The organism is Granulicatella sp. zg-ZJ, assembly GCF_010892355.1.
In the GTDB taxonomy this organism is placed as follows: Bacteria; Bacillota; Bacilli; order Lactobacillales; family Aerococcaceae; genus WM01.
Map to the genome: position 1 here is coordinate 1 of NZ_WNJY01000011.1, position 56,686 is coordinate 56,686.

Consider the following 56,686-nt stretch of genomic DNA (forward strand, 5'->3'; position numbering starts at 1 on the left):
ACTCACGAGAGATAGCCATTTTTTACAATATAGTTCTTTATTTATCATTTTTAAATGTAAAATCCAACGTATTTTTCAAAACTGGAAAAATACGTTGGATTTTTTAGATATATTGTCAACAGTCTGAGCAACTAGAGAGCACGAAAGTGCTCTCTAGTTGCTTTTTTGTGCTCTTTGAAAAAGAGAAGAGTAGTTTTTAATATATTTTGCACAATAAACAAAAAAATCATGCAAAAAACTAGACTTTTTAGGACAAAGAAAATGTTGTGCTCTTAATAAAAAACATAAGAGAAATCAGTGAAAAAAACGTTTATAAATAAGGGTTTTGAGTTCCGTATAGGGATTATAGCACAATGTCCTAAAAAATCCTACTTTCTCGTACAAAAGAAATGGGGTATATAAAAAAACGTTAACTAAAGGGGTGTAGCGTTTTCCGTTTATGGTTTATAAAAGGGAGGATATACTATTGAAAAAACCAGATATATTTAAAAAAGTTAGTAAATTTAGCATTCGTAAATTTACTATCGGCACATTCTCAGTCATGATTGGAGCATCTTTTATTCTAACTCCAGGATTAGATGTTACAAACCAAATAAGTATTGTTTATGGGGAAGAAGTGGGTAATCCATACGGGAGATTTGCCGAGCACTATCCGGATGGGTCGTTTAAATTAGTTAGAGATAACAGAACATTAGCCGATGTTGATACACATGTGCGATATACACAATATATTTCGACAGATGAAAATGGAAAAAGACATGTTAAATGGGATATTCTTTTTAATACAGGGCATGAACATATGAATAGACCGATGCTATATTTTGTCGTACCAGCAGGTGTCAACGTGACAAGTGTTTCTAAATTTGAAAGACTAAGAGAAGATAGACCGTGGGAAAAACAATGGGAAGTATCACCTAAAGATTGGAAAACAAACACAAGATTTTTAGGGTCTAGAGAAGAGAATACATTTGACAAAGAATGGAACAGCAGGGTTACGTATGGAGGTGGTGATTTAGCAAGATTTTTAAATAATGAAGTTAATTTAAACGATAGTTCAGGAAACCCTTTATTAGATAACATATATATAAATTGGGAAAAAAACGATCATGATGATGCCTATCGAATGATTGTTGAAGGTGATATTGTATCGGAAGAAGACAATGACTTACCATTTGTTACTGGTATGATGTCAAGTTTTGCAGTTCTTAATAGTCGAAAACATAATTATGTTACAGGGAGTACTAGAGCTATTTCTGAACAAACTGTCACAGACACTTATGTTATCACGAATGAGCATCAAACGGTTGAAAATCGCACGCAGTCTGATGCTAAATACGGATTTGAAAAAACGAATGCGAATACATTTGTGTATAAATACAATGTGTTAGACGATATACCGTTGAATACGGATGATTTATTGAAAGAGTTGATTGCGACACCGAAAGAGCCAAACCAACGAACGTTAGAGGGGGTTGAAAAACGAAAAGCAGAAGAAAATCAAGACGGTTATTCTCTTGAAAACAATATCGTTTATAAAAAAGACAACTCTACGATTAAAGTTTTAGATGTGGTTGATCCAGTAAGTAAGCGTGGTAGTCAAAATATTACAATACCCAATGTCCCAATAACCAATGACAATCAGAGTGATACATTATCAATAGACAGTGCAACAAATAATAATCATGAAGCATTTGATATTAGTGTGGGAAATCATGATAAATTGGTGACTGATTCGTTAAAAAAATATCAAATTTATGCTAAAAATAGAAGTATTAGCAATTATACAGATTTAAATACAGATACAACGTCAAATGTGAATAATTTATTTACGGTAGGTGTCTTACCGTCACAAGCCGAGCAATATATTCCGCAAGTAAAACCAACAGTTGATGTTGATAAAGATACAGCGGTAACACCTAAAGAAATGATTGAACGTTTTAATAAGCAGTGGAGTCGTTCAGAAGATTTAGGTGTGGATACTACTGGTTTACGTTATGCTTGGAAAATAGAACCAAATACATCTGAAACAGGCTTAAAAGAGGGTGTTGTGACAATAACGTATCCAGACGGTTCAAGTGAAGATGTCCCTGTACATGTGAATGTGCGAGATACACAAGCACCAAGTGCTCCGACAGTAACACCCAATAATGACGGTAGTGTGACAGTAACCCCACCGAGTGATTTAGATACGAAGAAAGTAGACATTTCCTATATACCAGAAGATAGTGATACACCGGTGACAGTCACTGTGACAAAAGGTGAGGACGGACAATGGACGAGCAATAACCCGGATGTGCCAGTTGATGCGACGACAGGTGTGGTGACTATTCCAGCAGAGAAAGTAAAAGACGGTAGTCAAGTGAGTGCTACAGTAACAGATACATCAGGGAATGTGTCGACTACATCGAGTGGTACAGCAAAAAATAATCGGGTTATAGATAGTGACGGTGACGGTATATCAGATAAAGATGAAACCCGTTATGGTACAGACCCTAATAATCCAGATAGTGATGGCGATGGCGTGGTTGATAGTGATGAAATAGGTGAAGGTACAAATCCATTGCTTAAAGATAGTGACGGTGACGGATTAGAGGACGGTTATGAAATATCTATCAATACAAGTCCGTTAAAGGTTGATACAGACGGTGATGGCTTAACTGACCGTGATGAGTTAAGAACGTATCATACAGATCCAAGAATTAAAGATACAGATCATGATGGATTTGATGACGGCGTTGAGATACAAGAGGGAACGAATCCAAATGATAGAACATCTTTTCCGGATAGAGTATCCCCAAATGCTCCGAGAGTAACCCCAAACGACGACGGAAGCGTCACTGTAACGCCACCAAATGATGTTGATACGAAGACAGTTGAGATTACGTATACACCACAAGATAGCGATGACACAGTAACCGTGACGATCACTAAAGATGAGAACGGACAATGGATAAGTAGTGATCTAAATGTGAACGTTGATACAACAACAGGTGAGGTCACTATTCGAGCGGAGAACGTAAAAGACGATAGTACCGTGAGTGCTACGGCAACAGACAATGCAGGTAATGTGTCAAATATCACAAGTAGTACAGCGGGACATGATCCGGATACGATAGCTCCAAGTGATCCAATGGTGATACCAAATGATGACGGTAGTGTGACAGTAGCACCACCAAGTGATTCCGATACGGAGATAATCGAGGTTGCCTATACGTCACAAGGCAGTGATGACCCAGTGACAATGATTATTACTAGAGATCGTAACAGACGATGGATAGGTAGTAACCCGGAAGTGCTAATTGATGCGACGACAGGTGTGATGATCATTCCAGCAGAGAACGTAAAAGACGGTAGTACCGTAAGTGCCAAGGTAACAGACTATGCAGGTAATGTATCAAATACTGTAAGCGGTATAGCGGGAAATGATCCAGATACGACAGCTCCAAGTGCTCCGGTAGTGACACCGAACGACGACGGTAGTGTGACAGTAACACCACCAACTGATGTCGATACGAAGACAGTTGAGATTACATATACCCCACAAGGCAGTGACACCCCAGTAACCGTGACTATCACTAAAGGTGAGGACGGACAATGGACAAGCAGTAATCCAGATGTGCCAGTTGATGCCACAACAGGTGTGGTGACTATTCCAGCGGAGAAAGTAAAAGACGGTAGTACCGTGAGTGCCACGGCAACAGACAATGCTGGTAATGTATCAGATACCACAAGTGGAACAGCGAAAAATGATCCAGATACCAAAGCCCCAAATACCCCAATAGTGACCCCGAACGACGATGGCAGCGTCACGGCAACACCACCAAATGATGTCGATACGAAAACAGTCGAGATTACGTATACACCCCAAGGTAGTGACACCCCAGTAACCGTGACTATCACTAAAGATGAGAACGGACAATGGATAAGCAGTGATCCAAATGTGCCAGTTGATGCAACAACAGGTGTGGTAACTATTCCAGCAGAGAAAGTAAAAGACGGTAGTACTGTGAGTGCTACGGCAACAGATAATGCTGGTAATGTATCAGATACCGCAAGCGGTATAGCGAAAAATGATCCAGACAGTGACGGTGACGGTGTAACCGACAATGACGAAAAACACGACGGCACGAACCCAATGGCTCCAGACAGTGACAATGACGGTGTAAACGATGGAGATGAAAAACATGATGGTACAAACCCATTGGAACCAGACAGTGACGGTGACGGCGTGACCGATGGAGATGAGAAACACGATGGCACGAACCCATTGGTTCCAGATAGTGATGGCGATGGCGTGAGCGATGGAGATGAGAAACATGATGGTACGAATCCGTTAGTTCCAGATAGTGACGGCGATGGTGTCAATGATGGTGACGAAAAACAAGATGGCACGAACCCAATGGCTCCAGATAGTGATGGCGACGGCGTGAACGATAGCGATGAAAAACATGATGGTACGAATCCATTGGTTCCAGATAGTGACGGAGATGGCGTCAACGATGGTGACGAGAAACATGACGGTACAAACCCATTGGAACCAGATAGTGACGGTGATGGTGTAACCGATGGAGATGAAAAACATGATGGCACGAATCCGTTGGTTTCAGACAGTGATAATGATGGTGTCAACGATGGTGACGAAAAACATGATGGCACGAATCCGTTAGTTCCAGACAGTGACGGTGATGGCGTGAGCGATGGCGACGAGAAACACGATGGTACCAATCCGCTAGTTCCGGATAGTGACGGAGATGGCGTGAATGACGGCGACGAGAAACACGACGGCACGAACCTAATGGCTCCAGACAGTGACAATGACGGTGTAAACGATGGAGATGAAAAACATGATGGTACAAACCCATTGGAACCAGACAGTGACGGTGACGGCGTGACCGATGGAGATGAGAAACACGATGGCACGAACCCATTGGTTCCAGATAGTGATGGCGATGGCGTGAACGACGGTGATGAGAAACATGATGGTACCAATCCGTTAGTTCCGGATAGTGATAATGACGGTGTAAACGATGGAGATGAGAAACATGACGGTACCAATCCGTTGGTTCCAGACAGTGATGGCGATGGAGTGAACGATGGAGATGAAAAACATGACGGTACAAACCCAATGGTTCCAGATAGTGACGGTGATGGCGTCAACGATGGTGATGAAAAACACGATGGCACCAATCCGTTAGTTCCAGATAGTGATGGCGATGGTGTAACCGACAGCGACGAGAAACACGACGGCACGAATCCGTTAGTTCCAGATAGTGACGGAGATGGCGTCAACGATGGTGACGAAAAACATGACGGTACAAACCCATTGGTTCCAGATAGTGACAATGACGGTTTAGCTGATGGAGAAGAAAAACATGACGGCACGAATCCGTTGGGACCAGACAGTGACGGAGATGGTGTAAACGATGGAGATGAGAAACATGACGGTACGAATCCGTTGGTTCCAGACAGTGACGGCGATGGCGTCAACGATGGAGATGAAAAACAAGATGGTACGAATCCGTTGGTTCCAGACAGTGACGGCGATGGCGTCAACGATGGAGATGAAAAACATGATGGTACCAATCCGTTAGTTCTAGACAGTGACGGCGATGGCGTCAACGATGGAGATGAAAAACACGATGGCACGAATCCAATGGTTCCAGATAGTGACGGCGATGGTGTCAATGATGGTGATGAAAAACATGACGGCACAAATCCAAGGGTTCCGGACAGTGATGGTGATGGTGTAAACGATGGTGACGAGAAACACGACGGCACCAATCCGTTAGTTCCAGACAGTGACGGCGATGGCGTTAACGATGGTGACGAAAAACATGACGGTACGAATCCGTTAGTTCCGGATAGTGACAATGACGGTGTGAACGACGGCGATGAGAAACACGACGGTACCAATCCGTTAGTTCCGGATAGTGATAATGACGGCGTGAACGACGGTGATGAGAAACACGATGGTACCAATCCGCTAGTTCCGGATAGTGACGGCGATGGCGTCAATGATGGAGATGAAAAGCACGACGGCACCAATCCGTTAGTTCCAGACAGTGACGGTGATGGCATCAACGATGGTAATGAAAAACATGACGGTATAAACCCAATGGTTCCGGATAGTGACGGTGATGGCGTCAATGACGGCGACGAGAAACACGACGGCACCAATCCGTTAGTTCCGGATAGTGACGGCGATGGCGTCAATGATGGAGATGAAAAGCACGACGGCACCAATCCGTTAGTTCCAGACAGTGACGGTGATGGCATCAACGATGGTGATGAAAAACATGACGGTACGAATCCACTGGCTCCAGACAGTGATAATGATGGTGTCAACGATGGAGAAGAAAAACATGATGGTACGAATCCGTTAGTTCCGGATAGTGATAATGACGGCGTGACTGATGGCGATGAGAAACATGACGGTACAAACCCATTAGTTCCAGATAGTGACGGAGATGGCGTGAATGATGGAGAAGAAAAACATGATGGTACGAATCCATTGGAACCAGACAGTGACGGCGATGGTGTCAATGATGGAGATGAGAAACATGACGGTACAAACCCAATGGTTCCAGACAGTGACAATGATGGCGTAAACGATGGAGATGAAAAACATGATGGTACCAATCCGTTGGTTCCAGACAGTGACGGAGATGGCATCAACGATGGTGACGAAAAACATGACGGTACAAATCCGTTAGTTCCAGATAGTGATGGTGATGGCGTGAACGACGGAGATGAAAAACATGACGGTACAAACCCAATGGTTCCAGACAGTGACGGAGATGGCGTGAACGATGGAGATGAGAAACACGACGGCACCAATCCGTTGGTTCCAGACAGTGACGGAGATGGTGTCAATGATAGTGATGAAAAACACGATGGCACAAACCCAATGGCTCCAGACAGTGACGGTGATGGCATCAACGATGGAGATGAGAAACACGATGGCACAAACCCAATGGTTCCAGATAGTGACGGTGACGGTGTAACCGACGGAGAAGAAAAACACGATGGTACCAATCCGTTAGTTCCGGACAGTGATGGCGATGGTGTCAATGATGGAGATGAGAAACACGACGGCACGAACCCAATGGCTCCAGACAGTGACAATGACGGTGTAACCGACGGAGATGAAAAACATGACGGTACAAACCCAATGGTTCCAGACAGTGACGGTGATGGCGTGAACGATGGAGATGAGAAACACGATGGTACGAATCCATTGGTTCCAGATAGTGACAATGACGGTGTAAACGACGGCGACGAGAAACACGACGGCACGAATCCATTGGAACCAGATAGTGATGGTGACGGCGTGAACGACGGCGATGAGAAACGTGATGGTACCAATCCGTTGGAACCAGACAGTGACGGCGATGGTATCAATGATGGAGATGAAAAACATGACGGTACCAATCCGTTAGTTCCGGATAGTGATAATGATGGTGTGACCGACGGCGATGAAAAACATGACGGTACGAATTCACTGGCTCCAGACAGTGATAATGATGGTGTCAACGATGGAGAAGAAAAACATGATGGTACGAATCCGTTAGTTCCGGATAGTGATGGAGATGGTGTCAATGATGGTGATGAGAAACACGACGGTACGAATCCATTAGAACCAGACAGTGACGGTGATGGTGTAACCGATGGAGAAGAAAAACATGATGGTACCAATCCGTTAGTTCCAGATAGTGACGGCGATGGTGTAAATGATGGAGAAGAAAAACATGATGGTACCAATCCGTTAGTTCCAGATAGTGACGGCGATGGCGTGAACGATGGAGATGAAAAACACGACGGTACCAATCCGTTAGTTCCAGACAGTGATGGTGACGGAGTGACCGATGGCGATGAAAAACATGATGGTACAAACCCATTGGCTCCAGATAGTGATGGTGACGGCGTGAACGACGGAGATGAAAAACACGATGGTACCAATCCGCTAGTTCCAGACAGTGACGGCGATGGCGTGAACGACGGAGATGAAAAACACGATGGTACCAATCCGCTAGTTCCAGACAGTGACGGCGATGGCGTCAACGATGGTGATGAAAAACATGATGGTACCAATCCGTTAGTTCTAGACAGTGACGGCGATGGCGTATCTGATAAAGAGGAAAAAGAAAAAGGAAGTAATCCAAATGATGCGACATCTATACCGGTAATAAAACCATCTCCAAGTGTTCCGACAATATCAGATCAAACAACACCTGTATATGTTCCGAAAGTAGCAAAACCAGGTGAAGAAATAACGGTAATAAATGAGGGATCGTCATTACCTAAAGGTACGACTGTAGAAATAGGGGAACCAAGTTTAGAGGGCACAATAGTTCATGTTGATAAAAATGGGCGTATTACAGTCAAAGTACCAGATGAAACACCAGTAGGTACAATCATCAAGATACCAGTAACAATTACTTATCCAGATGGTTCATCAGATGGTGTATCAATAACAATCACTGTTACAAATACTAAAGGATATGATGCATCAAAATATAGCCAATTCGAATCAAAAGATCAAGCACAATCTCAAAATGAGGAAAAAATATTACCGCATACAGGGGAGAAATATTCAGATTTATCCTTATTAGGTGTTGCTCTTACTGTATTTGGAGTAGGATTGAAACGGAGACGTTATGACAAAAAATAATAAAAATAATTCTTTAGAAAATACGAAATGGATTGATTATACATGTAGCCGTACCTTTATATGTGCTAGATGTGGAGATAAAGTGACAACACGAGAAGGTGTTGTTGATAAACGTGTTAAATTTTGTAGTGCACTATGTCGTAGAAGATACTGGCGACATAAAAAATAATTGACATAAAGAATGTATTTATGATGACTAGCAAATAAATACTAGAAAGTCGGGCTAATCGTTTTGAGAGGATTAGCCCGACTTATTATGTTCGGAAATCGTTATTATATAAACAATCTGGATTGTTTTTGAAGTAATTTATGATATACTTTACTTAAAACTGATTTATGGAGGCAGAGTATGCTTTTATTAGGTTCTCATGTATCAATGAATGGAAAAGATATGTTATTGGGATCTGCAAAAGAAGCGCACATGTATGAGGCAACAACAATGATGATTTATACAGGTGCACCCCAAAATACACGTAGAAAACCTATTGAAGAATTAAATATAGATAAAGGTAAAGCAGCATTAGAGCAATTTGGTATTTCAAATATTGTGGTACATGCACCGTATATTATTAACTTAGGAAATACAATTAAAAACGATCATTTTGAATTTGCTGTTGAATTTTTAAGAGAAGAAATCAAGCGTGCGACAGCTCTAGGTGCAACGCAAATTACGATGCATCCAGGAGCACATGTAGGTGCCGGTTCACAAGTAGCTATTAGGCGTTTGATTGAAGGTTTAAATTTAGCCTTAGATAGTGATCAAGTGCCACAAATTGCTTTAGAAACAATGGCGGGTAAAGGTACTGAAATCGGTAGAAGTTTTGAGGAGCTAGCAGATATTATTTCAGGTGTGACACATAATCATAAATTGTCGGTGACATTAGATACATGCCATACACATGATGCAGGCTATAATATTAAAGATGATTTTGACGGTGTTTTAAACGAGTTTGATAAAGTTATAGGTTTAGATAAATTAAAAGTCATTCATGTGAATGATTCTAAAAATGTACGAGGTGCTAAAAAAGATAGACATGCTAATATAGGGTTTGGAGAAATTGGATTTGATGCGTTACATTATGTGGTGCATCATCCACAATTAGTCGCTTTACCTAAAATTTTAGAAACACCGTATGTTCAAGTTGGAGAGGATAAAAAAAATACACGTCCACCTTATAAACACGAAATTGCCATGTTACGAAGTGGACAATTTAATCCACATTTATTAGAGGAAATTGTGCAATAGGAGGTAACGCATGGAAGAAGTACAACGTGCCATAGCACTGATGAAAGCAAAAGGCTATAAAAACACGCCAAAGCGTCAAGCAATGTTAGAAGTAATTGCCAAAGCAGAGAGATTTATTACTGCTAAAGATGTTCAAGAAGCATTAAAAGATACTTACAAAGGGTTGAGTTATGATACGATTTATCGTAATTTATATACCTTTGTGGAGCAAGGTATTCTTGAATCGAGTGAAAGAAATGGAGAAAAGGTGTTCTTGATGCATTGTTCGACACATAAGCATCATCACCATTTCATTTGTGATCGCTGTGAAAAAATTACAGAAATTGAAATGTGCCCAATGGATTATTTTATGAATCAATTACCGGGATATGAAATTTCAGGACATCGCTTTGAAATAACAGGATTATGTCCAGAATGTGCAAAAAATAAATTGCCTAAATTAAAATTTGTTTTAAACGAAGTGTAATGGTGAGGTCGAACAAAAGAAAAGGGTGTACACATGGTATCTTATTTAGATGACAAAACATGTTTGTTGATCAATGAGTTACTGAAACAAAAAAATCCGATTTCTGTAACAGAATTGGCAAGACAATTAGGATTGTCTAGGCGAGTCGTTTATTATCATTTAGAGAAAATAAACGACGTTTTAGATGAACAACATTTGCCAAAAATAGTCAATAAACAAAAAATTGGCATTTTATTAACTGTTAAACAAAAACAATATATACAAACAGTATTGAAAACAAAAGATGTTAGCTATATTTTAAGTACAGAAGAACGTCAGTTATTATTGATGTTTTATATTGCAACAACACCGTCAAAAATTACCATTCAGCAACTGATGTCGATTTCTCAGTCATCACGCAATACAATTTTAAATGATTTAACATCTATTCGAGAATACTTACAAAATAGTATTCATGACATTTCGATGTCGGTCAATAAAAAAGATGGGTACCATTTTATTGCAAAAGGAAATGTTGCCATTGAATTTATGTATGCCTTATTTATTCAAATTTTCCAATCGAAAAATGAGATATTTATTAGCATGATAAAAGAGATGTTACACGGTAATGATATGTCGGAGTGTTTGTTGTCAGATGCGTTTAGAATACAGTTGTATCAGGCTATCAAGAAAATAGAAAAAGAAATCGGTAAAAACTTTATTGATAAAGACTTAAGACATATGGTGGATGTATATCCCTATTTGATATTGGGTTTAAAAAATGTGTCAAATCATCATATAGAAGAAAACCTAAAAGAAGTTTTTGTGAGATTAGAGTATCGTTTTGCTATGAAAGTCATGTTGGAAATGGAAAAAATATTTCATATCAATTTTTCTATTGCCGATATTTATGTTGCAGCATTGATGCTTTTATCAAGTAGAAAGGACTATGACAAGCATTTATTAAGTAAAGATTATCAACAATTATCGCAATATTTAGTATTATTTGTGGAAGCTTTTGAAAAACAAGCACGTATTGAATTGACATATAAAGAGGCATTATGCGAACGATTATTGGTACATTTTAAAGTGCTAATATACCGTAAAAAGTACAATGTTTTTACAAAAAATCCATTAAAAGATGATATTAAAAAGAAATATAAAGATTTATTTATTATTGTCAAAACATGTGTACCGTTATTAGAAGAAAAAATGAACATTCATTTAAACGATGATGATATTTCATATTTGACTGTTCATTTTGGTGGGGCTTTACAAAAGGAAAGAAAAAAAGTGCATTTATACCGAATGGTATTATTGACAGATGAAGGGGTAGGAATACAAGATTTACTAATCCGTCAGTGTAAAACATATATTTCTCAACTAGAACATGTTGCCACTGTTTCAAAAATAGAGGATATTCCTCAAGACGTATCCATTGATTTTATTGTAACAACGATTCATGATGTCGTCGTCGATAAACCATGTGTGTTAGTAAATCCTATTTTTCAAGTACAAGATATTATTCACTTGTTGCAAGTGAGTTCAGGATATAGATTATCAAACATGAATGAGTGTGTTGCTACACAACTTCATCAAGTATTAGCAAACTATATTCCAAATCAACAGCAACGAGAAAATGCTGTTATAGATATTCAAAATGTATTAGATAAAGAGTTAATGATTGATAAAGAAACACTTGATTAGTGCTCTTTGTTCATCATTTCCTAATCAGTCCAAATATGTACACTACTGTGTGCTTTATTTGGACTTTTTTATTATGTAAAAGGGAATATACTAAACTTATAGTAAAACATTTTGGAGGTATAAAAATGGGAAAAGCACATGAAATAACTCGTGAAAGTTGGATTTTAAGCACCTTTCCTGAATGGGGGACATGGTTAAATGAAGAAATAGAAAATGAGGTTGTGCCTGAAAATCAAGTAGCAATGTGGTGGTTAGGCTGCGTTGGTATTTGGATTAAAACACCAGCAGGAGCAAATATCTGTATGGATTTATGGTGTAGTCGTGGAAAAAATACAAAGAAAGTAAAAGATATGGTACGTGGGCATCAAATGGCTAATATGGCGGGGGTTCGTAAATTACAACCGAATTTAAGAGCACAGCCAATGGTATTAGATCCATTCGCTATAAATGAAGTGGACTTTATTTTGGCATCACATTATCATAGCGATCATATTGATGTGAATGTTGCAGCAGCTATTATCAATAATCCAAAATTAGACCATGTGAAGTTTGTAGGGCCGTGGCATTGTACACGCCTTTGGAAAGAGTGGGGTGTGCCAGAAGATAGATTGATTACAGTGAAACCGGGTGATACGGTTGAATTGAAAGATATAAAAATTCATGCACTGGATTCATTTGACCGTACATGCTTAGTCACACTACCAGTGGAAGGAGCTGAGGAACAAAACGGAGAGCTTGCAGGTCTTTGTCCGTCTGATGAAGAAATGGGGCGTAAAGCGGTGAATTATGTTTTTGAAACGCCAGGAGGTACGATTTATCATGGTGCAGATTCACATTATTCCATTCAATTTGCCAAACATGGTAAACAATTTGATATTGACGTGGCATTAAATAATTATGGTGAAAACCCAGTAGGGATTGCGGATAAGATGACATCTATTGATTTATTACGTATGGCTGAGTGCTTACGTACAAATGTTATCATTCCAGTACATCATGATATTTGGACAAACTTTATGGCAAGTACACAAGAAATTATTGATTTATGGCGCATGCGTAAAGATAGATTACAATATACTTTCCATCCATTCATTTGGGAGGTTGGTGGAAAATATGTTTATCCACGAGATAAAGATTTAATCGAATATCATCACCCAAGAGGATTTGATGATTGCTTTGAACAAGAGCCAAATATTCAATTTAAATCAATGTTATAAAAATAAATAAAAAGAAAGAGGGAAATACAGTGGATATCGTTAAAGGATTGATAGAGTTCTTCTCTAAAAACATATTACAAAAACCTGAGTTTTTTGTAGGGTTACTCGTTATTATTGGTTATTTATTATTAAGGAAACCATTACATGAAGTTTTTGCAGGATTTGTAAAAGCAACAGTAGGATATATGTTATTAAATGTTGGTGCCGCAGGATTGGTTGTGACGTTTAGACCGATTTTGGCAGCACTCAATCAAAAATTCCAATTAAATGCGGCCGTTATTGATCCGTATTTTGGATTGGCTTCTGTCAATAGTTCTTTAAAAGAAACATTACCTGATTTTGTTAGTGTTGCGACAACAGCGCTATTGATTGGTTTTTTAGTGAATATTGTTTTAGTACTATTTAGAAAAATTACAAAAGTACGTACACTGTTTATTACAGGTCATATTATGTTGCAACAAGCAACAACAATCTCATGGATTATTTTATTCTTAGTACCTGAATTACGTAATCAAATGGGTGTATTAGTTATCGGATTATTATGTGGTTTGTATTGGTCTGTAACATCTAACTTAACAGTTGAAGCAACACAACATTTAACAGGTGGTGCAGGATTTGCCGTTGGGCACCAACAACAATTAGCTGTTTGGGTAACAGATAAATTGGCGGCAAAAGTAGGGGATCCTAAAAAAGGATTAGATGATTTGAAATTACCTAATTTCTTATCTATTTTCCATGACAACGTTGTTGCATCTGCAACATTGATGTTATTATTCTTCGGTTCTATTTTAACGATTTTAGGTCCAGATATTTTAACAAATAAAGATATTGTTGGGAATGCGGTGTTTGATCCTAAAAAACAAGAATTCTTTATGTACATTATTTCAACAGCATTAACATTCTCTGTTTATTTAGTGATTTTAATGACAGGGGTACGTATGTTTGTTTCTGAATTGACACAATCATTCCAAGGTATTTCAAATAAATTATTATCTGGTTCAGTACCTGCTGTGGACTGTGCAGCAACATATGGATTTGGTTCACCTAATGCCGTGTTATTCGGATTCGTATCCGGTGCTATTGGACAATTTATCACAATTGGTTTGATGATTTTATTCCAAAGTCCAGTCTTAATTATTACTGGTTTTGTACCTGTATTCTTTGATAATGCAACGATTGCCGTGTTTGCCAATAAACGTGGTGGTGCTAAAGCAGCTATTTTATTCCCGTTTCTTTCAGGGATACTACAAGTTGTCGGTGGTGCATTAGCGGTTATGCTATTACATTTAAAAGGTGGATATCATGGAAATATCGACTTCACAACAGCATGGGTCGGTGCAAGTGGATTATTTAGTGTATCTGGTATTATCGGTATTGTCTTAATCGTATTAGGATTTTTAGCAATCCCACAATTACAGTACTTGAAAGCAAAAGACAAACAAAAATATTATGAATCACAAGTTCAATAGTGGAGGAATTATATATGTTAAAAGTATTAGCAGCCTGTGGTAACGGAATGGGCAGTTCAATGGTTGTCAAAATGAAAGTAGAAATGGCACTTCGTAAAATGGGTGTGTCTGATTTTAAAACAGACTCTTGTTCTATTGCTGAAGCAAAAGGAATGGCAAGTCAATATGATGTTGTCATTGCATCAAAACATTTGATTTCTGAATTACAAGGACGTACACAAGGTCATCTTGTTGGTTTGGATAATTTAATGGACGATAAAGAAATTTCTGAAAAATTATCAGAAGTACTACATGTATAAAATATAAAGGATTGAACAATCAACATAAAAGGGATTTGAACCTGTTCAATCCTTTTATGTTGAATGATAAGGAGGACAACAATGAATTTAAAACAAGCATTACTTGATAATCAGTCAGTTTGTTTAGGTCTAAGTGCAACAACATGGGAGGAAGCAGTCAAATTAGCTGTTTTACCGCTCATTGCTAGTCAAGCTGTTGAAGAACAATATTATGATGCCATTATTGAATCAACAAATGAATATGGACCATATTATATTTTAATGCCCGGTATGGCAATGCCTCATGCAAGACCAGAAGCAGGTGTGAATAAGGATGCTTTTTCATTGATAACTTTAAAAGAACCCGTGACTTTCTCTGACGGAAAAGAAGTGAGTGTTTTAATTGCTTTAGCAGCAACCAGTTCAAAAATACATACAAGTGTTGCCATTCCACAGATTATTGCATTATTAGAGCTAGAAAATTCGATTGCACGTTTATTGGCGTGTCAATCTGCTCAAGATGTCTATGATTTGATTGATGAGTCAAAAGATAGTCCGTATTTAGAGGGGTTAAACTTAGAAGAATAGGAGCGTACACGATGACAAAACATATACCAAATTTACAAGTTGCCTTAGATCATTCTGATTTAACAGGAGCAATTACTGCTGCCGTATCAGTTGGACAAGAGGTAGATATTATTGAAGCAGGAACAGTGTGCTTATTACAAGTCGGTAGTGAATTGGTTCAAGTTTTACGAAACTTATTTCCAGATAAAATTATTGTAGCCGATACAAAATGTGCAGATGCAGGAGGAACTGTTGCAAAAAATAATGCAGTTCGTGGAGCAGATTGGATGACATGTATTTGTTCAGCAACCATTCCAACGATGCAAGCAGCAGACAAAGCAATCAAAAAAGAACGTGGTGATAGAGGCGAAATTCAAGTTGAGCTATATGGTGATTGGACTTATGAGCAAGCACAAATGTGGTTAGATGCAGGGATTAGTCAAGCCATTTATCATCAAAGTAGAGATGCTCTTTTAGCCGGAGAAACATGGGGAGAAAAAGATTTATCTAAAGTGAAAAAATTGATTGATATGGGATTTAGAGTATCTGTTACAGGTGGATTAAACATTGATACATTAGCTTTATTCAAAGGTGTTGATGTGTATACATTTATTGCAGGTCGAGGGATTACAGAAGCTGAAAATCCTGCTCAAGCAGCACGAGCATTCAAAGATGAAATTAGACGTATTTGGGGTGAGTAGTATGAAACGTCCAATCGGTCTTTATGAAAAAGCAACACCTAAGCAGATGACCTGGCCAGAAAGATTATTATTTGCCAAAGAATTAGGTTTTGATTTTGTCGAAATGTCTATTGATGAAACAGATGCACGTTTATCACGTTTAGATTGGTCAAAAGAGGAACGGTTAGATATTGTTAAAGCCATTTATGAAACAGGAGTACGCATTCCAAGTATTTGTTTTAGTGGACATCGTCGTTATCCATTGGGTTCTAGTGATGCTTCAATAGAAGAAAAATCATTAGTGTTAATGCAAAAATGTATTGAGTTGGCACAAGATTTAGGTGTTCGTGTCATTCAATTAGCCGGATATGATGTGTATTATGAAGAAAAATCTCCTGAAACACGACGTCGGTTTATGAAAAATTTAAGAAAAGCGTGTGATTGGGCAGAGCAATGTCAAGTGATTTTAGCTATCGAAATTATGGATGATATGTTCATCAATAGTATTGAAAAATATTTAGCGATTGAAAAAGAAATCAACTCTCCGTATCTATTTGTGTATCCTGATACAGGTAATGTTTCTGCATGGCATAATGATTTGTATAGTGAATTTTATTTAGGGCATAAATCAATTGCCGCAATGCACTTAAAAGATACATACGCCGTTACAGAAACACAAAAAGGACAATTTCGAGATGTACCATTTGGCAAAGGATGTGTTGATTGGGAAGAATGCTTCCGTGTGTTGAAAGAAACTAATTATCAAGGTGCATTTTTAATTGAAATGTGGTCTGAAAATTGTGATACAGTCGAAGAAACAAAAGCTGCCATTCAAGAAGCTCAAGCCTTTTTATATCCATTATTAGAGAAAGCGGGGTTACGATAATGCTAGAAAATCTAAGAGAACGTGTCTATGAAGCTAATTGTGATTTGCCTAAGCATAAATTAGTGAAATTTACATGGGGAAATGTGAGTGCCATTGATAGAGAAACGGGTTTAGTCGTTATTAAACCAAGTGGTGTTGACTATGAAAAACTATCTCCTGAAAATATGGTGATTACCGATTTAAATGGTAATATTGTTGAGGGTACATTACGTCCATCCTCCGATTTAAAAACACATCTTGAGATATATAAAGCATTTCATGAAGTGGGCGGTATCGTACATACACATTCTAGCCAAGCAGTTGCGTGGGCTCAAGCAGGACGAGATATTCCTTTCTACGGGACAACACATGCTGATTACTTTTACGGTTCAATTCCTTGTGCAAGATCACTCACAGCAGAAGAAATCAATGGGGATTATGAAAAGTCAACAGGAGATGTCATTATTGAAACATTTCATCATAGACACATAAATCCAATGGCGGTTCCCGGAGTAATTGTTAGAAATCATGGTCCTTTTACATGGGGTAAAACACCAGAAGAGGCTGTTTATCACAGCGTTGTTTTAGAAGAAGTGGCCGACATGGCAAAAAACACAGAATTACTTTGCCCTAATGTTGAACAAGCACCACAAGTGCTAATGGATAAACACTATTTGCGTAAACACGGTAAAAATGCTTATTATGGACAAAAGTAAAGAAAAGATAGAGCTACCATCAAAATGAAAATATGGGAAACTAACCGTTTGTATAAATGTAAATAAATATTCCTAAATAGAAAACGACTTGAAATCAACTCGTTGAACTTGTTGATTTCAAGTCATTTTTAGGTGACTTTATAATAAATCGTGTTGGTGGATTATTTCCACCAACACGATTTACTATAGAGCCATAATTTAAAAGGTGTTGATGGCTTCCGAAAGGAAGCTATCAACACCAAATAGTATAGAGTGATAATTGTCGAATAGTCATTTAAAAAGATATTGGCATTTAGAACAGTTCTATTTTTGTAGTTCGTTATAGATAGGTTGCCTTATCTATTATTTGTTTAGTGGGATGTAACGAAGAAGTGCTATTTGTTATAGATAAAACATTCTGAAAGCATTATAATATTTAATATAAGAGGTGATAATATGCAAGAACATATAACAGAAACAAGATTACAAGAAAGTATGGCATTGGATACAATGTCTATTTCCGAAATTACCACACTTATCAATCAAGAAGATGGTAAAGTTGCTCGATGTGTGAAAGAGGCGTTACCAAGTATCAATCAGTTGATTGAAATGGTCGTTACTATATTAAGCAATCAAGGAAGACTTATTTATATTGGTGCAGGAACAAGTGGTAGATTAAGTATATTAGATGCAAGTGAATGTGTTCCGACCTTCAATGCACCTTGTGAAATGATTCAAGGAATTATTGCTGGAGGAACAAGTGCGATAACACAAGCAGTAGAAGGTGCAGAAGATGATACCGAACAAGCCGTTCTTGATTTAAAAGCTATCTCTTTTTGTGAAAAAGATATATTGATTGGCGTAGCAGCTAGTGGTAATACACCCTATGTTGTGAGTGCATTAGAATATGCGCATTCAATAGGTGCTAAAACAGGTGCGATTGTATGTAATAAACATTCAAAAATGTCTGCTCTAGCAGATTATCCAGTTGAAGTTTTTGTTGGCTCAGAAGTGTTGACTGGTTCAACAAGAATGAAAGCAGGAACTGCACAGAAAATGATTTTAAATATGATTTCAACAACAGCGATGATAAAATTAGGAAAAGTGTATCAAAATCTAATGATAGACGTTGTGGCAAGTAATGAAAAATTGTACAAAAGAGCTATTTCAATTATTCAAGAAGCAACAGGTTGTACAAAAATAATGGCGGAAAAAACATTTTTATTGGCTAATAAGCGAACAAAAGTAGCAGTTGTCATGATTTTATTTAGTGTATCAAGTCAAAAAGCAGAAGAATTACTCTCTCAATATAAAGGATTTATTCGTGAAATTGTTGATTGACAACAGTGTACACTCACGAGAAGAAAAGGTTTACATTTTAGAGAGTATATATTATAATGTTGGTAATTGAAGATAGGTAACGTTTTCATCTTTGTATCTTTATGATTTTTCAATGTACAAAAAAATGTATATTGAAAAAATAAAATAAACGAAAGAGAGGCTCGTATTTGGAAAGGGTATGGAGAATATTAAATACCTATATCAATTAGCTGGTAACAATGGAACAAATCACAATGATTAGGACAATAATGAAAGGGAGATACTTATGAGAAAAACACTCACATTATTTTGTAGCGTTGCATTATTGAGTTTTGGATTGAGTGCTTGTACCCAAACACCAACAAAGGACACAATGACTAAGCCAGATACATCAACAACAGTTACAATGGCTAAACCAAATGAGAATTTAGCATTGGAAAAATCTATAGATGGAATTGCTTATACTTATGTTCGTAGTCAGCTAGCAAAAGATAATCCAAAAGCTGTTCCAGGTGCTCAAATTGCCATTATGAAAGACGGACAATTAGTGTTTAATAAATCCTACGGTGTGATACAAGCATTTGATTTTGCGAATAATCCACCTACTAAGGTAGAAAAGCCAATAGCTGTGACGAATGATACATTATTTGACTTAGCATCCGTGACAAAAATAAGTGCAACAACCCAAGCTATGATGCATCTTGTTTATGAAGGGAAAATAAAATTAGATGATAAAGTAGCGACTTATTTACCAGACTTTGCTAAAAACGGTAAAGAAAATGTGACAATAGGGCAATTATTAAGTCATACATCTGGGCTACCACAATGGAAAGCTATTTATTTATATGCCAATACACGTGAAAAAGCGTTAGAATATATTGAAAATCAACCATTGATGTTTGAAACAGGCACATATAAATATAGTGACTTAGGTTTTATGACATTGGCATTTGTTATTGAAAAAATAACAAATCAACCTTTTGATACTTATGTTGAAAAAACAATTTATGAGCCACTTGGTTTAAAACATACAATGTTTAATCCGTTGTCAAAAAATATTGATAAAAATCAAATTGCTGTAACATCATACGGAAATCCTTATGAATTAAGAATGATAGATGAAGTGAACTATCCTAATTTTGGATATGATATGAGTGAAGATAAAGATGCATTTGATAAATTTATGAATTGGCGTCAAGTGGAATTACAAGGTGAAGTAAATGACGGAAATGCTGGTATGGCAAATGAAGGAATCGCAGGACATGCAGGGCTATTTTCAACAGCTTCAGATTTAGCTAAATTATATCAAGTTTTATTAGATAAAGGAAAAAGTGGACAAACAGTTTTATATGATGAAACAGTGTTAAATGCCTTTTTAGAAGATGTCCATACAGAAAAAAGTGGTACAGTTCAAGCACATGGTTTTATTAAACATAATGCATGGTTAAAAGAATTATCTGATGACGCTTTAGGACATAATGGATTTACAGGTACATACGTGACAATTTCTCCAAAAGAAAATATTGTTATTATTTTATTGACAAATAAAATGAATAATGGACAAAAAGAAAACGGAGCCTATAATGTCATCAATGATTTTGCTGCATCTGTAAACTATACTGTAAAAAATATTTATCTAGAAAAAATGGAGAAATAAAATGAAAAAAATTGTTATTGGTGGGCAAATTGATAAAGAAGAAGTGAAGCAACTAGTTGAAGCGTATGGAGAAAATCGATACGATATTTCAATTAAAAATGATTTAGATGCTGCAATGGCAGTAAAAACAGGAGCAGCAGATTACTACATTGGAGCATGTAATACAGGTGGTGGCGGTGCCTTAGCAATGGCTTTAGCTTTATTAGGTAGACAAGAATGTGTCACTATCTCTATGCCCGGTCACGTTATGAGTGATGAAGAGATTATAGAAAATGTTAAAAGTGGTAAAAAAGCATTTGGCTTTACAGCACAACATAAAGAAATCGTTATTCCAATCATTATGAAAGCATTAAATGAACAATAATAAGGGAGAATAAATATGGAAACATCAAAAATTTTAGAATTAGTCGTAATTGCCTTATTAGGTGGATTATGTGCCATTTTATCAAATAAAGGTATTGCCGTTTTTAATGACGGATTAAGACCTATTTTACCAGAATTTTTAGAAGGTAAAATTGGGAAGAAAGAACTTGCAGCAACAAGTTTTGCATTAAGTTTTGGTTTAGTTATTGGATTTGGTATTCCAGTATCTATCGGGGCATCTATTATTTTAGTACATAGTATTTTATTGATGACAGACATTATCGGCTCATGGGCACCAGAAGGAAAACTTGGTTTAGTCTTATCTGGTGGTGTTGGAGCAATCTATGGTATTGGTCTTGTTTTAGGATTGCAAAAAGTCGTTGATTTATTCGCTATGTTACCTGTGAATTTCATGCCGTCATTATCAGTTGTTGGAGCACCAATTATTGTTGCATTCAGTATTTTCCCAGCGATTGCTATTGCAAGCCAACATGGTATGAAAAAAGGTGCAGTGGCATTAGGTGCAACATTATTAACACTTGTTTTTGTAAAACGTTTTGGAACAATCACATTAGACAATGGAACAGCTATTAAATTAAGTGCAGAAGGTATGTCATTATTAGTTGGTATGATTTTTATGATTATTTTTGCCATGATGGTAAAAAGCGATGGTACAGAATCAAACCAAGCATTAGTTAGTGTCTTTTTAGAACGTGTGAATCGCATTAAGAAAAATTGGTTATGGTTAGCATTAACAGGCGGATTAGTTGCTGCAGCAACAAGTTTATTGATTATTGCAGGAGATCCAATTTCATTAAACTTATTAAAAGATGCGAAATTTAATGAAGCAGCATTAGCAGCATTTGCGCGTGGTATTGGTTTTATTCCACTTGTTTTCTCAACAGCGATTGTAACAGGTGTGTACAGTCCAGCGGGAACAACATTTGCGTTTGTTGCAGGTATTGCTTTACATGGTAATCCAGCTGTTGCCTTTGTTTTAGGTGCTTTGTTAATGTTTGTTGAAGTTCAATTATTATCTTTAGTAGCAAAAGCATTAGATAAATTCCCAGGTATTCGTGACATGGGTGAACATATTCGTACAGCGATGAATAAAGTGTTAGAAATAGCTTTATTAGTCGGAGGTGCTATGGCGTGTGAGCAAATTGCTCCTGGAATTGGTTATTTCTGGGTAATCGGGTTACTATTGTTAAACAGAAAAGCGAAAAAACCAGTTGTTGAATTGGCAGTAGGACCAATGGCAACGATTAGTTTAGGTATTATCGTAAATATTTTATATTTGATTGGTTTATTTATCCCAGTCGTTGCTAAGTAATGAGGTGTTTCTATGACTTGGATAGACGGCATCACGTATATGCACGAACATACAACCATTGACTTATCTCGTTTAAAAGGCATTGATGACACAAATTTAAACTGTTTTGATGAAACAGTTCAAGAGTTTAAGGGATTATATGAAAGAGGCGTTCGTAATATTGTCGATGTGACGAATTTAGATATGAAACGTAATCCTGTATATGTCCAAAAAGTTGCTGAATTAACACAAATAAATGTGATACAAGCAACAGGTTTTTACCAAGACAAATTTTTACCCGACTTTGTAACAGATGCAAGTGTGAAACAATTAGCTGATTTTATGATAAAAGAAATCACACAAGGCATTGCGGATACAACAATCAAAGCACAAATTATTGGTGAAATCGGTACGAGTAAAAATCTAATGACAGACAGAGAAAGAAAAGTGTTCGAAGCCTCTGTTATTGCACATAAAGAAACAGGAGTTCCTATTACTACACATACAACATTAGGGACATACGGACATGAACAAATTGCCTTTTTCAAAAAACAAAAAACAGATTTAGAAAAAATTGTTATTGGACATGTTGACTTAACAGGTAATGCGGAGTATGTTTTATATATGTTAGATCAAGGTGTTTACGTCGAGTTTGATACAGTTGGAAAAGAAAATTATCAACCTGATTTGACGAGAATAAACATGTTAAAAGAAATTGAAAAAAGAGGATATATAGATAAAGTATTCTTATCAATGGATATTACAAGAAAATCACATTTAACGTATCAAGGTGGTATGGGGTATGCGTATTTATTGGATACTTTTGTTCCAATGGCACTAGAAAATGGTGTGAGTGAAACATTTATTCGTAAAATGCTAGTGGATAATCCTAAAACCTTTATGAAAGGAAGTAAATCATGACATATCCTTTAACGAGTTTAACGCTTGAAGAAGCACAACAATTACAATTTAAATTGGTCGATGCGATTACCAAATATTTTTCTGGAACAGACATTTTAAGTTATGGTGATTTAGGTGTTGTGAAAGGATTGAATCAACCGAGTGTCACGAAAAAAGTGGAAACTGTATTAGCAGATTTTTTCAATGTTGAAGCTACTTTACTTGTACGAGGAGCAGGAACGAATGCTATTCGATTAGGATTACATGCTTTATTAAATAGTGGACAAACGGTACTCGTACATGATGCACCCATTTATCCAACAACAAAAGTGTCTATCGATATGCTAGGATTACAGACAATAAAAGCGGATTTTAATGACAAAAAAATTGTTCAAGAATGCTTGAAAAAACATCAGATTGATGCTGTTTTAATTCAAGTAACTCGTCAGAAGTTAAATGATTCATACGATTTAGAAACACTTATTACATGGATAAAAGAATTCGCACCAACGATAAACATCATTACAGATGATAATTATGCTGCTTTAAAAACAAAAGGTATTGGTGCAGAATTAGGAGCAACACTTTCTTGTTTTTCAACCTTTAAATTATTAGGACCTGAAGGCATTGGCTGCATTGCAGGAAAACGTGAGTATATTGAAAAACTAAAAGCAGAAAATTATTCTGGTGGAGGGCAAGTACAAGGGTATGAATCGTTAGAAGTATTAAGAGGTATGGTGTATGCACCGGTTTCTTTGGCGATTTCTGCGAATGTGGGAACAGAGCTGTGTCGTCGATTAAATGAGGGTGAAGTAAAAGGTGTTAAAGGAGCTTATATTGCTAATGCACAATCAAGAGTTGTTATTGTGACATTGGAAGAACCGATTGCCAAAGACGTGATTGAAACAGCTTGTCAGTTAGGTGCTCTAGGACATCCGGTAGGAGCAGAATCAAAATATGAATTTTGTCCATTGATTTATCGTGTATCTAGCACATTTAGACAAGAAAATCCACAAGCTGAAAGTACAATGTTACGTATCAATCCAAATCGAGCAGGAGTAGATACAATTATTCGCATATTATCTCAAGCAATGAATCAATAAAAAGGTGGACCTGTATGGTAGAGTTATTTTTGAAGAAAAAAGGCGACGTTATTTATCGTTTGGCGTCAAATTTACTACAATTAAAAAAAGGAGATCGTTTACCTAGTGTATCTGAATATCAAGAATTATTCCAGGTATCAAGAGGGACTGTCCAAAATGCTATGGCGTATTTGAAAGAAGCAGGAGCATTTCAAAGTAAATCTAAAGGACATTTAGGTTCTTATATTGAAAGCGTTGATTATAGTATTTTACAAACTTTTGCTTTGTCGGATACGATTATGGGTACTATGACTCTACCATACTCTAAATTATATGAGGGGTTAGCAACGGGGATTTATGATGAATTTAGAGAAAATCGTGTGAAATTAAATTTAGCTTATATTCGAGGATCAAAAGAAAGATTAAAGGCTGTTGCTAGAGAAAATTATCATTTTGCTGTTTTATCAAAATTCGCAGCGTTAAAAGCTATAGAGGAAAATACACCTATTGACATTGTTGTTGATTTTGGTAAACATACGTATTTAAGTGAACATATCTTGATTTTTGCAGATAAAAAGGCATCTGAAATTATCAATGGTATGAAAGTGGCAATCGATTATAATTCAATTGACCAACAATTATTAACAGAAAAACTCATTTACGAAAAAAATGTTGAGTTGGTAGAAGTCCCCGGGCATCAAATAGTATCTGCTGTACGTCAAGGAATTGTTGATGTGGGTGTATGGAATTATGATGAAATTGTTGATAAAAACTACCAAGACATCCATTATATCAAACTTTCTAGCGATATATTAGATGAACAAATGAGTACATCGGTCATTGTGGTGCACACACAAAATAAATCCTTGCAAGCATTCTTTAAACAAAGTTTTCAAACAGAGAATGTCTTGACAATTCAACGTGCTGTTTATACAGGGACGATTATCCCTCAATATTAGGAGACAGATTATGATAATAGAAAAATTAAACATATTAGAACAAGGTACAATTATTGATAGTGAAACAAAAGAATGGGTAATCAGAATCCGTGAAGCATTAAAAATGTATGACGAGTGTTTGGGTGACACGGAAATGGAAGTATTTTTAATTCATTTAGCAATGGCAGATGCTCGTCGGAAACAAAATGATACATCTGTTCAAGCTATGGATGACGCGTTTTTTAAAGAAGTTCAAGAACATGAAAAATATGCTCTAAGTCAACAAATTTATACAGAGTTATTATCAGACAAACATTTTTCTGAGCCAGAAATGACCTATATTTATTTGCATCTTGTCAATATGTTAGGAGGGAATTGATGTGTTTTTAGATATCACATTAACAAGAAATCCTAAACTACTCGAAGTTGCTAAAAATTTACACCAATCCGGTGATATTTTGCCAGACACGTATGTATTAGATTTGGATACGATTTTACAAAATGCAAGAGCAATGGCAGATGTGGCAAAACAGGAACAAGTGGAATTGTTTTATATGCCAAAACAATTTGGACGCAATCCACTTATTTCCAAAAAAATTAGTGAAACAGCTATTTCAAAAGCCGTTGTTGTCGATTATAAAGAAGCTTTGTTGTTGATGAAACATCAATTACCTTTAGGGAATGTAGGACATTTGGTTCAAATTCCTAATACTCTACTTGAGAAAATCATTGCTTATGGGACAGACTATATCACTGTTTTTTCAATGGAAAAATTACAACAAATTGTAGATGTGGCAAAACGTTTACAAAAAAAGCAGCGTGTATTATTAAAAATCATTGAGCCAACAGATACAATTTATGAAGGACAGTATGGTGGTTTTCATCTATCACAACTAGAAGAAGTCGTGACGTATTTAAGTCAACAGTCTTATGTAGAATTAGGAGGATTGACATCATTTCCTTGCTTTTTATTTAATCAAGTTGATGATATTGTACCAACTAAAAATATACAAACATTGCAAAAAGCTAAAGAGTTTTTAGAAGAAAAAGGTATCACAAATCTTGCGATCAATATGCCATCTGCTACATCGACATATACAATTCCTAAAATTAAAGCACTGAATGGGACACAAGGTGAACCAGGGCATGCCTTAACAGGAACAACACCATTACATCAAGTGACATCTTTGATTGAAAGACCGGCTATGGTCTATGTGAGTGAGATTTCACATTGTTTAGACAATCATGCCTATTTCTATGGTGGAGGGTACTATCGTCGAGGACATTTTGAACATGTTATTGTCTATGAACCTTTCAGAGTTGTAAGAGATACATTGATGCCATTTGATTGTGAAAGTATTGATTATTATTTAAAAACAGAAAAAGAACATGCAGTAGGCAGCACGGTTTTAGCGGCCTTTAGAACACAAATTTTTGTCACAAGAAGTGACGTTGCTGTTGTATCAGGAATACAAACAGATAATCCTAAACTAGAAGGGATATTTGATAGTTTGGGTAATCAAATAAGAAGGTGAAAAAAGTGGGACGATTTATTGTGATCGTACTGGATAGCTTTGGCGTTGGTGCCATGGACGATGTTTCTCAAGTCAGACCGATTGATGTCGGAAGTAATACAGCAAAACATATTATACAAGCATCTCCAACTATTCAGTTACCAACATTAGAAAAATTAGGATTGATGAACGCCATTGGCGAAGAACTACCATCTCATTCTTTTTCTAAAACAGCAAATTATGGGACGAGTGATTTAGCTCATTATGGAGCAGATTCATTTTTAGGGCATCAAGAGATTATGGGGACAACACCTAAAGTTCCTTTAATCGAGCCTTTTAATGAAAAAATAGATGATGTCGAGTGTCATTTATTACAACACGGATATAATGTCAGACGTCTTGGAGAAAAAGGTGCACAAATTTTAATTGTCAATAATGTCGCAACTGTTGGCGATAATTTAGAAACAGACGCGGGTCAAGTCTATAATGTATCCGCTTGTTTAGATAGCATCTCTTTTGAGGACTTGAAACAATTAGGACAAAGAGTAAGAGAAGTGGTACACGTATCACGTGTGATTGCTTTTGGTGGTCAAAAAATAACGATTGATGATTTATTACATGCTTTTGAAGTAAGAGGCACACATATTGCAGGTGTAGATGCTCCAAAATCCCATGTTTATGAGTGTGGTTATCAAGTGGTGCATCTAGGATACGGCATTGATAAAAACACACAAATCGCAACAATTCTCGATAAAAAAAATATCACTGTTTCTTTTTTAGGAAAAGTAGCAGATATTGTTCAAACAGAAAGCACACGTTTATTTCCTGGAGTGGATTCAAATACATTATTTGATTCACTCATAAAAGAAGTAAAAGACATCTCGCATGGTTTTATTGCCTTGAACATTCAAGAAACAGATTTAGCAGGGCATGCACAAGATGTGCAACGCTACGCCGATAGACTTGAGTTAAGTGATAAACGTATCGAAGAATTGTTACCATTGCTTGTCAAAGGCGATGTACTTATTGTCATGGCAGACCATGGAAATGACCCAACGATTGGACATAGCAATCATACACGAGAAAAAGTGCCTTTGCTTGTATATTCACCAACTATTGAAGGGAAATATATTGGACATAGACAAACATTAGCTGACGTGGCAGCGACAGTGGCCGATTACTTTGATGTAAACATGCCACAACATGGACAATCTTTCTTAGCAAATATTTTTGAGGAAAAAGCATGAACAGAATAAAGCACTATGCTTTTAAAACATTTCTAGCTTTGTCTAATGTACATAAATCTGTTTGCCGTGTTTTTCCTAATGCTCTTATAAACATAACAGAGCATTCTGGATATTATATGGGTATCAAAAATGTTCCAGATATTAAAAATTCTTTTATTCAATCGTTAGAATCGTTAGGATACATTTTACATACTGTGGATAAAGCAAGTCTTGGTGGTAGGGGTATCGACATTGATTTGAAAAATCCATTAACAGGACAAGCAATGACCGGTTCATCAAGTGGAACGGCAATGAATGTTTTTCTTAATATCAATGATATAGGTATTGGAACAGACGGAGGAGGCTCCGTTTTAGCGCCAGCACTGGCTTTGAATGTATGTAGTTGTATACATGGATTATTGGGAAAAGATGCTGTGAATGAGGGAACGGTCAAACGCTCAACAGATGGTATACCGTTCACCGCCTCTTTAGGCATTTTGTCCAAAGAATTATCACATATTCAACGCATTATCTATCATCAAATTCCACTCACGGCTGAATCACATTCACACGTGAACATCGCAATAGATAGTGCTATAGATTTACCTTATCCCAAAATAGATATAACCGACAAGTATACACTATCTCGCCAAGCGCTGATTGAACGCTTAGAATGTTTATTACAGTCATATGACATCATTATTTCTAAAGAAGGACCTGTTGATTATCACGGTTTTGGCGAAAGTATTTTTGGACATTTTGACCAAGGAACGCAAACGATTCAACAAAAAGCAAATAAAGGCTTTATACGTGTCGCCAATATGTGTCATGCCATGGCAGTAACTGTACCATCTACAGAATTATCGACAGGATATGTTTTGATATGTCGAACAACTAATAAAACAGTGGTTGATACATTATTTAAACTAGCCGACCAATTAAAAGCTCCTAAAGATACATTAGTCGAACAATATTTTGGGCGTTTAGATCAATATTTTACTGGTGGAAAATCAGTTTAAGTATTTTTTACTTGACCTTTTTCTTCTATCAGCGTATTATTCTATTTGGGCTCCCTTTTTGTAGGGACAGTTGATTTCCCCCATTCCTTTTGGAGTGGGGGCTTTATTATGTTAACAACCCATAAAGAGATAAGGAGGAAGTCAAATATGACAAAATACATTTTTGTAACAGGTGGCGTAGTGTCATCTATTGGAAAGGGTATTGTTGCAGCATCATTAGGAAGATTATTAAAAAATAGAGGATTTAAAGTCACTATTCAAAAATTTGACCCATATATTAACGTTGACCCAGGTACGATGAGTCCGCTACAACACGGAGAAGTGTTTGTAACAGATGACGGTACAGAAACGGACTTAGACTTAGGTCACTATGAACGTTTTATTGATATTAACTTAAATCAATATTCAAATGTGACCACAGGTAAAGTTTATTCAGAAGTGTTACGTAAAGAACGCCGTGGTGACTATTTAGGAGCAACAGTTCAAGTCATTCCACATATTACAAATGAAATTAAAGAAAAAATCATGCGTGCCGGTGAAACAACAGATTCAGATATCGTCATTACAGAAGTTGGTGGCACAGTGGGGGATATCGAGTCTTTACCATTCTTAGAAGCACTACGACAAATGAAATCTGATGTGGGGTCACAAAATGTTGTTTATGTGCACACAACACTTATTCCATACTTAAAAGCTGCTGGCGAAATGAAAACAAAACCAACACAACACAGTGTTAAAGAATTACGCAGTTTAGGTATTCAACCAAATATTTTAGTTGTACGTACAGAAAAACCATTACCAAATGGTATTCGTGAAAAATTAGCATCATTTTGTGATGTTGACGAACGTGCCGTTATTGAATCTCGTGACGTGGATACATTGTATACTATCCCGTTATTACTACAAGAACAAGGCATGGATCAACTCGTATGCGACCTATTCGGTCTAAAAAGTGCTCCTAAAGCAGAAATGTCCGAATGGAAACAATTAGAACAAACAGTTCTAAACTTAAAAGAGAAAGTAAAAATCGCAATTGTTGGGAAATATGTATCTTTACCAGATGCCTATTTATCTGTTGCAGAAGCCTTAAAACATGCTGGCTATGCACACAATGCAGATGTAGAAATTGACTGGGTACCAGCAGAAGACATAACAGATGAAAATGTTTCCCAAAGATTAAAAGATGCCAAAGGTATTTTAGTACCAGGTGGTTTTGGAAAACGTGGTATCGAGGGTAAAATCGCCACTATTAAATATGCACGTGAAAATAATATCCCGTTCTTTGGTATTTGCTTAGGTATGCAATTAGCATGTATTGAGTTTGCTAGAAATGTCGTTGGTCTAGAGGGAGCTGATACAGCTGAAGAAAACCCAAATGTAACACATAATATTATTGACTTAATGTCTGATCAAGTAGACCAAGACACAATGGGAGGTACATTGCGCTTAGGTTTGTATCCGTGTGTATTACAAGAAGGTACATTAGCTCGCTCATTATACGGCGAAGAATTAGTACACGAACGTCATCGTCATCGTTATGAATTTAACAATGCGTATCGTGAACAATTAAGCGAAAAAGGATTGATATTCTCAGGTGTATCTCCAGACGGACGTTTAGTTGAAATTATCGAATTGGCAAATCACCCATTCTTTATCGCTGCACAATTCCACCCAGAATTTGTATCACGCCCAACAAGACCACAACGTATTTTTAACGGTTTTGTAAAAGCTGCTTTGGAACAAAAATAATATCGTGAAATCCGTCCAAAGAGCATCATGCTCTTTGGACGGATTATTGTTTATAAAATGCGGGAACAAAAAACGTATATTTGTTCATAGTATCTTTGCTTTTTAAATAAATATTGTGGATAATAATGTAATAAAAATGATTATAATATTCTTCATATCTTTTTGCTGAGCCAATCCAAATCCTAGAATTGCAAGACAACTATGCCGAATAGATAATTTCCCCGTCGCATAGGCAATCACTAAAATACAGACTAATAACAATAGTGGTATATTTTTTTTGAGTATATTTTTTATATTCTGTATGGTAATCATCTCCTTCTATATCTATATTGCATCAACAACATTCTTTTTATAATGTTCACCTAACCTTTCTGAATGAGAATAATTGTGTTTACACGATTATTGTAAATCATCAAAAGTATATTGTGTGAAAAAGTAGCAAATGTGACAGAAGTGTCGCACATTTGCTACTTTTATGGGTGTTTTTAAATTAAAAAAATACTTAATTCCGGATAGACTGTTTGTAATTGGTTTAAAATGGTGATATATCGTTTTTGATAGTAGGGTATATCTAAAAAATCACAAACAGAAAAAACGTGTTTCATCATCTCTTGTGCAGTAACATCTTTTTCTAAACATAGAAAAATGCTTTTAAGGAATTTAAGATGTAGACGCTCAAAAATAAATGGTTCATGTAATCTTTGGGATAGCATTGACTGAAAAATATTTCTAGCATGTCGTATATCTTGATGATGTAAAAAGAAGATGACTAAATGAAATGCTGTTTGAATATATTCATGGCTATATTGGTCTAGATGTTCATAGCGTTTTAAACCATTGATACAATTTTTATAAACAATGTTAATAAATGGGGTATCTAAATAAGGAATAAGACAATCGAATAATAACATTTCATAAGTTGTCCATGTTTCGACTTTGACTAAATATTGTTTTAATTGATAGAGGGCAGATTCATGTTGTGTTAAGATAACATCACATAATAATCCAAGATGGTGGTAGGTATCATTGTCATATGCAGAAAAATGATAGGCTTGTGAACGAATGTGTTGTATTTCTTCTTGATGATAAGAACCAAGGGAGTTTGTCAATATATTTTTTAAAGGAAAGTGTTGATAATCACGTTTTAAAAATAGGAATTCATCTAAGTCAACGTGTAAATGTTCTAAAAGATACAAAACAGCATCAAAAGAAATCTCATGTTCTCCTTTGACAAAACGATGATATGACGATGATGATAGTTTGTCTTGACAAATATCTTTAATAGAAAAGTTTTTACTTTTTCGTAAATATTGTATAAGTTCCCCTGTTTGCATGTTACCCCTCCTATATAACCTTTAAATATAACCTTTAAAATAATTTTAATGTGAAAAGTGTTTGATATTCTTATTATAATGAAGATGCATTTCGTTTATCAAGTATTTTTAAAAAAGTATTGCCATTTTCTTTTAATGATGATATAATTCAGAAAAACAAGAGAAAGGACGTTAAGAACATGACACAAACAAAACAATGTGTGTATTTATCTGTAAATAGTTGGCAAAGCCAATAGATACGGTTGTTTCTTAGTGTACTTTTTGTGCATAGATACAACCTTTTCGTGTTGAAAATGTGTATCTATGTGGCAGACAAATTCTTAGAATGAACTATACCACGTGGATAAAAAATCGACGTGGTTTTTGTTTGTAAAAAGGCCACTTATTATAAGTGGTCTTTTTATATAGTTCATTCAATAAATGAAAAACGAGGTTATGATGATGAAAAAAACAGTATTAGCATTTGGATTATTCATTTTAGCAGTATTAGGTATTGGATATGTGACTCAACAAAAACCAGTACAACAGCCAGTACAAGAAACGAAAAAGATTGTCAAAGTTGGTGTTTTACAATTATTAAGTCACCCAGCATTAGATACTATTTATAAAGGTATTACAGATGAACTAGGTAATTTAGGTTATGTTGATGGGAAAACAATGCAAATTGATTTTCAAAATGCACAAGCAGATCAAAGTAATTTAGTGTCTATGAGTCAAAAATTAGTGTCAGAAAAACCGGATATTTTAATTGGTATTACAACTCCAGCTACTGCATCATTGGCTAACGCAACAAAAGAGATTCCAATTATTATGGGGGGGATTACATATCCTGTTCAAGCCGGTTTAATCACAAGTGAAGAAAAACCAGGAAACAATATTACAGGTGTAAGTGATAGAACACCAATTAAACAACAATTAGAGTTGATGAAAAAAGTGGTGCCAAACTTGAAAAAAATTGGTATTTTATATACAGCAAGTGAAGATAACTCAACACGTCAAGTTGAAGAAGCAAAAGAATTGGCAAAAGCATTAGATTTAGAAGTAGTGGTTAAATCTATTTCAAATACAAATGACATTGAGCAAGTGACAGAAGGATTGGCAAGTGATGTACAAGCTATTTTTGTTCCGATTGATAACACAGTAGCCAGTGCAATGGCAACAGTCGTTAAAGTAACAGATAAATACAAAGTACCTGTCTTCCCGTCAGCTGATACAATGGTTAAAGACGGTGGTGTTTTAGGCATCGGTGTTGACCAATACAAAATCGGTGTTGAAACAGCTAAAGTTGTTGTTGCGGTGTTAAATGGTGTAGAGCCGAAAGAAAAAGCAATCGTATTGGCAAATGAAGGTGTTGTATACATCAATGAAACAAAAGCAAAAGCATTAGGTATTGATATTCCAGAAGAGATTAAAGCAAAAGCAATAATTGTAGATAAAGAATAAGGAGTTTTCTATGGATATTTTTATTTCAGCCATTTCCCAAGGGATTTTATGGGGACTATTGTCACTAGGCGTATTTATTAGTTTTAGAATTTTAAATATTGCCGATATGACTACAGAGGGAACCTTTCCTCTAGGAGCAGCGATTTGTATGACGGCTATTTCTCGAGGTGTTTCCCCTCTATTAGCGACAATATTGGCTATTTGTGGTGGCGTTTTGGCAGGCCTTGTTACCGGATTTTTAATCACAACATGCCGTATTCCAAGTTTATTAGCAGGTATTTTAACAATGACAGGACTACTATCCATTAACTTACGTGTGATGGGACGTCCAAATTTAACTCTTTTAGACAAAGACACCATTTTTACACCTGCAACACAACTAGTCTTGCCACATCATTACGACACAATTCTTGTCGGCGTATTTGGCGTATCATTATTGATATATCTGATGTTTGTATTTTTTAAAACAGAATTAGGACAAGGTTTAATTGCCACGGGAGATAATCCTAAAATGGCAACATCATTTGGTATTTCAACGAAAAAGATGACACTACTTGGTCTAATGCTATCCAACGGAATTGTGGCACTAGCAGGTGCAATTATTTCACAACACAACGGATACGCCGATGTGAACAGTGGACTAGGTGTTATTGTCATTGCTTTAGCAGCAATTATTATTGGAGAAGTTCTTTTTTCTAAAGTTTCCTTTTTAGAACGCTTAATTTGTACAGTTTATGGTTCTATTATTTATCGTATCTTATTGGTTGGTGTTTTAAAATTACAAGTCATTGAAGCCAACGACTTTAAACTTGTTTCAGCGATACTCATTGCCTTATTTTTAACAATGCCACATTTACGAAAAAAAGGACAAAAAGGAGGAGTATAGATGTCATTTATTGAAATCAATCATATCGAAAAAACATTTTACTCTAATGCTGGCGATTATAAAGCGTTGCAAGACATTACATTGCATATAGAAGAGAGTGACTTTATCACCATCGTTGGAGGAAATGGAGCAGGTAAATCAACTTTTTTAAACGCTCTTGCAGGTAGTTTTGATATTGACAAAGGTGACATAAAAATTAACGGCACGTCCATTACAACCTTATCTGAATATGAACGTGCAAAATATATCAGTCGCGTGTTTCAAAATGCGTTACACGGAACAGCACCACGTATGACGGTTTGCGAAAATATGGCATTGGCATATCGAAAAGATCAAAAAAGACGCTTGAAAAAAGGAATCACACCCAAAGAAAAATCTTTGTTTATTGAACAATTAGCATCTTTAGAATTAGGGCTAGAAACACGCCTAAACACCGAAATGGGACTACTGTCGGGAGGACAACGCCAAGCCATAGCCTTACTCATGGCAACATTAAAAAAACCATCTTTATTATTACTAGATGAACATACATCTGCATTAGACCCAAAAATGCAGCAAATGGTGATGAAACTCACACAACAAAAAATCAAAGAAAATCACATGACAGCTCTCATGATTACGCACAACATAAACGATGCCTTAACTTATGGAAATCGTTTAATTGTGCTAAAAAATGGGCAAATCATCAAAGATGTTAAACAAGAAGAAAAAAACAAACTCACTGTAACAGATATTTACGCGTTGTATGATTAGAATAAATAAAAAACCGAAGTAACTACACATGATGTTACTTCGGTTTTTATGTTGTTTGTTAAATTTATGTTTTTTAGTATTAAAAAATAGTTTCATTATATTTGAATGCTTGTTTATGAAAAGTGGATGATATACTACAAAGAAAAGAAACGGCATTATAATAGTTACAACGGTTGATAATTTGGAGAGAATACCTAAATGTAATTGTATAGATTGAATATTATAAACAGACTTTCTGCACCAAAAAGTATATAATTTACTGCATAAAATAAATTTAAAAAAAACCTTGAAAAGTCCATTCTTTTTGTATATAATAGTACGGTATTATATTACACTTTGTTCCGATATGCGATAGGGTGCTTGAAAAAGTTTATCGTATAGATGAGGGCGAAGGAAGAAAAACCAAAATGGAGGAATTTTAACATGGCAGTTATTGCAATGAAACAATTGCTAGAAGCAGGGGTACACTTCGGACACCAAACACGTCGTTGGAACCCAAAAATGAAACGTTATATTTTTACAGAAAGAAATGGTATTTATATCATTGACTTACAAAAAACTGTAAAATTAGTAGATGATGCATACGACTATATGCACCAAGTAGCACAAGACGGTGGTATTTGCTTATTTGTTGGAACTAAAAAACAAGCACAAGATGCTGTTAAAGATGAAGCATTACGCTCAGGTCAATACTACATTAACCATCGTTGGTTAGGTGGAACATTAACAAACTGGGATACAATCCAAAAACGTATTGCACGCTTAAAACGTATTAAAGCAATGGCAGAAGACGGAACTTTTGATGTATTACCTAAAAAAGAAGTTGCTGCATTATTAAAAGAACAAGAAAGATTAGAAAAATTCTTAGGTGGTATTGAAGATATGCCAAGAATTCCTGATGTATTGTTCATCGTAGACCCACGTAAAGAAAGAATTGCTGTTCAAGAGGCTAAAAAATTGAATATCCCAATCGTAGCGATGGTTGATACAAACTGTGATCCAGATGAAATTGATGTTGTTATCCCATCAAATGACGATGCAATTCGTGCGGTTAAATTGATTGTTGCTAAAATGGCTGATGCGTTCATCGAAGGCAACCAAGGTGAAGATCAAGTGACAGCTGAAGATTTTTCAAGTGATGAAGTAGAAGTAACTTCATTAGAAGAAATCGTTGAAGTTGTAGAAGGCGACAACGCTTAATTATAGAAAAACGAATGACTGTCTTAGAAGGAAAGAAAATAGCTTTTCGTCGTATTAAGACAGTCTTTTTTAAAGAAAAACATTATTGGAGGAACAGAAAGTGGCAGAAATTACAGCAAAATTAGTAAAAGAATTACGTGACATGACTGGCGTAGGTATGATGGATGCTAAAAAAGCATTAGTAGCAGTAGAAGGAGATATTGAAAAAGCGGTAGACTATTTACGTGAAAATGGTTTAGCAAAAGCTGCTAAAAAAGCAGACCGTATCGCTGCTGAAGGTAGCACAACAATTTTTGTTGATGGTAACACAGCTGCAATCGCAGAAATCAACGCAGAAACAGACTTTGTTGCAAAAAATGACAAATTCCAAGCATTAGTTGCTAAATTAGGTGAAGTATTAGCAAAAGAAAAACCAGCTAATGTAGATGAAGCATTATTGATTAACGTTGATGGTGCAACTGTTGGTGAAATGATTGCGGAAGCAACAACAACAATCGGAGAAAAAATTGAATTACGTCGTTTTGAAATTGTTGAAAAAGGCGATAACGAAGCATTTGGTGCTTACTTACACATGGGTGGACGTATTGCTGCATTAACTGTTTTATCAGGAACAACTGACTCAGACGTAGCAAAAGACGTATCAATGCACGTTGCAGCAATTAACCCTAAATATGTATCTCGTGACCAAGTATCTGCTGAAGAAATTGAACATGAGAAAAAAGTATTAACAGAACAAGCGTTAAACGAAGGCAAACCAGCTAATATCGTTGAAAAAATGATTCAAGGTCGTTTAAACAAATTCTTAGCTGAAATCAGCTTGAATGACCAACCATTCGTTAAAAATCCAGATGAAACAGTTTCTGCATACGTTGCAACAAAAGGCGCAACAGTAAAATCATTCGTACGTTTTGAAGTCGGCGAAGGTATTGAAAAACGTGTTGACAACTTTGTAGAAGAAGTTATGAGCCAAGTGAAAAAATAATCAATTTGACATCGAGAATAGCTCCCAACTTTGGGAGCTTTTTTCTAAGAAAGATTATAATGGAGGATAGGTATAGTGGTACAGCCAGTGTATAAACGTGTTGTTTTAAAATTAAGTGGAGAAGCATTAGCAGGAAATACCGGATTTGGTATCAATCCAGCAACAATTAAAGAAATCGTTAAAGAAGTAAAAGAAATATACGAATTAGGTGTTGAGGTTTGTATTGTTGTTGGTGGCGGTAATATTTGGAGAGGAAATATCGGTTCTGAAATGGGTATGGAACGTGCACAAGCAGACTATATGGGCATGCTTGCTACCGTTATGAATGCTTTAGCATTACAAGATACATTAGAAAATATTGGTGTACCAACAAGAGTGCAATCATCTATTGACATGAGACAAATTGCTGAACCTTATATTAGACGAAGAGCAGTACGTCACTTAGAGAAAAAACGTGTTGTAATTTTTGCAGGGGGTACAGGAAATCCGTATTTTTCAACAGACACAACCTCAGCATTAAGAGCAGCTGAAATTAATGCAGATGTTATTTTAATGGCAAAAAATAATGTCGATGGTGTGTATAATGCTGACCCGCGTACACATGCAGATGCAACGAAATTTAATGAATTAACACATTTAGATGTTATCAATAAAGGATTGCAAGTCATGGATTCAACAGCAAGTTCTTTAAGTATGGATAATAATATTCCATTGATTGTGTTTAATTTAAATGAACCAGGAAATATTCGTCGTGTTGTATTAGGAGAAAGTATCGGTACTATCGTCAAAAATGCCTAGGAGGAAATTGTATGATACAAGAAATTTTACAAAAAACAAAAGAAAGAATGGAAAAAGCAGAAGCTGCATTACAACGTGAATTAGGTTCCATTCGTGCAGGGCGTGCAAATGCAAGTTTACTAGAACGTGTTTCTATTGAATATTACGGTGCATTAACACCATTAAACCAAATGGCACAAATTTCTGTACCAGAAGCACGTATGTTATTGATTACACCTTACGATAAATCAGTATTGAAAGAAATGGAACGTGCAATTTTACAAAGTGACATCGGTATTACACCTAGTAATGACGGGAATGTCATTCGTTTAGTGATTCCACCGTTAACAGAAGAACGTCGTAAAGAATTGGCTAAACAAGTGAAAAAAGAAGCAGAAAATAGTAAAGTGGCTATCCGTAATATTCGTCGTGATGCGATTGATGAATTGAAAAAAGCAGAGAAAGCAAAAGAAATTACAGAAGACGAATTACGTCAAAATGAGAAAAAAATACAAGATTTAACAGATCAAGCAACCAAAGAATTGGATCGTTTAGCTTCTGAAAAAGAAAAAGAATTATTAGATGTTTAATAAAATCTCTGATAAAACGGCTATTTCCTTGTATTTCTCTTGAAATAAATTCTTTAAAGTGTTATAATATAGAAAATAAGTCGTGGTGAAAGGAGTGAACGGAAACGTTCACTTCTTTTTGTAACATACACGGCAACATGTATTAAGGAGGAATGAATGAGTAAAGTAGTTGATTTAGTAAGTTCTCTTGTCCACGATATATTTACTGATACAGATTTTGAATTAGTAGACGTTGAATTTGTCAAAGAAGGAAAATCTTGGTTTTTAAGAGTATTTGCCGATAAACAAAATGGTATTGACATTGATGAATGTGCGTGGATTAGCGAGCAACTAAGCGATAAATTGGATGCTATTACACCAGATCCAATTCCTCAAGCATACTTTTTAGAAGTGTCTTCTCCTGGTGCAGAGCGTCCACTAAAAACAGAAGAAGATATTCAAAATGCAATAGGAAAATATATTCATGCGTCTTTTTATCAAGCGATAAATGGGCAAAAATTTATAGAAGGTACTTTGAAAGAAGTATCTACTGATGTTTTAACCTTAGAGGTAAAAGATAAAACAAGGTTAAATACAGCTAATATCGAACGTAAAAATATTGCTAAATTACGATTAGCAATTCAATTTTAATGGATAGTCTAAATAGAGGAAGGATTATAAAATGAGCAAAGAGATGTTACGTGCTCTAACAATGTTAGAAGAAGAAAAAGGAATTTCAAAAGAAATTGTCATTGAAGCATTAGAATTAGCATTAGTATCTGCTTATAAAAGACATTATGGACAAGCACAAAATGTTGAAGTTGTGTTTGACCAAAAAAAAGGTAATATTCATGTGTATGCCGTGAAAGAAGTTGTTGATTATGTATTTGATTCAACATTAGAAGTCAGTTTAGAAGAAGCATTGACAATCAATAAAGCGTATGAATTAGGTGACAAAATTCGTTTTGAAGTTACACCAAAAGATTTTGGACGTATTGCTGCTCAAACAGCAAAACAAGTGATTATGCAACGTATTCGTGAAGCAGAACGTGACATTATTTATAATGAATTTATTCAATATGAATCGGATATTATGACAGGGATTGTTGAAAGACAAGATGCACGCTATATCTATGTTAATTTAGGTAAAATTGAAGCAGTTCTTTCAAAACAAGACCAAGTACCAAATGAAACGTATCATTCACATGATCGTATTAAAGTGTATGTTGTAAAAGTTGAAAACACAACAAAAGGACCACAAATTTTTGTAAGTCGCTCACATGCTGATTTAGTAAAACGTTTATTTGAACAAGAAGTACCAGAAATTTACGATGGCGTTGTTGAAATTGTTTCTGTAGCTCGTGAAGCGGGAGATCGCTCAAAAGTCGCTGTACGCTCTCGTGATAAACATATCGACCCAGTTGGTACTTGTGTAGGTCCAAAAGGACAACGTGTACAAACGATTGTGGATGAATTGGGCGGAGAAAATATGGATATTGTTGAGTGGAATGAAGATCCAGCTAAATTTATTGCGAATGCATTAAATCCAGCACAGGTTTCACAAGTTATTTTCAATGATGAACAAACAGCTTGTACGGTTGTTGTTCCTGATTCACAACTATCATTAGCTATCGGAAAACGTGGACAAAATGCACGTTTGGCAGCACGTTTAACGAATAAAAAAATTGATATTAAATCAGAATCAGCTTATCAAGAATTAACAACTCAACAATCAGATGTGTATTCACTAGAAAATTTAGCATTAGAAAATGAAGAGGAATAATCATGAAAAAAAGAAAAATACCAATGCGTAAATGTGTGGTTTCACAAGAGTTATTTCCAAAAAAAGAATTAACACGCATTGTACGACAACCAGATGGAACAGTTGCGATTGATCCAACTGGTCGTTTAAATGGGCGTGGTGCGTATATTTCTTTAAATCCAACATTAGTTGAAAAAGCAAAACAAACAAAAATTTTTGAAAAGCAATTAGAAGTCAAAATAGAAGATGCATTTTATGATGAACTTTACGCTTATTTAGACCATAAATTAGCAAGGAGCTTACTAGGCAATGTTAAATGATCAAAAGCAATTAAATTTGCTAGGGTTAGCCACAAGAGCTAGATTATTGGTAAGTGGTGAAGAAATCGTATTAGCAGAAGTGAAAAAAAAGCGTGCAACATTAGTTATTATCGCAACAGATGTCAGTGATAACACGAAGAAAAAAATCATAGATAAATGTCATTATTATAAAGTTCCTTACAAAGAACAATTCACAACGGCGTATATTAGTCATGCTATTGGAAAGAAACGCTCTATTTGTGCATTTATTGATGGTGGCTTTGCGAATAGTTATCAAAAACTAGACATGTCATGAAAAAATAGAGGAGGTTCATAATGGGAAAAAAACGCGTATATGAATATGCCAAAGAACAAGGCTTATCAAGTAAAGAAATTATTGAAAAAGCTGCTAAATTAGGGATTAGCTATCAAAGTCACATGTCAACGATGAGTGATGAAGATATTGCGAAATTATCACAAAGTCAAAAACAAAAAGCTGTATCTAAAGATAAAAATCCACTATTTGTAGCAGATAAAAAGAAAGAGCAAAAAGGACCTCAAGGACAGCAAAAGCACTTTAAGAAAAATCATGCGGGAGAACACAAATCGGTGACAAATTCGACGCAACAAACAAATCAAAAACCAAATGGGCAACATAAACAACAAAAGCCATTTGTAAAAAAAGATAGAGAAGAAAATAAAAAAACTATGGTATCAAACACTCCAAAACAAGAAAACAAACAAACAACTTTTGTCAAAGATGACTTTAAAAAGAATAAACCACAACGTTTCGCTAAAGATACTCGTGATGAAAACGATGGAAGCTTTGGAAAGAAAAACAAAAAACAAGACAAACGTCAAAATAATCATTTTGATGACAATGCCTTTTCAAGAGGTGGAAAAAAACAACGTCATAAAAAAGCAGAAGTGAAAAAACCTGCTATGCCACAACGTAAATTTAAAGAATTACCTGAAGTATTGGTTTACACAGACGGTATGACCGTTGCTGAAATTTCTAAAAAAATCTATCGTGAACCTGCTGAAATTATCAAAAAACTATTTATGATGGGTGTTATGGCAACGTTAAATCAAGGTTTAAGTGCTGATGCCATTGAATTATTAGCGGCAGATTATGGTATCGAAGCGCAAGCAAAAGTTATTGTTGATAATACAGACTTAGATAGTTTCTTCGATGCAGAGATTGATGCTGCTACATTAACAGAACGTGCGCCTGTTGTAACAATTATGGGACACGTTGACCATGGTAAAACAACATTATTAGACTATTTAAGAAATACAAAAGTATCATTATCTGAAGCCGGTGGTATTACGCAACATATTGGAGCGTATCAAGTAGATGTTCAAGGAAAAACAGTAACGTTCTTAGATACACCAGGACATGCTGCGTTCTCAGCAATGCGTGCTCGTGGAGCAGATGTAACGGATATTACCATTATCGTTGTTGCAGCAGATGACGGTGTGATGCCACAAACAATAGAGGCAATCAACCATGCGAAAGCTGCTGATTTACCAATTATTGTTGCTGTAAACAAAATAGACAAACCAGATGCTAACCCAGGTCGTGTGATGCAAGAATTAAGTGAGCAAGGTGTTATTGCAGAAGCATGGGGTGGAGATGTACCGTTTATTGAAATTTCTGCAAAATTCGGTCAAAATGTAGACGAATTATTGGAAATGATTTTGTTAGTTGCTGAAATGCAAGAATTGAAAGCTAGTCCAGACCGTTTAGCTTTAGGTTCTGTTATTGAAGCGCGTTTAGATCCAAGTCGTGGTGCTGTAGCAACATTATTAGTACAACATGGTACTTTAAATATTGGAGATCCTATTGTTGTTGGGAATACATTCGGGCGTGTGCGTACAATGGTAAATGATCATGGTAGACGTGTGAAACAAGCTATTCCATCAACACCAGTTGAAATTACTGGGTTAAATGGTGCACCACAAGCTGGCGATAGATTTGTTGTTTTCCAAGATGAAAAAACAGCTCGTGCAGCAGGTGAACAACGTGCTAAAAATGCATTGGTTGAACAAAGAAATGCTCGTCAACATGTAACATTGGATAACTTATTTGCAAGTCTAAAAGAGGGCGAGTTAAAAGAAGTTAACGTCATTATCAAAGCAGATGTACAAGGTTCAGCAGAAGCGTTAGTATCAAGTTTACAAAAAATTGATGTTGAAGGTGTTCGTGTACGTATTGTCCATTCAGCAGTAGGGGCAATCAACGAAAGTGATATTACATTAGCAGCAGCAAGTAATGCAATTATCATTGGATTTAACGTTCGCCCTACACCACAAGCAAAAATACAAGCAGAAGACGAACAAGTAGACATTCGTTTACACCAAATCATTTATCGTGTTATTGAAGAAATTGAAACAGCGATGAAAGGTATGCTTGACCCAGAATATGAAGAACAAATTATTGGTCAAGTTGTTGTTCGTGAAACATATAAAGTATCTAAAGTCGGAACAATCGCTGGAGCTTATGTATTAGAAGGACGCATCGAACGTAACTGTAAAGTACGTGTTATTCGTGATAATATTGTTATCCATGACGGCGAATTGGCAAGTTTAAAACGATTTAAAGACGATGTAAAAGAAGTGAAACTTGGATACGAGTGTGGATTGATGTTAACTAACTTCAATGATATTCAAGTAGACGATGTTATTGAACCATATATCATGGTTGAAATTAAACGCTAATAAACACAAACTCACTTGCATGAGTTTGGTGAAAAGATGAGGAGGTATTTATGGCAAATCATCGTGTAGGACGTGTTAGTCAAGAAATTTTTAGAGAAGTAGCAGATATTTTACGCTTTAAAGTAAAAGACCCTCGTGTAGACGGCATTACCATAACAGATGTGCATGTCACAGGTGACTTACAACAAGCAACAATTTATTACAGTACTTTATCTACATTAGCAAGTGACAGACAAGCAGAACAAACGGGTTTAGACAAAGCGACTGGCTTAATACGCCGTGAATTAGGGCAACGTTTAAGTTTATACAAAACTCCAGAATTACAATTTAAACGTGACGAATCTGTCGATTACGGTAATCGCATTGATGCACTAATCCGTCAAGTCAACGAAAAACAATAGTTTAATGATAATAAATCGTGTTGGTGGGAATAATCCACCAACACGATTTATTATAGAACCTTTTTATATTGTTGAATTTGCTGTTCTATTTTCTATCAATAAGTTATCAAATAAAAAAACAAGAAAAGAACAGCCGCTAAAGTTTAAATATTAAAAATTTTTATGAAAAAATCTATGTATAAGAAAAAGGCAATCACAAAAATAAATAGTTATTTTAATCTTAAATTTTTCATTTATCTACTCTAGTCTATCATTGATTTTTATAGAATCAACTTACTTATTTTAGATATATGTTATATGCCCGTTATATTACTCAACATAAATATTGTAAATTATTTTCTTTGAAAATAAATTGATAAGAGATAAATATAGTATGTATTTGAAAAAAGAAATTGTAAAAAATAATAATTTTTCTTTTAAATTTTTAAGTTATCACTAGTCATAATGCTTGAAAGATGCTATAATACTTTAGGTATGAAGTGAAAACTTCACTATTTTTGAACGTTTGGAGGGAAAAACATGCGCGTAAACATTACATTAGAATGTACAGAATCAGGAGAACGTAATTACATCACAACTAAAAACAAACGTAATAACCCAGAGCGTATCGAAGTGATGAAATATTGTCCAAAATTACGTAAAAGAACTTTGCACCGTGAGGTCAAATAGAGCTATTTATGTATAATAGATATTTTAAAAAGGCTGTTTAAACAGCTTTTTTTATTGTATAAAAAACTAAGCTGAAATAGATAAAATCTTAGAATTTTTAGTGATAAAATATCTCTTTTTATTGTTAAATAAAGCTTTATAGAGCTACAGTACTATATAAACTAAAAGATAAAGTTACACATAAATGAAGCGGTAAACTAACATTTTTTTGATGATGTTAGATTTTATTTTTCAAGTGAGTACAAATTTTTCCAACTCTTACATGATATTGTGAATAAAAATATTCTGAAATAAAAAGCTAGAAATCAACGTTTTTAATCGTTGTATTTCTAGCTTTTTACTATTTTTCCTAATATCAAACATCAGTATTTTTCGTGTTTGTATATAAAAATCCTGATATATAAACCCGTATTTTTTATTTATTTAGAGGTATAAAAAATAGTTTTTAACTTTTTTAGAGCTTTAAAAAGATTGACATGTATTTTTCATAAGAGTAAAATAGCCTGAAAATAGTACTATGTATGCAAAATAAAAAGGTACATGACTATGTTAAAAAAGAAAGGAGGGATAACATAATTGTCAAAAAAATTATGACAATTATGTATAAAGATGAAAATATGTAAATACATAGGTTGGCAGATTATCGTTGTCTTTCTTGTGGCAGTGAGTTTAAACAGTGGCATGATTCTGATGAGACCCTTATTGATGGAACGCTTGTTAAATATTAAAACGACAACATTGACAATGAATACAGTTTTAGAGTTTTTAGTTTATGGACTTATTCTATACACAATATTTTATAGTTCTACGCTTTTGGCTAATTTTGTTAGTAATCATCTACAACGACGTATACAAATTGTGATGAAAACAAAATTACTTAAATCTTTATTTTTACGAGATGAGTATATGTATGATGAGAAAGTATCCATTTTGACACAAGATATGGAAAACCTTTACGAACATTATTTTTTAAAACTTGATATGCTCATCGCAAGAATTTTTTCTTTAATCGTAACGGTTCTATTTATTTTATGCCAAGATATTCGAGTAGGACTTATGTTTATTAGTTTTTCAATTTTACGTCCAGTACCACATTGGTTAATGAATAAAAAAATACAAAGTAGTGGTGCACAGTATGCAGAAAAACAAAAAAATTTTCACTTAAAAGTTGGCGATTATTTTAAAGGTGTTAATACCATATTTTATAATGGTGCACAAAAAGAACAGCTAGATAGTATTTTGAAAAGTAACGAAATGTATGAGAATGCTAGATTAAAAGCTGATTGTACAACAAATCTGACGTTTTTTTTACTGGCCCGATTGAATTTATTGGTCAAGTATTGCCGCTTGCGTTAGGATTATTTCTTCAAACAAAAGGTGTAAATATTACATCAGCAAGCCTGGTTTCGATGTATATTGCTACAATGAGCTTGAATGGTCCAATTCAGACAATGCTGTATGGTATCTCTGATATTCAACGTTCAAAAGTTGTCCGTGATAAAATATTTTCTCTTTTGGAAACAGAAAATAAAGAATATACATATTCGGTAGTGAAGAATCTTCAGGAATTATGTGTAGTAGATTTAGAAAAGCAACAAGACAATCGTGTCTTATTTAAAGATGTTTCATTCACACTTAAAAAAACAGAGAAAATGCTTATTAAAGGATCGAGTGGGTCTGGTAAAACAACTTTGTTAAATATGATAGCTTCTAAAGAATCTGTCGAAAATGCACAAGTATTTGTTCGTGATACCAACGGAAATGTTTATACTGATTATCTTGGAAATGTGGCCTATTTATCACAGCAGCCGTTTTTTATGAACGCTTCTATTGAAGATAATTTAACACTCGGACAACATATATCTAAAGAAAAAATGCTCTATTTCTTAAAAATAGTCGGATTAACTGAAGAGATTCCTGATATTTTAGAGTATCAACTAAGGGATAATGGAAATAATCTTTCAGGAGGGCAGAAACTTCGTTTAGAATTAGTTCGTTTTTTGATTAGAGATAAAGATATCGTATTGGCTGATGAAATAACAGCAGCACTAGATAGAAAAAATGCAAAAAAAGTACGTCATATTTTATATAAATTACCGATTATTTTAATTGAGGTAGCACACCATATTGAAGATGATACTGTATATAAAGAAATATTAGATTTAGATAAGGGAAACAAATGATATTAAATATTTATTAAAATGGAGTTTGTGAGATTTTATCACACGGATTGTTAGATGGAAGTTGTTTTTAAGTTAAATAAAAATTAGAATACACTTAAAATAACTATTCGGTTATCTTTAATTTTGAGTAAGGGAGAAAATAATATGAACAAAAAAGTAAAATGGTTTTTAGGAGCTTCATCAGTATTATTACTGGCAGCTTGTGGTAACAATACGGCTAAACAAGAAGAGGAAGTCAAAAAAGGAGATATTACACAAAGTAAATTCCCTATTAAAATTGATCATGAAGGAACAGCTATTAGCGGAGGTATTTTAAAATATGCCATTGTTTCGGATAGTCCTATTGAAGGTGTTTTAAATGCAAACTATTGGTTAGGTGCTCCAGATGGAGAAGTTGTAGATTTCTTTGATGAATCTTTATTTGGTAGTGATTCAGATTTACATTTCACAGAAAGAATTGGTAAATTAACATTAGATAAAGAGAAAAAAGAAGTGACAGTAACCATTAAAAAAGATGTTAAATGGTCTGACGGACATCCATTAACGATTGATGATTATATTTATTCTTTTGAAGTCATTGGGCATAAAGATTACACAGGTGCTCGTTACGGCGACGATTTTTCAAATATTATCGGTATGGAAGAGTACCACAAAGGTGAAACTGATAAAATTTCTGGTATTAAAAAAGTTGATGACTATACTGTGACATTTAAAGTAAAAGAACTTTCACCGTCTATCATTCAATCAGGAGGCTTTTGGTCTAGTGCAATGCCGAAACATATTTTCAGTAATATTCCTATAAAAGACCAAGCTGCATCTGATGCCGTTCGTGTAAATCCAGTTGGTTTAGGAGCATTTCGTGTTACAAAAGTCGTTTCTGGAGAATCTGTTACACTAGAAGCTAATCCGTACTACTGGCAAGGCAAACCAAAAATTGAAGGTGTTGTTATGGAAGTTGTTAACACAACAAACGCTTCAGATGAGTTTGCTAAAGGAAATTATGACATCATGAGTGTCCCAACAAGTACATCTATCTATGACTCATTCAAAGAATTAGACAATGCAACGATTATTGGTAAATGGGAAAATACTGTCAATTATGTTGCGTTTAAATTAGGTAAATGGGATAAAGAAGCTGAGAAAATTGTGACAAACCCAGAAGCAAAAGCAAAAGACAAAGTATTACGTCAAGCAATGGGTTATGCATTGAACAGCGATGCAATTGCGTCACAATTCTATGGTGATTTACGTGCCAGAGCGAATACGTTGATTACACCAACATTTAGTAATTTACACTCAAACATTCAAAAAGGATATCCGTATGATGTTGAAAAAGCGAAAAAATTATTAGACGATGCTGGTTATAAAGATAAAGACGGTGACGGATTCCGTGAAACACCAAAAGGTGAAAAATTAGAGCTTAAATTTGCAGCTATGTCAGGTGGCGACGGCGAAGCGATCGCACAAGCAATGATTAAAGACTGGGAAACAATCGGTGTAAAAGTTAGCTTGGTAGGCGGTAGAACTATTGAATTTAATACATTCTACAAAAAAATTCAAGAGGACGATCCAGAAGTCGACATCTTCTCAGGTGCTTGGGGCTTAGGTGGAGATCCAAACCAAAATGGACTATGGGGAGATAGCTCAACAAACTATGCACGTTTTGTATCAGAAGAACAAAATAAAATTTTAAAAAGAATGAGTTCAAATGAAGCGTTTGATCCAGAAAAACAAAAAGAAATTTTTGAAGAATGGCAAAAATATTCAAATGATCAAGCATACGCTATTCCATTCTTATATAGAACAGGATTACTTGCTGTTAACAAACGCGTTAAAAACTGGGATATTACGATAGATACTTCACTCAATACAGTGACAAACTTACACAAAGTTGAATTGTTAAATAGTGCACCAGTTGCTTCTAAAAAATAATAATGGGTTTAGACATATTATGATAAACTAAAAATAATATGAGAAACCAAAATGTGTCATTTGATAACTCCCTTAATTTTAGGTTTAGCCAACCTGCATGAATTTATCAAATAAACATTTATAGAGCGATGACAAATCGCTCTTTTTTGTTATGTTTCTTTAAGTCCAGTGACACTCCGTTAGGTGTAAGACAAATAAACTACCTATTATTAGGATGAGAAACGATTATTAATTGAAAGGGGCTAATATTATTTTTGATAATCCAACGGTAGACGAAGACAAATGATATTTTGATAGAAATTTTAGCCTATCTATTAGGTAGATTTAATTGTCCCAATAGTAAAAATAATTGGTCTTGTGCTTCTTCAAGTGTATCACTTGTTTCGAGTAACCAATAATTCACAAAAGCGACTATACCACCTGCAAAAACATGAATGTAATATAAATTGGGTAAACCATTGAGTTGAATTGTACTTAGACACATAGCAGAGATAAGCATTTCTTTAAAAGCAGCTGAAAAAACAGCTGGCTGATTAGATAATAATTGATAAATAATAAAACGATTCTGATGAACAGCAAAGAGAATATTATCAAGAAATAAACGACGTTCAACGTCCGTTATTGACGTCATATCTTTGACAAGAGGTTTACATGCTTTTTCGATAGAAATAAGAATGTGTTGCAATAAACTATCGTAAAGATGTTCTTTCGTTTCATAGTGTTGATAAAAAGCGTTTCGAGAGATTTGTGCTAATTCACATATTTCTTTAACAGAAATTTTAGCCATATCTTTTTGTTGTAGTAATTCAAAAAAAGCTTTTTGAATGGCTTTTTCTGTTTTTTCAAATCGTAAATCTTGTTTCAAAATGACACTTCCTTTCTATTTGTCACATAAGTGACAATTTCATTAAATATGTAAATTGACCAATTTAAATGACATCTGTAATATAGTGACTATAACATAAAGAAAGGGCAAAGACAAATGACAAATCGTATTACAGAAATTTTAGGAATTGAAAAACCAATTATTCAAGGACCATTAGCTTGGTTAACAAATGGTCGATATGCAGGTGCTGTTAGTGCAGCAGGAGGATTAGGTGTTCTAGGAATTAGTGCTGGACAAACAGTCGCAGCGACAACCGTAGAAGAAACAGTTGAAAATATGCGTCGTGAAATACGAATTGCTCGTCAAATAACAAATAAACCTTTAGGGTTAAATGTCGCACCAGGTCATCCAATGACAGATATTTTTACACAACCTATGTTAGATTTAATGGTTGAAGAAGGTGTAAGTGTTGCTGTTATGGTTGGAGATTTCTCAGCTGAATGGACGAAGAGATTTCATGATAAAGGTATTAAAGTTGTGTTTCGTGCTGCCACACCAACCGTTGAAAACACGGAAGAAGCTATTCAAGGTGGAGCAGATATAATTGTAGCAACTGGATTTGATGAAGGTGGAACAGTTCCCGAGAAAGTGATTGGTACTTTCTCTATTGTCCCGATGATTGTGGATGCAGCAAAAGGGCGTGTACCTGTTATGGCTGCAGGTGGTATTGCAGACGCTCGTACAGCACGAGCAGCCTTTGCTTTAGGAGCAGAAGGTTTATTTGTCGGAACAGCTTTTATGATGTCTGAAGAGTCAATTTTAGCATCAAATATAAAAGAATTAGCCTTAAAATCAAATGCTTCTGATTTGTTATTATATAGAACAGTACCTGCTTATTATCGTTCTCTACCAGGAGATATTCCAAATAAACTGTTGGAAATGAGCCAAGCAGGTGCCAGTGAAGAAGATATTTTTGAAGTGCAAAGAGGCTATAATGGTATGAGAGATGGCATGCTCTTTGGTGATCTTAGCAAAGGATTTGCATCATTTGGTTTAGGTATTTCCATGATTGATAAGATTGAACCCGTAGCGGTCATTATGGATAAACTGATGTCTGGGATTGAGGAGTTATTATAATATGAAGAAAAAACAAATGAAAATTGTGCTTCAAATGGTATCAGGTTATGGCGGAGAATTTAAAACATGGCGATTACCCGAAGCAAAAGCAGATGCTTATACAGATATGGATTTCTATGTTGAAATGGCACAGTTAGCTGAAAAAGGAAAAATTCATGCTTTATTTATGGCAGATACTCCTGCTTTAGTCAATGATTTAACAGAAGATACACCTATGCATTCTATGGATCCATTGATTGCAATGACTTCTGTTGCACGTGCAACAAATCATATTGGTTTAGTTGGTACATTTTCAACAACTTTTAATGAACCGTATAATTTAGCGCGTCATTTAAAAGCACTTGATGTCATCAGCCACGGTCGTGTTGGCTGGAATGCTGTCACGACTACAACTCAAGCGACAGCAGCTAATTTTGGTACGCATGTCAAAGTAAGTCAAGAACGTTATGAACGTGCTCATGAGATGATTGAAGCGATTCAAAGTCTATGGGGATCTTGGGGAGAAAAAGCCTATCTACACAATAAAGAAACAGGTCAATTTGCAGATATGTCAAAAATAAATCCAATTGAGTATACTGGAAATTACGTTCAAACGAGAGGACCTCTACCAATTCCTCCATCAGAACAAGGACAACCTCCGATTTTTCAGGCGGGACCTAGTCCAGAAGGTGTTCGCATAGCAGGACGATTTGCTTCTGGTGTTTACGCCAATCCTTTTACAATAGAAGAAGCACGTGAATACCGTAATATGCTTCGCCAAAGTGCTGTAAATCATGGACGATCTGCAGACGATATAAATGTCTTTACAGGGTTTATGTTTACTATTGCAGATAGTAAAGAAGAAGCATTGGCACGCCGTAGAAAAGTAATGGAATTTGATCCACAAGAAACATCACAACGTTTAGATTATTTATCAGCCATGGTAGGTATTAACTTAAAAAGTTTTGATGTTGAGAAACCATTACCAGAAAATGTTCAACAAATGTTACAACCACATAGGCAAGATCCACGTTCTCCTAGAGCTGTGACATTGCTGCAAGAAGGTTACTCGCCTTTAGATACTTTAGCTATGGGTGTAATTAACTATCATCCAGTTGTTGTTGGAACAGCAAAAGATGTTGCCGATTTTCTTCAAGAGTGGTTTGAATCAGGTGCGACAGACGGATTTTCAATTGTTCCCGACTTAGCACATGACGGTGTGCGAGCTTTTGTAGAGCAAGTAGTACCCATTTTACAAGAACGTGGTATTTTCCACGAAGATTACGAAGGAACAACCTTGCGTGAAAATTTAGGTGTTCCTTATCAATATGGTATATTAACAGAGAAAATGTAATATAAAATAAGTGATTTAAAAACAGGAATTGTATTAAAAGTTCTTGAATCGTAAAACGCTTGACCTCAACAACTTAAAAATGTTGAGGTCAAGCGTTTTTGCCATTATTCAAAGTGCTCGTCAGATAAATGCAATGTTTCTTTTTCTAAAGGTAAATCAATATACGCTTCTTCTTCGATAACAAATGCTAAACTACCATTAAATTGTTGCGTAATATCTTGCTCAAAATCTGATAGCAGACGAGATAGAATGCCACATGTATATGTAATATCGCTAGCATAATCCGTATGTAGCAAACGATATGGAGAGTGACTTAAAAAATAATCAAACTTACCACTGAGTGTGTAAGGAACACGAATTGTAACAATAAATTGTTTTGTGTGCATCATAATACCTACGTGATTCAAAGCATTTGAAACAGCTGAACTATACGCACGAATCAAGCCTCCTGCACCTAGTTTGACACCACCGAAATATCTAGTTACGACAGCTACGACATTATGCAAATTATTTTTTTTGAGTACCTCTAGCATTGGTACACCTGCCGTACCACTAGGTTCTCCGTCATCGTGTGCTCTTTGAATATGGTCATGCTCACCAATTAAAAAAGCTGAACAGTTATGCGTTGCTTTTTTATGTTCTTTTTTCTTTTCTTGAATAAAAGCAAGTGCTTCTTCCTCGGTATCTATTTTTTTTAATGCACAAATAAAACGTGATGCCCTAATAATAAGTTCTGCTTCCCCATCTTTTGCAATTTGTTTATATTCTTCCATAGTTTCTCCATGTAATTTTTGATACTTTCTTTAAAATTAAGTATAATGAAAATAATAAAGTTACGCAATAGGAGAATATTATGACGAATCACATTGTTCTTTTTGAACCCCAAATCCCAGCAAATACAGGAAATATTGCACGTACATGTGCTGCAACAAACACGCATTTACATTTAATCGAACCTTTAGGATTTTCAACGGACGACAAACAGTTAAAACGAGCAGGATTAGATTACTGGCATGACGTGACTATTTCTTACTATAAAAATTTAGATGAATTTTTGGATTTTGTTGGAAACAAGCCTCTATATTTAGTGACGAAGTTTGCCAAACACATTTATAGCGACATTACTTATCAAGCAGAACAAGATTATTTCTTTGTTTTCGGAAAAGAAACAACGGGGCTACCAGAAAGTTTTATGCAATCCTTTAAAGAACAATGTATTCGTGTCCCAATGAATGATGAGCATGTACGCTCCCTAAATTTATCCAATACGGCAGCTTTAGTCATTTATGAAGTCTTACGTCAACAAGGCTTTCCGCATTTAGAATTAACACATACATACGACACAGAAAAAGCAGAACACTTGGGGTGGTAAAAATGAAGAAAAAATGGGTAGGCATTGCTTCCGTACTAATGGGCAGCGCTGTTGTTTACTGGCAAAATAGAAAAGTTGTAAAAACAACTTATGAATTACCTATATTTGACTTGCCTAAAGAATTAGAAGAGTTTACAATTATCCAATTATCTGATATTCATTTTCCAAATGAATTGTTAGATACAAATCATTTAACAAAACAAATTGCTCAACAAAAACCAGACATAATTATTATAACAGGTAACTTGGTAACAGCTAAAGGCAATTATGATAGAAAAGAAATGACTTATTTCATACAAGGTCTTGTCAATATTGCACCGACGTATGTGGTGTCGGGTTATCATGAATACAAGATGAAACATCTTGACAAATTAAGAGAGGACATTGCTGAAGCAGGCGGAATTTATTTGGAAAATGACACCATTTGGCACCGTCATAAAAAATCCGGTGTACTTATTATGGGACTAGACGAAAAAACAGCACAACAAACAAAGGACAGTTTGTATTTAAGACGTATCCATGTTCCTGAAGAACATAGTTATGATGTGAAAATTTTATTGGCACATCATCCAGAATGGTTTTTATTTTACCATACTGAAGAAGAGAAATTGCCTGACGTTACATTTTCGGGGTATGCAAAAGGTGGACACGTTCGACTTCCAGTAATTGGAGGCTTATTTTCAAATAATCAAGGTGTATTACCAAACTATACAGAGGGTGTATATGCCCACCCGATTTTACCAGATAAATTACTAGTTATTAGTCGAGGGATTGGCACCTCTAAAAAAATACCACTTAGAGTAAATAATAAACCAGAAATGGTTGTTGCAAAATTGATAGCTAAAAATTAGGAGGAAACAATGATTAAAATTGGTGTTATAGGAACCAGTGCTATCACAAAAGAGAGTATGCTTTCTGCGTTAAGCACAAAATTGTACAAGCTCCAAGTTGTATATAGCCGAAAACTAGAAAGTGCTCAACGTTTTGGAGAACAGTTTGGTGTGACAGAGTATGAAACGGACTTAGAATGCTTTGTTAATCGAGAAGATATAGATTTAGTATATATTGCCTCACCAAATGCCAGCCATTTTTCTCAAGTGTGTACAGCTTTAAAAGCAAGAAAGCACGTTGTTGTTGAAAAACCAGCATTTGTAACAGCAAAACAGTGGGATACTGCCTTACAATTAGCAAAAGAAAATAATACCTATTTATTTGAAGCGATACGTACAGCTTATGAACCTAATTTTAACATTGTGACAAAAACAATTAAAAATTTTGAAAAAATTGACGGAGCAATCTTGAATTTTTGTCAATTTTCATCACGTATTGAAGATGTCTATCATGGCATTGAACATAATATTTTTTCTAAAGAACATGCCGGTGGTGCTATCATGGATTTAGGTGTGTACCTTTTACACGCTGCGCTTAGCTGGTTTGGTGAACCAACAGATATTGATTACGATGCACAACTTCTTTGGACAGGTGTAGACGGTCAAGGTGTTATTCGTTTAACATATCCAACATTTTCTGTTTATGGACATATCAGCAAACAAGTACAGTCCTATGTAGCAAGTGAAATATATACAAAAGAAATGACATTATCCATACAATCCATTGACAGAATAACCGATATTACGCTGATTAACAAAAAAACAAACGAAAAACAAATTCTTTCTGTACCAGCACATCCAGATAGAATGATAGCTGAATGGCAAGCGTTTTTTGATATATTACAAGGTAAAGATCAAGAATTTTATCAAGAGCGTCTGCAAATAGGTAGAAAAGTAACAGAAATAACAGAGCAACTAAGAAGACAAGTAGGTATTCTGTTTAAAGAAGATGACGAAGAAAGAGGATAAACATGACAACTCAATTACCAATGATTGTACAAAATAAAATGGAACAGCATCATTTTGAACGATTGACACCTATTCAAGAAAAATGTTTTGAAACAATCAAAAACGGAGAAGATATTGTAGCGGTTTCACCTACTGGAACAGGGAAAACATTGGCTTATATTTTGCCGTTTTTAGATAAACTAGAAAAAAATGAAACATTACAACTTCTTGTGCTGGCACCGTCACAAGAACTAGCGCAACAAATAGGCTCTGTGTGCCGTGAGTGGCTAGATGTTACGGTACAAGTTATTACAGGTGGCGCAAATGTAAAAAGACAGATAGAACAGTTGAAAAAAAAGCCTGAAGTAATTGTCGGGACGCCAGGTCGATTGCATGAATTGATGAGCCAAACAAAAAAAATAAAATGCCACCAACTTAAAAGTATTGTCTTAGACGAAGCAGACTATCTCTTAAAAGAGGAACATTTACATACAGTCAGAGATATTGTTAAACGTGCACCGTCACAAAGACAGTTACTGTTTTTTTCAGCAACATCAAACGACACGTTAGAACATATCTCAAAATGGTTTAATACACAAGCCAACTTTATCAATGTTGCACATCAAACATCAAATGTAACGCATGGATTCATACGTGTTGAAGAAAGAAAAAGAAGTGATATATTACGTAAATTAGCCTATGTCAATAAGATGCGAGGATTGGTTTTCGTACAAAATGTTGGAAGTTTAGCTTTACTTTACGAAAAAATGATGTTTGAAAATATAAAAGTTGGTGTATTACACAGTGACACACATCACATAGAACGTAAAAAAATGTTAGATGCATTTAAAGAAGGAAACGTAACATTTTTATTAACAACAGATGTTGCCTCTCGTGGATTGGATATTACCGATTTACCTTATGTCATTCAATACGATCTGCCAAGAGAAAAGGATATTTACTTACATCGTGCCGGTAGAACAGGACGCATGGGAAAATCCGGCTGTGTTATCAGTTTTGTATCTACGAAACAAGAAATAGAGTATAAAAAAATAGTACCTAAAAATACAGATATTAAAGAATATATTGTCAAAGACAGTATTTTACAAGAAAAACACAAATGATTTTTTCGTTTGTGTTTTCTCTTATAAAGAAAATAAACTGAAAAAAAATAAGTTTTTATGAAAGCCATAAAAGTCATGACACGCCAAAAACGTTGATCTGACGGGGGAAATAAAAAAGTTTGAAAAAAAAGAAAAAAAGTTTGAAAAAGGTGTTGACAAAAAAAAGGTGTGTTGGTATGATGTATAAGTCGTCGCAAGGGACGACAAAACGACTGAAAACAGTCG

Annotated in this window: 50 protein-coding genes and 1 pseudogene; 48 read left to right on the forward strand and 3 right to left on the reverse strand. The window is 35.3% G+C overall.

Annotated features, from left to right (window positions below; genetic code table 11):
• Nucleotides 1-466: 466 nt before the first annotated feature.
• The 24 genes from GMA11_RS04435 to GMA11_RS04550 all read left to right on the forward strand — a co-directional run bounded on the left by GMA11_RS04435 (nt 467) and on the right by GMA11_RS04550 (nt 30,920).
• A complete protein-coding gene (locus GMA11_RS04435; RefSeq protein ID WP_163546016.1) occupies nt 467-8,671 on the forward strand; it encodes a YPDG domain-containing protein in 8,205 nt (2,734 codons plus the stop codon).
• A complete protein-coding gene (locus GMA11_RS04440) occupies nt 8,658-8,840 on the forward strand; it encodes a hypothetical protein (RefSeq protein WP_163546017.1) in 183 nt (60 codons plus the stop codon). Before GMA11_RS04435 ends, GMA11_RS04440 begins: the two co-directional genes overlap by 14 nt.
• Before the next feature lie 180 nt (nt 8,841-9,020).
• Nucleotides 9,021-9,917: a deoxyribonuclease IV gene (locus tag GMA11_RS04445; RefSeq protein ID WP_163546018.1), complete on the forward strand. Its 897-nt coding sequence runs from the start codon at nt 9,021-9,023 to the stop codon at nt 9,915-9,917.
• A gap of 10 nt (nt 9,918-9,927) precedes the next feature.
• A complete protein-coding gene (locus GMA11_RS04450; RefSeq protein ID WP_163546019.1) occupies nt 9,928-10,383 on the forward strand; it encodes a Fur family transcriptional regulator in 456 nt (151 codons plus the stop codon).
• A gap of 33 nt (nt 10,384-10,416) precedes the next feature.
• Complete coding sequence (locus GMA11_RS04455) at nt 10,417-12,069, forward strand: PRD domain-containing protein (protein ID WP_163546020.1); 1,653 nt, start codon at nt 10,417-10,419, stop codon at nt 12,067-12,069.
• A gap of 125 nt (nt 12,070-12,194) precedes the next feature.
• Nucleotides 12,195-13,286 carry an L-ascorbate 6-phosphate lactonase gene (gene ulaG, locus GMA11_RS04460; RefSeq protein ID WP_163546021.1) on the forward strand — a complete coding sequence of 364 codons (1,092 nt, stop codon included), beginning with the start codon at nt 12,195-12,197 and terminating at the stop codon, nt 13,284-13,286.
• A gap of 29 nt (nt 13,287-13,315) precedes the next feature.
• Complete coding sequence (locus GMA11_RS04465) at nt 13,316-14,755, forward strand: PTS ascorbate transporter subunit IIC (RefSeq protein WP_163546022.1); 1,440 nt, start codon at nt 13,316-13,318, stop codon at nt 14,753-14,755.
• A gap of 14 nt (nt 14,756-14,769) precedes the next feature.
• Entirely contained in the window at nt 14,770-15,054 is a 285-nt protein-coding gene (locus GMA11_RS04470; protein WP_163546023.1) for a PTS sugar transporter subunit IIB, read from the forward strand.
• 81 nt (nt 15,055-15,135) lie between these two features.
• Entirely contained in the window at nt 15,136-15,621 is a 486-nt protein-coding gene (locus tag GMA11_RS04475; protein WP_163546024.1) for a PTS sugar transporter subunit IIA, read from the forward strand.
• Between the two features lie 11 nt (nt 15,622-15,632).
• A complete protein-coding gene (locus GMA11_RS04480; protein WP_163546025.1) occupies nt 15,633-16,301 on the forward strand; it encodes a 3-keto-L-gulonate-6-phosphate decarboxylase UlaD in 669 nt (222 codons plus the stop codon).
• Between the two features lies 1 nt (nt 16,302).
• The gene (locus GMA11_RS04485) at nt 16,303-17,166 is read left to right on the forward strand and encodes an L-ribulose-5-phosphate 3-epimerase (protein WP_163546026.1); all 864 of its coding nucleotides are present in this window, start codon (nt 16,303-16,305) and stop codon (nt 17,164-17,166) included.
• The gene (locus GMA11_RS04490; RefSeq protein ID WP_163546027.1) at nt 17,166-17,861 is read left to right on the forward strand and encodes an L-ribulose-5-phosphate 4-epimerase; all 696 of its coding nucleotides are present in this window, start codon (nt 17,166-17,168) and stop codon (nt 17,859-17,861) included. The genes GMA11_RS04485 and GMA11_RS04490 overlap by 1 nt, the downstream gene beginning before the upstream one ends.
• Nucleotides 17,862-18,296: 435 nt before the next feature.
• The gene (gene murQ, locus GMA11_RS04495; RefSeq protein ID WP_163546028.1) at nt 18,297-19,181 is read left to right on the forward strand and encodes an N-acetylmuramic acid 6-phosphate etherase; all 885 of its coding nucleotides are present in this window, start codon (nt 18,297-18,299) and stop codon (nt 19,179-19,181) included.
• A 265-nt stretch (nt 19,182-19,446) separates the two neighbouring features.
• Entirely contained in the window at nt 19,447-20,817 is a 1,371-nt protein-coding gene (locus GMA11_RS04500) for a serine hydrolase (RefSeq protein ID WP_205422888.1), read from the forward strand.
• Between the two features lies 1 nt (nt 20,818).
• Nucleotides 20,819-21,181 carry a DUF2620 domain-containing protein gene (locus GMA11_RS04505; protein WP_163546029.1) on the forward strand — a complete coding sequence of 121 codons (363 nt, stop codon included), beginning with the start codon at nt 20,819-20,821 and terminating at the stop codon, nt 21,179-21,181.
• Between the two features lie 15 nt (nt 21,182-21,196).
• Nucleotides 21,197-22,513, forward strand: coding sequence for a YhfT family protein (locus GMA11_RS04510; protein ID WP_163546030.1), 1,317 nt, complete (start codon nt 21,197-21,199; stop codon nt 22,511-22,513).
• 12 nt (nt 22,514-22,525) lie between these two features.
• Nucleotides 22,526-23,413 (forward strand): phosphotriesterase, encoded by an 888-nt coding sequence (locus GMA11_RS04515; protein ID WP_163546031.1) that lies wholly within the window; start codon nt 22,526-22,528, stop codon nt 23,411-23,413.
• Nucleotides 23,410-24,495, forward strand: coding sequence for an aminotransferase class V-fold PLP-dependent enzyme (locus GMA11_RS04520; protein WP_205422889.1), 1,086 nt, complete (start codon nt 23,410-23,412; stop codon nt 24,493-24,495). The genes GMA11_RS04515 and GMA11_RS04520 overlap by 4 nt, the downstream gene beginning before the upstream one ends.
• Before the next feature lie 14 nt (nt 24,496-24,509).
• A complete protein-coding gene (gene yhfZ, locus GMA11_RS04525) occupies nt 24,510-25,433 on the forward strand; it encodes a GntR family transcriptional regulator YhfZ (protein ID WP_163546032.1) in 924 nt (307 codons plus the stop codon).
• A 10-nt stretch (nt 25,434-25,443) separates the two neighbouring features.
• Nucleotides 25,444-25,791, forward strand: a complete 348-nt coding sequence (locus tag GMA11_RS04530; protein ID WP_163546033.1) for a PRD domain-containing protein — start codon at nt 25,444-25,446, stop codon at nt 25,789-25,791.
• 1 nt (nt 25,792) lies between these two features.
• Complete coding sequence (locus GMA11_RS04535) at nt 25,793-26,947, forward strand: alanine racemase (RefSeq protein ID WP_163546034.1); 1,155 nt, start codon at nt 25,793-25,795, stop codon at nt 26,945-26,947.
• Between the two features lie 5 nt (nt 26,948-26,952).
• Nucleotides 26,953-28,173 (forward strand): phosphopentomutase, encoded by a 1,221-nt coding sequence (locus tag GMA11_RS04540; protein ID WP_163546035.1) that lies wholly within the window; start codon nt 26,953-26,955, stop codon nt 28,171-28,173.
• Entirely contained in the window at nt 28,170-29,171 is a 1,002-nt protein-coding gene (locus tag GMA11_RS04545; protein ID WP_163546036.1) for an amidase family protein, read from the forward strand. Before GMA11_RS04540 ends, GMA11_RS04545 begins: the two co-directional genes overlap by 4 nt.
• Nucleotides 29,172-29,318: 147 nt before the next feature.
• Entirely contained in the window at nt 29,319-30,920 is a 1,602-nt protein-coding gene (locus GMA11_RS04550; protein ID WP_163546037.1) for a CTP synthase, read from the forward strand.
• 485 nt (nt 30,921-31,405) lie between these two features.
• On the opposite strand, the gene GMA11_RS04555 is transcribed toward GMA11_RS04550, so the two are convergent.
• The gene (locus GMA11_RS04555) at nt 31,406-32,254 is read right to left on the reverse strand and encodes an Rgg/GadR/MutR family transcriptional regulator (RefSeq protein WP_163546038.1); all 849 of its coding nucleotides are present in this window, start codon (nt 32,252-32,254) and stop codon (nt 31,406-31,408) included.
• A gap of 438 nt (nt 32,255-32,692) precedes the next feature.
• Here GMA11_RS04555 and trpX point away from each other — a divergent pair, with 438 nt between their 5' ends.
• From trpX to GMA11_RS04640, 18 genes and pseudogenes are all read left to right on the forward strand, one after another.
• Nucleotides 32,693-33,697: a tryptophan ABC transporter substrate-binding protein gene (gene trpX, locus GMA11_RS04560; protein ID WP_240332468.1), complete on the forward strand. Its 1,005-nt coding sequence runs from the start codon at nt 32,693-32,695 to the stop codon at nt 33,695-33,697.
• A 10-nt stretch (nt 33,698-33,707) separates the two neighbouring features.
• Complete coding sequence (locus GMA11_RS04565) at nt 33,708-34,583, forward strand: ABC transporter permease (protein ID WP_163546039.1); 876 nt, start codon at nt 33,708-33,710, stop codon at nt 34,581-34,583.
• Nucleotides 34,584-35,336 carry an ABC transporter ATP-binding protein gene (locus tag GMA11_RS04570; protein WP_163546040.1) on the forward strand — a complete coding sequence of 251 codons (753 nt, stop codon included), beginning with the start codon at nt 34,584-34,586 and terminating at the stop codon, nt 35,334-35,336.
• Between the two features lie 423 nt (nt 35,337-35,759).
• Complete coding sequence (rpsB, locus tag GMA11_RS04575; RefSeq protein WP_163546041.1) at nt 35,760-36,536, forward strand: 30S ribosomal protein S2; 777 nt, start codon at nt 35,760-35,762, stop codon at nt 36,534-36,536.
• Between the two features lie 100 nt (nt 36,537-36,636).
• Nucleotides 36,637-37,518, forward strand: a complete 882-nt coding sequence (gene tsf / locus GMA11_RS04580; RefSeq protein WP_163546042.1) for a translation elongation factor Ts — start codon at nt 36,637-36,639, stop codon at nt 37,516-37,518.
• Between the two features lie 75 nt (nt 37,519-37,593).
• On the forward strand, nt 37,594-38,316 hold the full coding sequence (gene pyrH / locus GMA11_RS04585) for a UMP kinase (protein ID WP_163546043.1): 723 nt from the start codon (nt 37,594-37,596) through the stop codon (nt 38,314-38,316).
• An 11-nt stretch (nt 38,317-38,327) separates the two neighbouring features.
• The gene (gene frr / locus GMA11_RS04590) at nt 38,328-38,885 is read left to right on the forward strand and encodes a ribosome recycling factor (protein WP_163546044.1); all 558 of its coding nucleotides are present in this window, start codon (nt 38,328-38,330) and stop codon (nt 38,883-38,885) included.
• Nucleotides 38,886-39,041: 156 nt separating this feature from the next.
• Nucleotides 39,042-39,515 (forward strand): ribosome maturation factor RimP, encoded by a 474-nt coding sequence (rimP, locus tag GMA11_RS04595; RefSeq protein WP_163546045.1) that lies wholly within the window; start codon nt 39,042-39,044, stop codon nt 39,513-39,515.
• Nucleotides 39,516-39,546: 31 nt separating this feature from the next.
• Nucleotides 39,547-40,623, forward strand: a pseudogene (gene nusA / locus GMA11_RS04600) (transcription termination factor NusA); the annotation flags it as partial.
• A 26-nt stretch (nt 40,624-40,649) separates the two neighbouring features.
• Complete coding sequence (gene rnpM, locus GMA11_RS04605) at nt 40,650-40,946, forward strand: RNase P modulator RnpM (protein ID WP_163546047.1); 297 nt, start codon at nt 40,650-40,652, stop codon at nt 40,944-40,946.
• Nucleotides 40,936-41,241, forward strand: coding sequence for a ribosomal L7Ae/L30e/S12e/Gadd45 family protein (locus GMA11_RS04610; RefSeq protein ID WP_163546048.1), 306 nt, complete (start codon nt 40,936-40,938; stop codon nt 41,239-41,241). The genes rnpM and GMA11_RS04610 overlap by 11 nt, the downstream gene beginning before the upstream one ends.
• A 20-nt stretch (nt 41,242-41,261) precedes the next feature.
• Complete coding sequence (infB, locus tag GMA11_RS04615) at nt 41,262-43,646, forward strand: translation initiation factor IF-2 (RefSeq protein ID WP_163546049.1); 2,385 nt, start codon at nt 41,262-41,264, stop codon at nt 43,644-43,646.
• Nucleotides 43,647-43,696: 50 nt separating this feature from the next.
• Nucleotides 43,697-44,047, forward strand: coding sequence for a 30S ribosome-binding factor RbfA (rbfA, locus tag GMA11_RS04620; RefSeq protein ID WP_163546050.1), 351 nt, complete (start codon nt 43,697-43,699; stop codon nt 44,045-44,047).
• 4 nt (nt 44,048-44,051) lie between these two features.
• Nucleotides 44,052-44,201, forward strand: a complete 150-nt coding sequence (locus GMA11_RS04625) for a hypothetical protein (protein WP_163546051.1) — start codon at nt 44,052-44,054, stop codon at nt 44,199-44,201.
• A gap of 365 nt (nt 44,202-44,566) precedes the next feature.
• Nucleotides 44,567-44,716 carry a 50S ribosomal protein L33 gene (rpmG, locus tag GMA11_RS04630; protein WP_163546052.1) on the forward strand — a complete coding sequence of 50 codons (150 nt, stop codon included), beginning with the start codon at nt 44,567-44,569 and terminating at the stop codon, nt 44,714-44,716.
• A gap of 609 nt (nt 44,717-45,325) precedes the next feature.
• Nucleotides 45,326-46,072 (forward strand): ABC transporter transmembrane domain-containing protein, encoded by a 747-nt coding sequence (locus GMA11_RS09310; RefSeq protein ID WP_240332469.1) that lies wholly within the window; start codon nt 45,326-45,328, stop codon nt 46,070-46,072.
• A complete protein-coding gene (locus GMA11_RS09315) occupies nt 46,000-46,899 on the forward strand; it encodes an ABC transporter ATP-binding protein (RefSeq protein WP_240332470.1) in 900 nt (299 codons plus the stop codon). The genes GMA11_RS09310 and GMA11_RS09315 overlap by 73 nt, the downstream gene beginning before the upstream one ends.
• Nucleotides 46,900-47,043: 144 nt before the next feature.
• Complete coding sequence (locus GMA11_RS04640; RefSeq protein WP_163546053.1) at nt 47,044-48,831, forward strand: oligopeptide ABC transporter substrate-binding protein; 1,788 nt, start codon at nt 47,044-47,046, stop codon at nt 48,829-48,831.
• A 307-nt stretch (nt 48,832-49,138) separates the two neighbouring features.
• Here the strand turns inward: GMA11_RS04640 and GMA11_RS04645 are convergent, their stop codons facing one another.
• Entirely contained in the window at nt 49,139-49,696 is a 558-nt protein-coding gene (locus tag GMA11_RS04645; RefSeq protein ID WP_163546054.1) for a TetR/AcrR family transcriptional regulator, read from the reverse strand.
• A 117-nt stretch (nt 49,697-49,813) separates the two neighbouring features.
• Here GMA11_RS04645 and GMA11_RS04650 point away from each other — a divergent pair, with 117 nt between their 5' ends.
• A complete protein-coding gene (locus tag GMA11_RS04650) occupies nt 49,814-50,794 on the forward strand; it encodes a nitronate monooxygenase family protein (RefSeq protein WP_163546055.1) in 981 nt (326 codons plus the stop codon).
• A 1-nt stretch (nt 50,795) separates the two neighbouring features.
• Nucleotides 50,796-52,127: an NtaA/DmoA family FMN-dependent monooxygenase gene (locus tag GMA11_RS04655; protein WP_163546056.1), complete on the forward strand. Its 1,332-nt coding sequence runs from the start codon at nt 50,796-50,798 to the stop codon at nt 52,125-52,127.
• A 104-nt stretch (nt 52,128-52,231) separates the two neighbouring features.
• Here the strand turns inward: GMA11_RS04655 and GMA11_RS04660 are convergent, their stop codons facing one another.
• Nucleotides 52,232-52,900: a YigZ family protein gene (locus GMA11_RS04660; RefSeq protein ID WP_163546057.1), complete on the reverse strand. Its 669-nt coding sequence runs from the start codon at nt 52,898-52,900 to the stop codon at nt 52,232-52,234.
• A gap of 80 nt (nt 52,901-52,980) precedes the next feature.
• On the opposite strand from GMA11_RS04660, the gene trmL reads away from it, so the two are divergent.
• Genes trmL through GMA11_RS04680 form a run of 4 tightly spaced genes read left to right on the forward strand, consistent with a single transcriptional unit; the run spans nt 52,981 to nt 56,461 of the window.
• Nucleotides 52,981-53,499 (forward strand): tRNA (uridine(34)/cytosine(34)/5-carboxymethylaminomethyluridine(34)-2'-O)-methyltransferase TrmL, encoded by a 519-nt coding sequence (trmL, locus tag GMA11_RS04665; protein ID WP_163546058.1) that lies wholly within the window; start codon nt 52,981-52,983, stop codon nt 53,497-53,499.
• Between the two features lie 2 nt (nt 53,500-53,501).
• Nucleotides 53,502-54,350, forward strand: coding sequence for a metallophosphoesterase (locus tag GMA11_RS04670; protein WP_163546059.1), 849 nt, complete (start codon nt 53,502-53,504; stop codon nt 54,348-54,350).
• 9 nt (nt 54,351-54,359) lie between these two features.
• Entirely contained in the window at nt 54,360-55,358 is a 999-nt protein-coding gene (locus GMA11_RS04675; protein WP_163546060.1) for a Gfo/Idh/MocA family protein, read from the forward strand.
• 2 nt (nt 55,359-55,360) lie between these two features.
• The gene (locus tag GMA11_RS04680) at nt 55,361-56,461 is read left to right on the forward strand and encodes a DEAD/DEAH box helicase (protein WP_163546061.1); all 1,101 of its coding nucleotides are present in this window, start codon (nt 55,361-55,363) and stop codon (nt 56,459-56,461) included.
• Nucleotides 56,462-56,686: the final 225 nt, after the last annotated feature.

Excerpts from the sequence above, each read along its gene's own strand:
- GMA11_RS04440 (WP_163546017.1), top strand. The coding sequence starts at position 8,658 with ATGACAAAAAATAATAAAAATAATTCTTTAGAAAATACGAAATGGATT.
- GMA11_RS04445 (WP_163546018.1), top strand. The coding sequence starts at position 9,021 with ATGCTTTTATTAGGTTCTCATGTATCAATGAATGGAAAAGATATGTTA.
- GMA11_RS04450 (WP_163546019.1), top strand. The coding sequence starts at position 9,928 with ATGGAAGAAGTACAACGTGCCATAGCACTGATGAAAGCAAAAGGCTAT.
- GMA11_RS04455 (WP_163546020.1), top strand. The coding sequence starts at position 10,417 with ATGGTATCTTATTTAGATGACAAAACATGTTTGTTGATCAATGAGTTA.
- ulaG (WP_163546021.1), top strand. The coding sequence starts at position 12,195 with ATGGGAAAAGCACATGAAATAACTCGTGAAAGTTGGATTTTAAGCACC.
- GMA11_RS04470 (WP_163546023.1), top strand. The coding sequence starts at position 14,770 with ATGTTAAAAGTATTAGCAGCCTGTGGTAACGGAATGGGCAGTTCAATG.
- GMA11_RS04475 (WP_163546024.1), top strand. The coding sequence starts at position 15,136 with ATGAATTTAAAACAAGCATTACTTGATAATCAGTCAGTTTGTTTAGGT.
- GMA11_RS04480 (WP_163546025.1), top strand. The coding sequence starts at position 15,633 with ATGACAAAACATATACCAAATTTACAAGTTGCCTTAGATCATTCTGAT.
- GMA11_RS04485 (WP_163546026.1), top strand. The coding sequence starts at position 16,303 with ATGAAACGTCCAATCGGTCTTTATGAAAAAGCAACACCTAAGCAGATG.
- GMA11_RS04490 (WP_163546027.1), top strand. The coding sequence starts at position 17,166 with ATGCTAGAAAATCTAAGAGAACGTGTCTATGAAGCTAATTGTGATTTG.
- murQ (WP_163546028.1), top strand. The coding sequence starts at position 18,297 with ATGCAAGAACATATAACAGAAACAAGATTACAAGAAAGTATGGCATTG.
- GMA11_RS04500 (WP_205422888.1), top strand. The coding sequence starts at position 19,447 with ATGAGAAAAACACTCACATTATTTTGTAGCGTTGCATTATTGAGTTTT.
- GMA11_RS04505 (WP_163546029.1), top strand. The coding sequence starts at position 20,819 with ATGAAAAAAATTGTTATTGGTGGGCAAATTGATAAAGAAGAAGTGAAG.
- GMA11_RS04510 (WP_163546030.1), top strand. The coding sequence starts at position 21,197 with ATGGAAACATCAAAAATTTTAGAATTAGTCGTAATTGCCTTATTAGGT.
- GMA11_RS04515 (WP_163546031.1), top strand. The coding sequence starts at position 22,526 with ATGACTTGGATAGACGGCATCACGTATATGCACGAACATACAACCATT.
- GMA11_RS04520 (WP_205422889.1), top strand. The coding sequence starts at position 23,410 with ATGACATATCCTTTAACGAGTTTAACGCTTGAAGAAGCACAACAATTA.
- yhfZ (WP_163546032.1), top strand. The coding sequence starts at position 24,510 with ATGGTAGAGTTATTTTTGAAGAAAAAAGGCGACGTTATTTATCGTTTG.
- GMA11_RS04530 (WP_163546033.1), top strand. The coding sequence starts at position 25,444 with ATGATAATAGAAAAATTAAACATATTAGAACAAGGTACAATTATTGAT.
- GMA11_RS04545 (WP_163546036.1), top strand. The coding sequence starts at position 28,170 with ATGAACAGAATAAAGCACTATGCTTTTAAAACATTTCTAGCTTTGTCT.
- GMA11_RS04550 (WP_163546037.1), top strand. The coding sequence starts at position 29,319 with ATGACAAAATACATTTTTGTAACAGGTGGCGTAGTGTCATCTATTGGA.
- GMA11_RS04555 (WP_163546038.1), bottom strand. The coding sequence starts at position 32,254 with ATGCAAACAGGGGAACTTATACAATATTTACGAAAAAGTAAAAACTTT.
- trpX (WP_240332468.1), top strand. The coding sequence starts at position 32,693 with ATGATGAAAAAAACAGTATTAGCATTTGGATTATTCATTTTAGCAGTA.
- GMA11_RS04565 (WP_163546039.1), top strand. The coding sequence starts at position 33,708 with ATGGATATTTTTATTTCAGCCATTTCCCAAGGGATTTTATGGGGACTA.
- GMA11_RS04570 (WP_163546040.1), top strand. The coding sequence starts at position 34,584 with ATGTCATTTATTGAAATCAATCATATCGAAAAAACATTTTACTCTAAT.
- rpsB (WP_163546041.1), top strand. The coding sequence starts at position 35,760 with ATGGCAGTTATTGCAATGAAACAATTGCTAGAAGCAGGGGTACACTTC.
- frr (WP_163546044.1), top strand. The coding sequence starts at position 38,328 with ATGATACAAGAAATTTTACAAAAAACAAAAGAAAGAATGGAAAAAGCA.
- rimP (WP_163546045.1), top strand. The coding sequence starts at position 39,042 with ATGAGTAAAGTAGTTGATTTAGTAAGTTCTCTTGTCCACGATATATTT.
- rnpM (WP_163546047.1), top strand. The coding sequence starts at position 40,650 with ATGAAAAAAAGAAAAATACCAATGCGTAAATGTGTGGTTTCACAAGAG.
- GMA11_RS04610 (WP_163546048.1), top strand. The coding sequence starts at position 40,936 with ATGTTAAATGATCAAAAGCAATTAAATTTGCTAGGGTTAGCCACAAGA.
- infB (WP_163546049.1), top strand. The coding sequence starts at position 41,262 with ATGGGAAAAAAACGCGTATATGAATATGCCAAAGAACAAGGCTTATCA.
- rbfA (WP_163546050.1), top strand. The coding sequence starts at position 43,697 with ATGGCAAATCATCGTGTAGGACGTGTTAGTCAAGAAATTTTTAGAGAA.
- GMA11_RS04625 (WP_163546051.1), top strand. The coding sequence starts at position 44,052 with ATGATAATAAATCGTGTTGGTGGGAATAATCCACCAACACGATTTATT.
- rpmG (WP_163546052.1), top strand. The coding sequence starts at position 44,567 with ATGCGCGTAAACATTACATTAGAATGTACAGAATCAGGAGAACGTAAT.
- GMA11_RS09310 (WP_240332469.1), top strand. The coding sequence starts at position 45,326 with ATGAAAATATGTAAATACATAGGTTGGCAGATTATCGTTGTCTTTCTT.
- GMA11_RS04640 (WP_163546053.1), top strand. The coding sequence starts at position 47,044 with ATGAACAAAAAAGTAAAATGGTTTTTAGGAGCTTCATCAGTATTATTA.
- GMA11_RS04650 (WP_163546055.1), top strand. The coding sequence starts at position 49,814 with ATGACAAATCGTATTACAGAAATTTTAGGAATTGAAAAACCAATTATT.
- GMA11_RS04655 (WP_163546056.1), top strand. The coding sequence starts at position 50,796 with ATGAAGAAAAAACAAATGAAAATTGTGCTTCAAATGGTATCAGGTTAT.
- GMA11_RS04660 (WP_163546057.1), bottom strand. The coding sequence starts at position 52,900 with ATGGAAGAATATAAACAAATTGCAAAAGATGGGGAAGCAGAACTTATT.
- trmL (WP_163546058.1), top strand. The coding sequence starts at position 52,981 with ATGACGAATCACATTGTTCTTTTTGAACCCCAAATCCCAGCAAATACA.
- GMA11_RS04670 (WP_163546059.1), top strand. The coding sequence starts at position 53,502 with ATGAAGAAAAAATGGGTAGGCATTGCTTCCGTACTAATGGGCAGCGCT.
- GMA11_RS04675 (WP_163546060.1), top strand. The coding sequence starts at position 54,360 with ATGATTAAAATTGGTGTTATAGGAACCAGTGCTATCACAAAAGAGAGT.
- GMA11_RS04680 (WP_163546061.1), top strand. The coding sequence starts at position 55,361 with ATGACAACTCAATTACCAATGATTGTACAAAATAAAATGGAACAGCAT.